General features: G+C 64.0%; 55 protein-coding genes, 3 tRNA genes and 1 riboswitch (1 of these 59 running past the window's edge). Of the genes, 37 read left to right on the forward strand and 21 right to left on the reverse strand.

The genetic code is table 11. The features are described from left to right. Nucleotides 1-1,166, reverse strand: partial view of a lycopene beta-cyclase CrtY gene (gene crtY / locus CJO11_RS11585; protein ID WP_095012851.1) — the 5' portion only. 16 nt of this gene lie to the left of the window's left edge; 1,166 of the gene's 1,182 nt are visible here — the first part of the coding sequence; it begins with the start codon at nucleotides 1,164-1,166; its stop codon lies beyond the left edge, outside the window. Nucleotides 1,167-1,234: 68 nt separating this feature from the next. Here crtY and CJO11_RS11590 point away from each other — a divergent pair, with 68 nt between their 5' ends. Then, nucleotides 1,235-1,834, forward strand: coding sequence for a DUF2585 domain-containing protein (locus tag CJO11_RS11590; protein ID WP_420823153.1), 600 nt, complete (start codon nucleotides 1,235-1,237; stop codon nucleotides 1,832-1,834). Nucleotides 1,835-1,841: 7 nt separating this feature from the next. Here the strand turns inward: CJO11_RS11590 and CJO11_RS11595 are convergent, their stop codons facing one another. From CJO11_RS11595 to CJO11_RS11605, 3 genes are all read right to left on the reverse strand, one after another. Further along, nucleotides 1,842-2,312 carry a response regulator gene (locus CJO11_RS11595; protein WP_095012852.1) on the reverse strand — a complete coding sequence of 157 codons (471 nt, stop codon included), beginning with the start codon at nucleotides 2,310-2,312 and terminating at the stop codon, nucleotides 1,842-1,844. A 98-nt stretch (nucleotides 2,313-2,410) separates the two neighbouring features. Beyond that, nucleotides 2,411-2,719, reverse strand: a complete 309-nt coding sequence (locus CJO11_RS11600; protein ID WP_095012853.1) for a transcriptional regulator — start codon at nucleotides 2,717-2,719, stop codon at nucleotides 2,411-2,413. Further along, nucleotides 2,716-3,171 (reverse strand): hypothetical protein, encoded by a 456-nt coding sequence (locus CJO11_RS11605; protein WP_095012854.1) that lies wholly within the window; start codon nucleotides 3,169-3,171, stop codon nucleotides 2,716-2,718. The genes CJO11_RS11600 and CJO11_RS11605 overlap by 4 nt, the downstream gene beginning before the upstream one ends. Nucleotides 3,172-3,319: 148 nt before the next feature. Between CJO11_RS11605 and CJO11_RS11610 the strand changes: the two genes are divergently transcribed. From CJO11_RS11610 to CJO11_RS11625, 4 genes are all read left to right on the forward strand, one after another. Continuing rightward, nucleotides 3,320-5,122, forward strand: a complete 1,803-nt coding sequence (locus tag CJO11_RS11610; protein ID WP_095012855.1) for a flavin-containing monooxygenase — start codon at nucleotides 3,320-3,322, stop codon at nucleotides 5,120-5,122. A 94-nt stretch (nucleotides 5,123-5,216) separates the two neighbouring features. Further along, entirely contained in the window at nucleotides 5,217-6,782 is a 1,566-nt protein-coding gene (locus CJO11_RS11615; RefSeq protein WP_095012856.1) for a flavin-containing monooxygenase, read from the forward strand. A 218-nt stretch (nucleotides 6,783-7,000) separates the two neighbouring features. Continuing rightward, a complete protein-coding gene (gene thiC, locus CJO11_RS11620; protein ID WP_095012857.1) occupies nucleotides 7,001-8,833 on the forward strand; it encodes a phosphomethylpyrimidine synthase ThiC in 1,833 nt (610 codons plus the stop codon). Further along, nucleotides 8,817-9,326 carry a nuclear transport factor 2 family protein gene (locus CJO11_RS11625; protein ID WP_095012858.1) on the forward strand — a complete coding sequence of 170 codons (510 nt, stop codon included), beginning with the start codon at nucleotides 8,817-8,819 and terminating at the stop codon, nucleotides 9,324-9,326. Before thiC ends, CJO11_RS11625 begins: the two co-directional genes overlap by 17 nt. Nucleotides 9,327-9,459: 133 nt before the next feature. On the opposite strand, the gene CJO11_RS11630 is transcribed toward CJO11_RS11625, so the two are convergent. After that, nucleotides 9,460-9,885: an ion channel gene (locus CJO11_RS11630; RefSeq protein WP_095013382.1), complete on the reverse strand. Its 426-nt coding sequence runs from the start codon at nucleotides 9,883-9,885 to the stop codon at nucleotides 9,460-9,462. A 300-nt stretch (nucleotides 9,886-10,185) separates the two neighbouring features. On the opposite strand from CJO11_RS11630, the gene CJO11_RS11635 reads away from it, so the two are divergent. The 3 genes from CJO11_RS11635 to CJO11_RS11645 are packed head-to-tail and all read left to right on the forward strand — an operon-like array spanning nucleotide 10,186 to nucleotide 11,461. Continuing rightward, nucleotides 10,186-10,566, forward strand: a complete 381-nt coding sequence (locus CJO11_RS11635) for an EthD domain-containing protein (protein WP_095013383.1) — start codon at nucleotides 10,186-10,188, stop codon at nucleotides 10,564-10,566. Beyond that, complete coding sequence (locus tag CJO11_RS11640; protein WP_095012859.1) at nucleotides 10,566-11,021, forward strand: PaaI family thioesterase; 456 nt, start codon at nucleotides 10,566-10,568, stop codon at nucleotides 11,019-11,021. Before CJO11_RS11635 ends, CJO11_RS11640 begins: the two co-directional genes overlap by 1 nt. A gap of 32 nt (nucleotides 11,022-11,053) precedes the next feature. Continuing rightward, entirely contained in the window at nucleotides 11,054-11,461 is a 408-nt protein-coding gene (locus CJO11_RS11645; protein WP_095012860.1) for a GFA family protein, read from the forward strand. Between the two features lie 22 nt (nucleotides 11,462-11,483). Here CJO11_RS11645 and CJO11_RS11650 read toward each other — a convergent pair whose 3' ends face one another. Then, nucleotides 11,484-12,221 carry a SpoIIAA family protein gene (locus CJO11_RS11650; RefSeq protein WP_169829191.1) on the reverse strand — a complete coding sequence of 246 codons (738 nt, stop codon included), beginning with the start codon at nucleotides 12,219-12,221 and terminating at the stop codon, nucleotides 11,484-11,486. Nucleotides 12,222-12,380: 159 nt separating this feature from the next. On the opposite strand from CJO11_RS11650, the gene CJO11_RS11655 reads away from it, so the two are divergent. Further along, nucleotides 12,381-12,944 carry an NADPH-dependent FMN reductase gene (locus CJO11_RS11655; protein WP_169829192.1) on the forward strand — a complete coding sequence of 188 codons (564 nt, stop codon included), beginning with the start codon at nucleotides 12,381-12,383 and terminating at the stop codon, nucleotides 12,942-12,944. 25 nt (nucleotides 12,945-12,969) lie between these two features. On the opposite strand, the gene clpS is transcribed toward CJO11_RS11655, so the two are convergent. From clpS to CJO11_RS11670, 3 genes are all read right to left on the reverse strand, one after another. Continuing rightward, complete coding sequence (gene clpS, locus CJO11_RS11660) at nucleotides 12,970-13,365, reverse strand: ATP-dependent Clp protease adapter ClpS (protein ID WP_240504483.1); 396 nt, start codon at nucleotides 13,363-13,365, stop codon at nucleotides 12,970-12,972. Nucleotides 13,366-13,531: 166 nt separating this feature from the next. After that, on the reverse strand, nucleotides 13,532-14,299 hold the full coding sequence (locus CJO11_RS11665; protein ID WP_095012863.1) for a phasin family protein: 768 nt from the start codon (nucleotides 14,297-14,299) through the stop codon (nucleotides 13,532-13,534). A 132-nt stretch (nucleotides 14,300-14,431) separates the two neighbouring features. Next, the gene (locus CJO11_RS11670) at nucleotides 14,432-16,294 is read right to left on the reverse strand and encodes a PHA/PHB synthase family protein (protein WP_095013385.1); all 1,863 of its coding nucleotides are present in this window, start codon (nucleotides 16,292-16,294) and stop codon (nucleotides 14,432-14,434) included. A 128-nt stretch (nucleotides 16,295-16,422) separates the two neighbouring features. On the opposite strand from CJO11_RS11670, the gene CJO11_RS11675 reads away from it, so the two are divergent. The 7 genes from CJO11_RS11675 (at nucleotide 16,423) to CJO11_RS11705 (ending at nucleotide 20,934) form a co-directional block, all read left to right on the forward strand. Next, on the forward strand, nucleotides 16,423-17,622 hold the full coding sequence (locus tag CJO11_RS11675) for an LL-diaminopimelate aminotransferase (RefSeq protein WP_095012864.1): 1,200 nt from the start codon (nucleotides 16,423-16,425) through the stop codon (nucleotides 17,620-17,622). A gap of 79 nt (nucleotides 17,623-17,701) precedes the next feature. Further along, nucleotides 17,702-18,277, forward strand: a complete 576-nt coding sequence (locus CJO11_RS11680; RefSeq protein WP_095012865.1) for a LuxR C-terminal-related transcriptional regulator — start codon at nucleotides 17,702-17,704, stop codon at nucleotides 18,275-18,277. A 34-nt stretch (nucleotides 18,278-18,311) separates the two neighbouring features. Beyond that, a complete protein-coding gene (locus tag CJO11_RS11685; RefSeq protein ID WP_205651072.1) occupies nucleotides 18,312-18,689 on the forward strand; it encodes a hypothetical protein in 378 nt (125 codons plus the stop codon). Further along, entirely contained in the window at nucleotides 18,670-19,179 is a 510-nt protein-coding gene (locus CJO11_RS11690) for a hypothetical protein (RefSeq protein ID WP_095012866.1), read from the forward strand. Before CJO11_RS11685 ends, CJO11_RS11690 begins: the two co-directional genes overlap by 20 nt. Next, nucleotides 19,119-19,703, forward strand: a complete 585-nt coding sequence (locus tag CJO11_RS11695) for a JAB domain-containing protein (protein ID WP_095012867.1) — start codon at nucleotides 19,119-19,121, stop codon at nucleotides 19,701-19,703. The genes CJO11_RS11690 and CJO11_RS11695 overlap by 61 nt, the downstream gene beginning before the upstream one ends. A 35-nt stretch (nucleotides 19,704-19,738) precedes the next feature. Continuing rightward, complete coding sequence (locus tag CJO11_RS11700) at nucleotides 19,739-20,050, forward strand: winged helix-turn-helix domain-containing protein (RefSeq protein ID WP_169829193.1); 312 nt, start codon at nucleotides 19,739-19,741, stop codon at nucleotides 20,048-20,050. 80 nt (nucleotides 20,051-20,130) lie between these two features. Beyond that, complete coding sequence (locus CJO11_RS11705; protein ID WP_095012869.1) at nucleotides 20,131-20,934, forward strand: crotonase/enoyl-CoA hydratase family protein; 804 nt, start codon at nucleotides 20,131-20,133, stop codon at nucleotides 20,932-20,934. A gap of 15 nt (nucleotides 20,935-20,949) precedes the next feature. Here the strand turns inward: CJO11_RS11705 and CJO11_RS11710 are convergent, their stop codons facing one another. Continuing rightward, the gene (locus tag CJO11_RS11710) at nucleotides 20,950-21,729 is read right to left on the reverse strand and encodes an acyl-CoA thioesterase (protein ID WP_095013386.1); all 780 of its coding nucleotides are present in this window, start codon (nucleotides 21,727-21,729) and stop codon (nucleotides 20,950-20,952) included. Nucleotides 21,730-21,851: 122 nt separating this feature from the next. Here CJO11_RS11710 and CJO11_RS11715 point away from each other — a divergent pair. From CJO11_RS11715 to CJO11_RS11780, 14 genes are all read left to right on the forward strand, one after another. Next, nucleotides 21,852-21,925 (forward strand) — tRNA-Cys (locus tag CJO11_RS11715). A 63-nt stretch (nucleotides 21,926-21,988) separates the two neighbouring features. Continuing rightward, nucleotides 21,989-22,064, forward strand: a tRNA-Thr gene (locus CJO11_RS11720). Between the two features lie 212 nt (nucleotides 22,065-22,276). Further along, a complete protein-coding gene (locus CJO11_RS11725; RefSeq protein WP_095012870.1) occupies nucleotides 22,277-24,001 on the forward strand; it encodes a type I secretion system permease/ATPase in 1,725 nt (574 codons plus the stop codon). 14 nt (nucleotides 24,002-24,015) lie between these two features. Continuing rightward, complete coding sequence (locus CJO11_RS11730) at nucleotides 24,016-25,359, forward strand: HlyD family type I secretion periplasmic adaptor subunit (protein ID WP_240504484.1); 1,344 nt, start codon at nucleotides 24,016-24,018, stop codon at nucleotides 25,357-25,359. Between the two features lie 64 nt (nucleotides 25,360-25,423). After that, nucleotides 25,424-26,791: a TolC family protein gene (locus CJO11_RS11735; RefSeq protein WP_169829194.1), complete on the forward strand. Its 1,368-nt coding sequence runs from the start codon at nucleotides 25,424-25,426 to the stop codon at nucleotides 26,789-26,791. 104 nt (nucleotides 26,792-26,895) lie between these two features. After that, nucleotides 26,896-27,909: an ArsR/SmtB family transcription factor gene (locus CJO11_RS11740; protein WP_095012873.1), complete on the forward strand. Its 1,014-nt coding sequence runs from the start codon at nucleotides 26,896-26,898 to the stop codon at nucleotides 27,907-27,909. Next, nucleotides 27,906-28,805, forward strand: coding sequence for a methylenetetrahydrofolate reductase [NAD(P)H] (metF, locus tag CJO11_RS11745; RefSeq protein ID WP_095012874.1), 900 nt, complete (start codon nucleotides 27,906-27,908; stop codon nucleotides 28,803-28,805). Before CJO11_RS11740 ends, metF begins: the two co-directional genes overlap by 4 nt. Beyond that, a complete protein-coding gene (locus CJO11_RS11750) occupies nucleotides 28,802-29,848 on the forward strand; it encodes a homocysteine S-methyltransferase family protein (protein ID WP_095012875.1) in 1,047 nt (348 codons plus the stop codon). The genes metF and CJO11_RS11750 overlap by 4 nt, the downstream gene beginning before the upstream one ends. A gap of 23 nt (nucleotides 29,849-29,871) precedes the next feature. Next, the gene (metH, locus tag CJO11_RS11755; RefSeq protein ID WP_095013387.1) at nucleotides 29,872-32,499 is read left to right on the forward strand and encodes a methionine synthase; all 2,628 of its coding nucleotides are present in this window, start codon (nucleotides 29,872-29,874) and stop codon (nucleotides 32,497-32,499) included. Nucleotides 32,500-32,550: 51 nt separating this feature from the next. Further along, a riboswitch (glycine riboswitch) is annotated at nucleotides 32,551-32,647 on the forward strand. Between the two features lie 156 nt (nucleotides 32,648-32,803). Further along, nucleotides 32,804-33,967, forward strand: a complete 1,164-nt coding sequence (gene gcvT, locus CJO11_RS11760) for a glycine cleavage system aminomethyltransferase GcvT (protein ID WP_240504485.1) — start codon at nucleotides 32,804-32,806, stop codon at nucleotides 33,965-33,967. Further along, nucleotides 33,964-34,335 (forward strand): glycine cleavage system protein GcvH, encoded by a 372-nt coding sequence (gene gcvH, locus CJO11_RS11765; protein ID WP_095012877.1) that lies wholly within the window; start codon nucleotides 33,964-33,966, stop codon nucleotides 34,333-34,335. The genes gcvT and gcvH overlap by 4 nt, the downstream gene beginning before the upstream one ends. Nucleotides 34,336-34,364: 29 nt before the next feature. After that, nucleotides 34,365-35,726, forward strand: a complete 1,362-nt coding sequence (gene gcvPA / locus CJO11_RS11770) for an aminomethyl-transferring glycine dehydrogenase subunit GcvPA (protein ID WP_095012878.1) — start codon at nucleotides 34,365-34,367, stop codon at nucleotides 35,724-35,726. Continuing rightward, nucleotides 35,723-37,318, forward strand: coding sequence for an aminomethyl-transferring glycine dehydrogenase subunit GcvPB (gcvPB, locus tag CJO11_RS11775; RefSeq protein WP_095012879.1), 1,596 nt, complete (start codon nucleotides 35,723-35,725; stop codon nucleotides 37,316-37,318). The genes gcvPA and gcvPB overlap by 4 nt, the downstream gene beginning before the upstream one ends. Nucleotides 37,319-37,328: 10 nt before the next feature. Then, entirely contained in the window at nucleotides 37,329-37,787 is a 459-nt protein-coding gene (locus tag CJO11_RS11780; RefSeq protein WP_095012880.1) for an ABA4-like family protein, read from the forward strand. 48 nt (nucleotides 37,788-37,835) lie between these two features. Here CJO11_RS11780 and CJO11_RS11785 read toward each other — a convergent pair whose 3' ends face one another. Further along, nucleotides 37,836-37,967 carry an entericidin A/B family lipoprotein gene (locus CJO11_RS11785; protein WP_095012881.1) on the reverse strand — a complete coding sequence of 44 codons (132 nt, stop codon included), beginning with the start codon at nucleotides 37,965-37,967 and terminating at the stop codon, nucleotides 37,836-37,838. A 101-nt stretch (nucleotides 37,968-38,068) separates the two neighbouring features. Between CJO11_RS11785 and CJO11_RS11790 the strand changes: the two genes are divergently transcribed. Continuing rightward, nucleotides 38,069-38,305: a hypothetical protein gene (locus CJO11_RS11790; protein ID WP_095012882.1), complete on the forward strand. Its 237-nt coding sequence runs from the start codon at nucleotides 38,069-38,071 to the stop codon at nucleotides 38,303-38,305. Between the two features lie 24 nt (nucleotides 38,306-38,329). Here CJO11_RS11790 and CJO11_RS11795 read toward each other — a convergent pair whose 3' ends face one another. Further along, entirely contained in the window at nucleotides 38,330-39,853 is a 1,524-nt protein-coding gene (locus CJO11_RS11795; RefSeq protein ID WP_205651073.1) for a TadA family conjugal transfer-associated ATPase, read from the reverse strand. A gap of 217 nt (nucleotides 39,854-40,070) precedes the next feature. Between CJO11_RS11795 and CJO11_RS11800 the strand changes: the two genes are divergently transcribed. The 5 genes from CJO11_RS11800 to CJO11_RS11820 all read left to right on the forward strand — a co-directional run bounded on the left by CJO11_RS11800 (nucleotide 40,071) and on the right by CJO11_RS11820 (nucleotide 46,320). Continuing rightward, nucleotides 40,071-41,366, forward strand: coding sequence for an O-antigen ligase family protein (locus CJO11_RS11800; protein WP_095012884.1), 1,296 nt, complete (start codon nucleotides 40,071-40,073; stop codon nucleotides 41,364-41,366). An 88-nt stretch (nucleotides 41,367-41,454) separates the two neighbouring features. Then, a complete protein-coding gene (locus CJO11_RS11805; protein ID WP_095012885.1) occupies nucleotides 41,455-41,646 on the forward strand; it encodes a ribbon-helix-helix protein, CopG family in 192 nt (63 codons plus the stop codon). Then, nucleotides 41,643-42,020, forward strand: coding sequence for a type II toxin-antitoxin system VapC family toxin (locus CJO11_RS11810; RefSeq protein ID WP_095012886.1), 378 nt, complete (start codon nucleotides 41,643-41,645; stop codon nucleotides 42,018-42,020). The genes CJO11_RS11805 and CJO11_RS11810 overlap by 4 nt, the downstream gene beginning before the upstream one ends. 3 nt (nucleotides 42,021-42,023) lie before the next feature. Next, nucleotides 42,024-43,847 carry a glutamine--fructose-6-phosphate transaminase (isomerizing) gene (gene glmS, locus CJO11_RS11815; RefSeq protein ID WP_095012887.1) on the forward strand — a complete coding sequence of 608 codons (1,824 nt, stop codon included), beginning with the start codon at nucleotides 42,024-42,026 and terminating at the stop codon, nucleotides 43,845-43,847. 112 nt (nucleotides 43,848-43,959) lie between these two features. After that, a complete protein-coding gene (locus CJO11_RS11820; RefSeq protein ID WP_338064642.1) occupies nucleotides 43,960-46,320 on the forward strand; it encodes a putative bifunctional diguanylate cyclase/phosphodiesterase in 2,361 nt (786 codons plus the stop codon). A 27-nt stretch (nucleotides 46,321-46,347) separates the two neighbouring features. Here the strand turns inward: CJO11_RS11820 and purQ are convergent, their stop codons facing one another. The 3 genes from purQ to CJO11_RS11835 form a co-directional block, all read right to left on the reverse strand. Beyond that, nucleotides 46,348-47,025, reverse strand: coding sequence for a phosphoribosylformylglycinamidine synthase subunit PurQ (purQ, locus tag CJO11_RS11825; protein ID WP_095012888.1), 678 nt, complete (start codon nucleotides 47,023-47,025; stop codon nucleotides 46,348-46,350). After that, a complete protein-coding gene (gene purS / locus CJO11_RS11830) occupies nucleotides 47,025-47,264 on the reverse strand; it encodes a phosphoribosylformylglycinamidine synthase subunit PurS (protein WP_095012889.1) in 240 nt (79 codons plus the stop codon). Before purS ends, purQ begins: the two co-directional genes overlap by 1 nt. A gap of 87 nt (nucleotides 47,265-47,351) precedes the next feature. Further along, complete coding sequence (locus tag CJO11_RS11835) at nucleotides 47,352-50,231, reverse strand: M16 family metallopeptidase (RefSeq protein ID WP_095012890.1); 2,880 nt, start codon at nucleotides 50,229-50,231, stop codon at nucleotides 47,352-47,354. A gap of 98 nt (nucleotides 50,232-50,329) precedes the next feature. On the opposite strand from CJO11_RS11835, the gene CJO11_RS11840 reads away from it, so the two are divergent. Continuing rightward, nucleotides 50,330-51,208, forward strand: a complete 879-nt coding sequence (locus tag CJO11_RS11840; protein WP_095012891.1) for a diacylglycerol/lipid kinase family protein — start codon at nucleotides 50,330-50,332, stop codon at nucleotides 51,206-51,208. A 3-nt stretch (nucleotides 51,209-51,211) separates the two neighbouring features. On the opposite strand, the gene purC is transcribed toward CJO11_RS11840, so the two are convergent. The 6 genes from purC to CJO11_RS11870 all read right to left on the reverse strand — a co-directional run bounded on the left by purC (nucleotide 51,212) and on the right by CJO11_RS11870 (nucleotide 55,405). Next, the gene (purC, locus tag CJO11_RS11845; protein WP_095012892.1) at nucleotides 51,212-52,018 is read right to left on the reverse strand and encodes a phosphoribosylaminoimidazolesuccinocarboxamide synthase; all 807 of its coding nucleotides are present in this window, start codon (nucleotides 52,016-52,018) and stop codon (nucleotides 51,212-51,214) included. Between the two features lie 125 nt (nucleotides 52,019-52,143). Beyond that, nucleotides 52,144-53,460: a cation:proton antiporter gene (locus CJO11_RS11850; protein WP_095012893.1), complete on the reverse strand. Its 1,317-nt coding sequence runs from the start codon at nucleotides 53,458-53,460 to the stop codon at nucleotides 52,144-52,146. Between the two features lie 64 nt (nucleotides 53,461-53,524). Next, nucleotides 53,525-53,600: transfer RNA gene (locus tag CJO11_RS11855), tRNA-Phe, on the reverse strand. Between the two features lie 104 nt (nucleotides 53,601-53,704). Next, the gene (locus CJO11_RS11860) at nucleotides 53,705-53,881 is read right to left on the reverse strand and encodes a DNA gyrase inhibitor YacG (RefSeq protein ID WP_095012894.1); all 177 of its coding nucleotides are present in this window, start codon (nucleotides 53,879-53,881) and stop codon (nucleotides 53,705-53,707) included. Further along, entirely contained in the window at nucleotides 53,878-54,834 is a 957-nt protein-coding gene (locus tag CJO11_RS11865) for an Rne/Rng family ribonuclease (protein WP_095012895.1), read from the reverse strand. Before CJO11_RS11865 ends, CJO11_RS11860 begins: the two co-directional genes overlap by 4 nt. Next, complete coding sequence (locus tag CJO11_RS11870; RefSeq protein WP_095012896.1) at nucleotides 54,827-55,405, reverse strand: Maf family protein; 579 nt, start codon at nucleotides 55,403-55,405, stop codon at nucleotides 54,827-54,829. Before CJO11_RS11870 ends, CJO11_RS11865 begins: the two co-directional genes overlap by 8 nt. Between the last annotated feature and the right edge of the window lie 21 nt (nucleotides 55,406-55,426).

Genomic DNA, 55,426 nt, shown 5'->3' on the forward strand with positions numbered 1-55,426 from the left:
CCGAGGGGATTTCCTTTCGAGGCGAGCGCCCCGATCGCGCTGGAAATGGGCACCGGGGGCTTGCCGCACAAGATGCGCGTCCGATCGATCCGGGTCGAACGCCCGGCATAGAACCGCTCTATCAGCGGCTCGCGAAGCGAGTAGAACCGGGCGAATACGCGCCAGCGTTCATCGGGCTTGGCTGCGCCGAACAGCATCCTCCCGAGGCGGCGATAGAATCGTGTCTTCGCCCAGTGGTTTCGCGCACGCGCCTCGAGCATCGCTGCCAGTTGCACTCCCGGCAGGTCCGCGTCGCGCGCGATCGCGAGCGCGGTCTCGACCGCGAACGGCAGCGAATAGCTGGTCAGCGGATGGAAGAACCCGCCGCGCGTTCCCGCGTTTGCCACGCCTTCGGTCCGACGCGCGGCCTGGAACGCGGCAAAGTTGCCCCCGGTCACAACCGGCAGCACGCCGGTCTCGAAGCCCAGCGGCCGCCCGCTCCACCCGGCGTATCCGCAATAGTGGTCGATCCGGCCCGAGAGGGCGCTGCGGTCGAGTGTGGGGCTGTCTGCGTAGTAGGTATCCTCGACGAACAGCTCTTCCGCGCCCAGCGGCAAGGTGTAGACGAAGCGATAGGCACTGTGCTGGGTGACGTCGGCATCCATGATCACCGGGTTTGCCAGCCCGTGCGGACGGTCGGTGCGAAGGTGTCGACCCATGAAGACCTGCCACCCGCCGGTGAGTTGGGGAGCGGCGGAAATTCCGCGGCAGTCGATCACCGCGCGGGCTTCGATCCGCTCGCCGCCCTTGAGGTCGATCCCGCGCGCATCGAGCGCGGCAACCGCACGATCGGTGCGGACAGCCTCTTCAGGCAGCTCGCGGCGCAGGGTGGCGTCGAAATCGACCGAGGACAGCGAGCGATACGTGGTTCCCAGACGCCTGATATATCCGGGGAAGTTGACGGTGTAGCCGCTCCACCGGTTGGTCCGGAACGGTTCGAGTAGCGCGGCACCCTCCGCCGACAGGTCGCTGGCAAACCACGACCAGCGATGGTTCCCGCCCAGCGTCTCTCCGCTTTCGACCAGCGTGAGGCGCAATTCGGGCCGCGCACGATGCAGCGCGAGCGCAACAAGTCCGCCCGCCAGTCCACCTCCGGCGATTGCAACATCGATGACGCGCCCGTTCATGTTGCGCCTGCCTAGGCGTGGAATCGCCGCTGGGCAATAATCTTGCGGGATGCAGCCGGTCTGTCATGATGCAGGTGATGAGCAGCCGCCTGATCCCGCACCGCAAAGCCGTGTTGCTGACCTTGGCGCTCGTGCTGGCCGCTGCCACAATCGAGTTCGCGATGGGGCGTCCGCCGATTTGTCCGTGCGGGTTCGTGAAATTCTGGCATGGCGTGGTCGAGTCCGACCAGAACAGCCAGCAGATCGCCGACTGGTACACCTTCAGCCACGTCACGCACGGGCTGATCTTCTATTTCGCCGGGTGGCTGCTGTTCGTGCGACTGGGATTGTTCGGCGGCAAACCAGCGCGCTGGGCGCTGCCGATCGCGGCGTTCGTCGAAGCAGCGTGGGAAGTGCTCGAAAACACCCCGATGGTGATCGATCGCTATCGCGAAGTGACCGTCAGTTATGGATACGCAGGGGACTCGATGGTCAATTCCATCGCCGACATCGGCTGGATGATCGTCGGGTTTCTGATCGCCAGCAGGTTGCCCGCCTGGGCCAGCGTCTTGCTGGCGATCTTCTTCGAGCTGTTCACCTTGTGGGCGATGCGCGACAACCTGACGCTCAACATCATTATGTTGCTCTGGCCGATCGAAGCGATCCGCCAGTGGCAGGAGGGAGCCTAGCGATCCGTCAGCACGGTCGGCGAAGCGCCCCGGCCGGGCCGACAAGCCGCATCGAAGCACGCGGATCGTCACCGGCGCCGTAAGTCTCGAGCCGCGCGACCCGACGGCGGCTGCCCCTGGCGAGGAGCTCGTCGACTTGCGCCAGCAGCATGTCGGGGTCGACCGGCTTGGCAAGGTAGCCATCGGCGCCCTCGAATTCCGCGATCTGGCGATCTTCGGGCTGGTCGCGCGCGGTCAACATCAGCACTGCCATGTCGGTCAGCCCTTCGCCGCGACGCAGGATGCGCAGCGCTTCGATCCCGCCCATGACCGGCATGATACAGTCGAGGATCACCAGCTTCGGGCGGCGAAAACGGATTGCTTCGAGAGCCTGCAGCCCGTCGGTGAAGTGCGCCACCGCATGGCCGGCGTCCATCAAAGATTCGATCGTGATCGCAGCGGCGAGTTCGTCGTCTTCGGCCAGCACAATCAGGCTCATCGCATCTCCTTCCTCCCGCGAGCAGGCATGGCTCCCGGTAAATCCCGGATATCCGATCGACGCGAACGGGACCCTGACGTGCCCCTGCGTAATTGCCCCTATTCGGCAGCGATCGCGTTTTGCGCGGCAGCGGCCAATTCATGGAGCGCGGCCATGTGCGCCCTGAACGCCTTGGCGCCCGCGCGGGTCAGCGAGGCCCAGGTGCGCTGCCGCCCGTCGAGCGGGGCTTTCCGCAACTTCACGTAGCCCGCGTCGCCGAGCGCGGAGAGGTGCTTGGATAGCACGCTGTCGCTTACATCGACGATATCGCGCAAGGTGGCGAATTCGGCTTCTTTGACGCGCGCCAGCACAGCTGCGATCTGCAACCGTGCCGGAGCGTGGAGCGTTGTGTCGAGCGCTGCGGTCATGCGCTGTGGTCCGTCAGCTGGCGCAGGTACACGCGCTGCCGCACCACGCTGAAGATCGTACCCATGATAAAGGCGATGGCAGCAAGGCCAGCCTTGCTCAACGGGGCGAAACTCGCCTCGCGCATTTGCACTGCGGAAACGACGAGCACCATGAGGAGGCCCAGGAAACCGAGCGTCACGGGCAGGGTCTTGTCGCGGCGAAACCCGGTGATCAGCAGCCCGCGCCGCCGCCGGTCGTAGTATGCCATCAAGGCTGCGGCGAGAATCACGATCCCGGAACCGACCAGTTGCACCTTGTCCGAGATCGTGATCGATCCGATCAGGACGAGGAACAGTGCCCCGTAAAGCGCGTGCCGCCAGGGCGGGCAAACCCCGGCGCGTTCGGCGAGGCGGTTTTCGCTGGCATGGACTCCGGCGAGCGCATCCAACGCGCTGCGACTATCTTCGGTCATTGCGGTCACCTTTCACTTTCCAATGTGGAAAGAGATAATCCTCACTTTCCGATTCGGCAAGTGATAATCTTCCAAAGTGGAAAGTGAGGAGTGCTGGACCGCACGTAAGCGGCTGGTTAGAGATTGCGCAAAGTCCCCGGAGAAGCCGATGCCCGATACTGCGACCGCCCTCGATCACGATGCACTGAGGCGCAAATATGCCGAAGAGCGCGACAAGCGCCTGCGCGCGGACGGGCTGGGGCAGTATATCCGGCTCGAAAGCGAATTCGCCGACCTGGCGACCGATCCGTATATCCCGATTACCCCGCGCGATCCGGTGACCGACCATGTGACGTTTGCCTTCATCGGCGGCGGGTTCTCCGGCCTCGTTGTTGGTGCCCGTCTCAAGGAGGCGGGGATCGAGGATTTCCGAATCATCGAGAAGGGCGGGGACTTCGGCGGCACCTGGTACTGGAACCGCTATCCAGGTGCGCAGTGCGACACCGCCAGCATGATCTACATGCCGCTGCTCGAGGAAACCGGGCACATGCCGAGCGAAAAATACGCCCATGCACCCGAAATCCGCGAACACTGTTCGCGCATCGGCAAGCAATACGGTCTTTACGAAAACGCGCTGTTCCACACGCAAGTGACCGGCCTCGCGTGGGACGAAACGCGCAAGTTGTGGGTCGTCACCACCAATCGCGGCGACGAATTTACCGCCAAATATGTCGGGATGGCCACCGGGCCGCTGCACGTCGCCAAGCTGCCGGGATTGCCGGGGATCGAGAGCTTCAAGGCAAAGAGCTTCCACACCAGCCGGTGGGACTATGCTTACACCGGCGGCGACCCCGAAGGCGCACCGATGACGAAGCTGGCCGACAAGCGGGTGGCGATCATCGGCACCGGGGCAACTGCAGTGCAGTGCGTGCCGCACCTGGCGCGCAGCGCGAAAGAACTATTCGTATTCCAGCGCACCCCGTCGTCGGTCGACGAGCGCAACAACGCGCCGCTCGATCCCGACTGGTTTGCGCAGGTTTCCGAACCGGGCTGGCAGAAGAAGTGGCAGGAAAACTTCGTCGGCAACCTCGGCGGCGGATTTGCTGCGGAGGACCTCGTGCAGGATGGCTGGACCGACCTCGGCAAGCGCATCCGCAACGAGATCATGGCGTTGCCGATGGAGGAACGCACCCCTGACAAGATCATGGCGGCGTTCGAAGGTGCCGATAACGAGAAGATGGAGGAAATCCGCCAGCGCGCCGAACGGATCGTTCGCGATCCCGAGGCGGGGCAGAAACTCAAGGCGTGGTATCGCCAGCTGTGCAAGCGGCCATGCTTCCACGATCAATACCTGCAGGCTTTCAACGAACCGGGCGTTGCGCTGGTTGATACCGACGGGCAGGGGGTTGAACGGATCACCGAGAACGGTGTGGTTGCTAACGGCGTCGAATACCCGGTCGACTGCATTGTCTACGCTTCGGGTTTCGAGGTCGGCACCGACTATTCCTCGCGCGCCGGGTTCGAGCTGACCGGACGCGGCGGGGAAACCGTGAGCGAACATTGGAAGGACGGGATGCGCACGCTCCACGGCCTGCAGCTTTACGGCTTTCCCAACGCGTTCATTGTCCAGCACACGCAAGCCGCGAACCTGATCGCCAACGTGCCGCACAACATCGTCGATCACGCCGATACCGTTGCAGCGATCGTGTCCGAAGCCGAACGCCGCGGCGCGGCGACGGTCGAGCCGACGGCGGAGGCGGAGAAGAGATGGGTCGACCTGCTGCTGACCGGGTTCGGCTCGCGATTCGGCGATACCACTTGCACGCCCGGCTACTACAACAACGAAGGTGAAGGGCTGGGCAAGGAAGCGCAGCTCAACGTCGGTCATCCGGCGGGCCCGCTGGGATACTTCAGCCACATCGCCGCGTGGCGCGCTTCGGGCACATTCGAAGGGCTGGATTTCGGCGGTTGAGCGGCCCGTTGATGCTTGTCATGCACATTTGATTTCAATCAAGGACTGATTGTAGGTTCTCGGGCAGCTTCCCAGACTGAAGGAGAAGTGTGCCATGAATGCCGTGAGTCCGGTCGAACCGTCGAACGCCGAAAGCCCCACCCATGTCGACGTGCTGATCGTCGGGGCGGGAATTTCCGGGATCGGCTCGGCCTATCACTTGCAGGACCAGTGCCCCGGCAAGAGCTATGCGATCCTCGAGATGAAGGACACGTTTGGCGGGACGTGGGAGACGCACAAGTATCCGGGCGTCCGTTCGGATTCGGACCTCTACACGTTCGGCTATCGCTTCAAACCGTGGGTCGGCACCCCGATCGCCACCGCCGAGGAAATCCTCAAGTACATGGGCGAAGTGATCGAGGAAAACGGGATCGGCGAGCATATCTTCTATGGCCACCGGATCACCCGCTGCGCGTATTCGCGCGACACCGCGCAGTGGACCGTCGAAGCAACCCGCCTGGCTGATGGTGCGCAAGCGGTGTTCACCGCCGGCTTCCTGTGGATGTGCCAGGGCTACTACGATCACGAGAAGCCCTACGTTCCGCCCGAATGGCACGATCGGGGCCTGGCGGACTTCAAGGGCGATTTCGTTCACGCCCAGCTGTGGGATCCGGAATACGACTACACCGACAAGCGCATCCTCGTGATCGGCTCGGGCGCGACCGCCGCCACGATTGTCCCCGCGTTCGCCGAGAAGGCTGCGCACGTCACGATGCTGCAACGTTCGCCGACCTACTTCATCTGCCGCGAGAACAGGAACGAGCTGGCCGACCGGCTGCGCGAAGTCGGGATCGATGAGCCGACCGTCCACCGCGTGGTACGCCAGCAGATCCTGCACGACCAGGCGAGGTTCACCCAGCGCTGCATCGACGAGCCGGACACCGTGTTCGAGGAGCTCAAGGAACTGGTGCGCGCCTTCACCGGCAAGCCCGATTTCGAATTCGAGCCGCACTTCACCCCGAAGTACCGCCCGTGGCAGCAGCGGCTGGCGTTCTGCCCCAACGGCGACGTGTTCCGCGCGGCGGTGGCGGGCAAGGTTACGGTCGTTACCGATACTATCGAGCGCTTCACTGAAACGGGCGTTCGCACGGCATCGGGCGAGGAGATCGAGGCCGACCTGATCGTTGCCGCCACCGGCTTCCGCCTGTCGGTGATGGGCGGCATCCCGTTCGAAGTCGACGGCGAGACGGTCGACTGGCACGACACCGTTACCTATCGCGGGATGATGTTCACCGGCGTGCCCAACATGGCGTGGGTGATGGGCTATTTCCGCGCCAGCTGGACCTTGCGGGTCGATATGCTTGGCGATTTCGTCTGCGGCCTGCTCAACCACATGGACGAGCTGGGCGCGCGCCAGGTCGAGGTCGCCTTCCGACCCGACGACGCGAGTATGGACATCGGCCCGTGGATCGATGCCGATAACTTCAACCCTGGCTACCTGATGCGCGGCCTTGGCCAATTGCCGCAAGCCGGCGACAGGCCCGACTGGCGTCACAACCAGGACTACTGGGCCGAACGCAACGAAATCCCCGCGATCGATCTCGATGGCACCGAGTTCGTCTACGATGGCAAGCGCGCCGATGGTCCGCCAGCCAATCGCGAGATGGCGAAAGCGGGCTGAGACCCGCTCGACATTCGCGCCGCCAGCGCCTAGACCTGCGGACATCCCCGGGGAGCCAGTGCTGGCCCAAGCGATCTTTCGCGAAGGCCTGACAAGAGCGGCTGAGAGGCAGGTGTCACGCCCTGCGACCCGTCGAACCTGAACCGATTAATATCGGCGGAGGGAGTGGGCGTGCGGCAACCGACATGCGCCCTCCGCTTACATGGAGTCACGCGCACATGGCCGACATCAACAGCAAGCTCGAAATCGGCGTTACCACCGGGCCGATCCGCGGCAGCCGCAAGATCCACGTGGGGCCGCTCAAGGTCGCCATGCGCGAGATCGACCTCGAGGGCGACGAACCGAGCGTGCGGGTTTACGACACGTCCGGCCCCTATACCGACCCTGCCGCAAGCATCGATATCCGCGCCGGCCTGCCGCAGCTACGCCGCGAATGGCAGCTCGCCCGCGGCGATGTGGAAGAATACGCTGCCCGCGAAGTGAAGCCGGAGGACAACGGACAGCTCGGGCCGGATCGCTCTGGCGGCGTCCCCGCGTTCCCCAATGTCCGCAAGAGCGTGCTGCGCGCCAAAGCGGGCGCGAACCTCTCCCAGATGCACTACGCCCGGCGCGGGATCATCACGCCCGAGATGGAATACGTTGCAGAGCGCGAGAACCTCGGCCGCGAGCGCCTGCGTGAAATGCCCGAGGGCAACTCGTGGGGCGCATCGATCCCCGAATACGTCACCCCCGAATTCGTGCGCGACGAAGTCGCGCGGGGCAGGGCAATCATCCCCTCCAACGTCAACCACCCGGAAGCCGAGCCGATGGCGATCGGGCGCAACTTCCTCGTCAAGATCAACGCCAACATCGGCAATTCCGCCGTGGCATCGGACGTGGCGAGCGAAGTCGACAAGATGGTCTGGTCGATCCGCTGGGGCGCAGACACGGTGATGGACCTCAGCACCGGCCGCAACATCCACGACACCCGCGAATGGATCATCCGCAACAGCCCTGTCCCCATCGGCACCGTGCCGATCTACCAGGCGCTGGAGAAGGTCGGCGGCATTGCCGAGGACCTGACCTGGGAGATCTTCCGCGACACGCTGATCGAACAGGCCGAGCAGGGCGTCGACTATTTCACCATCCACGCCGGGGTGCGACTGCCCTACGTGCCCATGACCGCAAAGCGCGTCACCGGCATCGTCAGCCGTGGCGGCTCGATCATGGCGAAATGGTGCCTCGCGCATCACAAGGAGAGCTTCCTGTACGAACGCTTCGACGAGATCACCGAGATCATGAAGGCTTACGACATCGCCTATTCGCTGGGTGACGGCCTACGCCCCGGCTCGATCGCCGACGCCAATGACGAGGCGCAGTTCGCCGAGCTCTACACGCTGGGCGAGCTGACCAAGCGCGCGTGGAGCCAAGACGTGCAGGTGATGATCGAGGGTCCCGGCCACGTGCCGATGCACAAGATCAAGGAGAACATGGACAAGCAGCTGGAGGCGTGCGGCGAGGCGCCGTTCTACACCCTCGGGCCGCTCGTCACCGATATCGCGCCGGGTTACGACCACATCACCAGCGGCATCGGCGCGGCGCAGATCGGCTGGTACGGCACCGCGATGCTCTGCTACGTCACGCCCAAGGAACACCTCGGCCTGCCCGACCGCGACGACGTGAAGGTGGGCGTGGTGACCTACAAGCTCGCCGCCCACGCGGCGGACCTCGCCAAGGGGCATCCTGCGGCCAAGGTCCGCGACGATGCGCTGTCGAAAGCCCGCTTCGAATTCCGCTGGCGCGACCAGTTCAACCTGAGCCTCGACCCCGACACGGCCGAGCAATATCACGACCAGACCCTCCCCGCAGAAGGCGCCAAGACGGCGCACTTCTGCTCGATGTGCGGGCCGAAGTTCTGCAGCATGAAGATCACGCAGGAAGTGCGCGACTTCGCGGCGAAGCAGAACAGCGCCCCCGACAAGTTCATCGCCGTCGAAGAAGCGGAGAAGGGGATGGAAGAGATGAGCGAAAAGTACCGCGACGGCGGCGATCTCTATGTTCCGGCCAAGTAGCCGGGGCATCGCCGCTGCCGCGCTCATCGTGGCTTTCACGATGCAATCGCCTGCGCTTGCCGATCCGCATCCCGATGCTGCTGCGGTTGTCCGAGCTCAGCGCGAGGTGTTCAACCGAGCGCTCGCGCAAGGCGACGCTGCTAGGATCGCTGCGGTGCTCGCCGATGATGCGATCCTCGTCAGCGGCACTGAAAGCCACGTCATTCGGGGTAAGGCCGCGCAAGTTGAATTATGGGAGAAGAGCTTCTCGAACGCTAACCGCACCATATACAAACGTACGCCGTCGAGTATTACGCTCTCGCCGATCTTTCCGCTGGCTCTGGAGGTCGGCACATGGCGCGGCGGAAAGGTCGACAGTCCGGGCGATTGGGCTGCTGGCAGCTACACCGCCAAGTGGCGGCGAGTGAACGGGACATGGAAGCTTGAGGTTGAGACATACATGACCACGGCGTGCGGTGGGAGTTTTTGCCAAGGTGCTGCTTTGGGGAGTTAGTTGGCCGTCGCCGTAATTCACCTTATTCGGTGCAGCGCCGTTTCGACAGTCCGGCCAGTGCAGCAAGATCTTTCTTGTAGACCCCCCATCCGGGCCTTACCTGCGTTCGTTAGCGCACCGCGCGAACCAAACCTTATTTGAGCCCCATTCGCGCGATCAGCGAGACGAAGAACGCGGTCGACCAACCGAGCAGCAGCACGCCATTGACCCCCTCGATCGCCGCGACCAGTTGCCACGCACGGCTAAGCCCCGCGTCGTCATATCCCACGGTGCCGTACGTGATGGTCGAGAAATAGACCGAGGTCTGCAAGTCGGGCAGGGCGCCCGCCGCAAGGTACAGCGCGGCATAGAGCCAGATCTCGATCCCGTGGATCGCGAACAGGCCCAGCACCACCGCGAAGGTGAACGCGATGCCCTTGGGGCTGACGGCGGAGATGTGCTCCGCGCGTTCCTCCCGCTGCTCGATCCGCAACATGCGGCTGAGCACCAGTAGTCCCGCACCGTGGATCGCGACGGTCAGCAGCACCATTGCCGTCGATATGGCGAGTTGTCCGATCATCGTGGCCCCAATTGTCCAGCCCTGGCGCAGAGCATACGCCATGACGCGCGGCGCGCCCAAACCTTTCCTACACGCCTCCATCTGCGGCATGGTTTGCGGGATGATCTCGCGTGTATCCTCTTTGCCTGCCGCATCGGCGATCCGCAGCAAACCGGTCGATCATCTCGCCCCGGATTTTCTTCTCCAGGACTGTGTTCCATGTGTTCCACCATGTCGCATTCAGCGACTCGCCAACCGGCCAATCGGCTGGCACAACGGCGCATCACCGCTCGATCGGCGGAACCGGGAAAGGAATGCGCCTTGCTCAAGCTCACCTTGTGCGTCCACCGCTTGCCCTCGCTCACCCGCGAAGAATTCCAGAAGCATTGGCGGGAAAATCACGCCCCGCTGGTGCGCGCTGCGGCAGAGGCGCTGGGGATTCGCCGCTATGTCCAGTCGCACACATTCGAGCACCCGATTGCCGATGGAACTGCGCAGGCGCGCGGGATGGTGCATGGCGACGATGTCGATTTCGACGGGCTGGCAGAATTGTGGTTCGATTCGGAAGAGGCGCTGCTCGCCGCCCGCGCCACCCCCGAGGGGCGCAAGCATGGCGCGATCCTGCTGGAAGACGAGGCGCGGTTCATTGATTTCACGCGCTCGTTCGCGTTCGTCAGCCACGAGAATGTGGTGATCGGGTGATGAGTGAAGCGGCGGCGAGCGAGAAACCCAAGTACCGCGTCCCGTTCGTCGAGCGGACGGGGATGCAGCGGCTGGAGGAAGCGCGCGGGCATTCGAAGCTGCTGATGCCGCTGGGGCCGAACGAAAACCATGTCGGGGTGATGTATCTCGGCGCGTTTACCGTGCTGGCCGAAGCGGTGGCGGCAGGGCCGGGGATATCGATTCTCGACACCGCGAAGTACTTCCCGATCATCAAGGATATCGCGGTCGACTTCCACCGTATGGCGGCAAGCGACGTGACCGCCGAATATACCCTGTCCGATGCCGAGATGGACGGCCTGCTGGCCGATCTCGAGCGCAAGGGCAGCGCGACTTACGTTGCCGAAGTGCCGATGCTGGATGCAGGCGGCACGGTGGTCGCCACAGGGCGGGTGACGGTCAAGCTGCTGTCGCACGACTGGAAGAAGCCGGACTGAAGGCAAATGACGAAACACGAGGAGAGCGATCGATGACCACCCCCAAGACCGGCGGCTGCCTGTGCGGCGCAGTGCGCTACAGCTTTACCGGCGAACCGCTGATGCAGGCGGTGTGCCACTGCAAGAACTGCCAGCGCCAATCGGGCAGCGGGTGGTCGATGCTGGTCGGCCTGCCCAAGGCGGCGGTCGAGATCGAGGGCGAAGTAACCACCTACACCGATCACGGCACCAGCGGCGACGAGGTCTACCGCCAGTTCTGCCCGACCTGCGGATCGCCGGTGTTTACCCGCGTGCCCTCGCAGCCGGACATGATCTTCATCAAAGCCGGCACGTTCGACGATACATCGGACTTCGCCCCGCAAATCCAGTTCTGGACCGCGAGCAAGCAGGACTGGATCGAGCTGGAAGGCGTCCCCGGCGTCCCCGGGAACCCGGGCTAGGGCATTCCTGCCGCAAGGGCGCTCAACGCTTCACCCAGCTCTTGGCCTGCTCCAGTTCAGCCAGCGGGAAGGCGTGGAACGCGAACGGCATCAGCGGCGAAAGCAGGCGGCCCGCCTTGGCGATCCAGCCGATGTCGGTCACCAGCGCACAGCGTTCGAACGCGATCGGGTGGCGTATACCCAGCTTGAGGTCCTCCCACGCGGCATGGCCCGAGTATCCGATGAAGTCGTCGTCGAGTACCACCAGGCACTTGATGTGGTCGTGCACCTTGAGCTTTTCCTCGACCAGCGGGACGAGCGTATCGGCATAGTCCTGCGCGGTGATGACCCCCACCGCGCGCAGGGCGATGACGTCGCGCGGGAGCCCGTCGATCAACTCGAAGCGTCCGGGATCGTCAGCCTCACTGCGGGCCCACGCCTTCGCTTCGTCGAGGCGGCTGGCGGGAAAATGGCGGACCTTGGCGGAAACGAAGCGGTCGGCGATCTCCGGCCCGAGCGAGAGCAGCGCCGAATCGCCGACGATCGCGACTTTGCGCACGACCTTGCCGTGAACCTTCACGAACTCGAAGTGCCGCGCCATCGCGCCCAACCCCTCCCAGTGCGGCAGGTGGTCGAGCACGATCACGAGGTTGGGGACCTTGTCGGTCTCGTTGATCCGGGTGTCGACAATATCGGCCAGCGTATCGAAGTCGCTCTGGCTGAGCGCCCCATGCGGCGACAGGACCACGAAGTCCGGGTCAGAGGTGTCGATGTCGATCATGGCAAACTCCTTTGCGAGCATGTCTCAATCTATGCCGCTGCGGCGGCGATGTCATTGATCGAGGTCAACGGGCACAGGGCGTTCGGACTGACCGGGCCACGCTGAACCTGCCGCATTGGCGGGGTTGGCAAATGGCGCAGGCAGGCTATGCCCGCGGACATGAGCCTGATCGTCGGAATTGGCGGAACCACGCGCCCGGATAGCAGCACCGAGCAGGCGCTGCGCCTTGCTTGCAGCGAGGCCGAGCGCGCGGGCGATGAGGTGCGGATTTTCGATGGCAGCTATATGACTTCGCTGCCGTTCTACCACGGACCCGGCTGGACGCCGGATTCGGGGCGCGAAATGGTCGATGCGATCCGCGACTGTGATGCGCTGGTGATCGCGTCACCGGGCTATCACGGCACGATCTCCGGCGTGCTCAAGAATGCGCTCGATTATATCGAGGAACTGGCCGGAGACGAACGGATTTACCTCCACGATCGACCGGTCGGGCTGATCGTCACGGCGCACGGGCACCAGGCAGCGGTGACGGCGATGATTACGCTCCGCACGATCGTTCACGCCTTGCGCGGCTGGCCCACGCCGTTCGGTGCGGCGCTGCGGATCGGGCCCGATACGTTCGATGATGCCGGGAGCTGTGTCGATCCAGAGGTCGCCAAGCAACTGCGGATCGTCGGAGAGCAGGTGCGGTTCGTGTTTTCGCAAGGCCGCGCAGAGGGTTAGGCGCTACGGAATTGGGGACTGGCCGTCAGGCCTTCTCGAGCGTGCATTGTAGCGGGTGCTGGTTCTCGCGCGCGAAATCCATCACCTGGTTCACCTTGGTCTCTGCAACTTCATAGGGAAACACGCCGCAAACCCCGACCCCGCGCTGGTGAACGTGGAGCATCACCCGCGTTGCCTGCTCCAGGTCCATGCGGAAGAACCGCTTGAGCACGATCACCACGAATTCCATCGGGGTATAATCGTCGTTGAGCATCAGCACCTTGTACTGGCTCGGCTTCTTGGGCTTGGCCTTGGTCTTGGTGGCAATGCCGACTTCGCCGTCGGTACCCAGCGTATCGTCGCTGTCGTCGCCCTCGTCGGCAGCGCGGACAGCTGCGCCGCGGCGGGTCGGGTCAAAGGCAAGGCGGTGCTGGGACATCATGGTCCGCAATATCGTATGCAATCGGGCGAGGGCAAGATGCGAGAGCGAAGATGCACTCTCGCTGGTTAATTCCCCGCAAACGCGAACGGGCCGGACGGTTTGCACCGTCCGGCCCGCCGGGACCGCAGCCGGGCTAGAGAGGAGACCCGGCTGACGTTTGATCGGGTCAGGCGACCTTCGAGAACTTCTCGGCAGCCAGGCTCATGCGGCTCGAGATCGGCGCGAACGCGTCGTTGGCGAGCTTCATGGTGGCTTCGGCGTTCTTCGAGTAGTGCGCAACCGCAGCGTCGAAGTTGCGGCGGGCGATCTCGCCCTGCAGCTTGAACAGGTCGGTCGGGCTCTTGATGCCGGCGAACGCCTTCATGTCGGCAGTGGCGGTTTCGTAGGCCGACTTGGCAGCTTCGACTTCGCCGCGCGCCATGTCCTGCACGCCGCTGGCGAGGATCTTGGTCGACTCGACGGTCGCGTCGAAATTGCCCTTGCTGAACTCGGCGACGTCGGTCGCGTAGGTCTTGGCCTTTTCGAAGCCGGCCTTCGCCTTGGTCTGCAGGTCGGCAGCGGCTTCCTTGACGGTCTTGGTGAAATCGGTGGTCTTGGTCATGATGGCTTCCTTGGGATTGAATACGGTGGGCTTGCTGGTCGTGACGGGTTTAGGAGCGGCGGCTGCCTTCTTGGCGGGGGCCTTGGCGGCTGGCTTGGCAGCAACCTTCTTTGCAGCGGGCTTCTTGAGTGCAGCCTTTTTCGCGGCGACCTTCTTCACGGTCTTGGCCGGAACCTTCTTGGCGACCGGCGCAGCTTTGGCGGCGGCGGCCTTTGCAGGGGCAGAGGCGACTGCCTTCTTGGCTGCCACTTCCTTGGCCGCTTCAGCGTAGGCTTTCTCGGCTGCGGCGTCCGCTTTCAGCTCTTCAGTCTTCGGATCGGTGGCATTGGCCATCGCACTTCGCTCCTATGTTGCACTGCACAAAATAAGCCTCGCAAGCGCGAAGTCAAGCATTTTTTGTGCAGTGCAACATAAGTAGGAAACGGTTCGTCGCACCCGCCATTTGTGCAGCGCGGAGCCAGTACGCTAGCGGGTCTTCACATAGCGCCCCGGTGCGTCCTCGATCACAGTGTCCTTTTTGCTTCCACCCGGCACGCGCCTTCCCTTGGCCTTGACGCGCGTGGCATCGAGTCCTTCGAGCCAGCCGAGCCAGTGCGGCCACCAGCTGCCGGGATGCTCCTCGGCCCCCTCGATGAATTCGGCGAGAGAATTCGCATGGCTGTCGCCGGTCCAGTACTGGTACTTGCCTGCAGCGGGCGGGTTGACCACCCCCGCGATGTGGCCGGAACCTGCGAGCAGGAAGGTGGTTGGCCCACGCACGTGGCGGGTCATGCGCCACACGCTTTCAGCGGGGGCAATGTGATCCTCGCGACCGGCCTGGATGTAGATCGGGGTTTCGATCCGGGTCAGGTCGATCGGCGTGCCGTCGGCAGACATGCTGTCGGGCACGACCAGCCGGTTGTCGCGGTAAAGATCGCGCAAGTAGTCATTATGCCATTTCGATGGCAGGTTGGTAACGTCGCCGTTCCAGTGGAGCAGGTCGAATGCCGGATAGTCTTCGCCCAACAGGTAGTTGTTGACCACGTAGTTCCAGATCAGGTCGCGCCCGCGGAGCATGTTGAAGGTAGCGGCGAGATAGCGCCCATCGAGATAGCCTTCGGGCGAAAGCTTGCCGATCATGTCGAGCTGGCCGTCGTCGATGAAATGCTTGAGCTCGCCGGCTTTCTCGAAGTCGACCTGCGCAGTGAAGAAGGTCGCGCTGCGGACCTTGTCGGCCTCTCCGCGCCGGGCAAGGATCGCCAGCGTCGCGGCGAGCGTGGTGCCCGCCACGCAATAGCCGATCGTGTGGACCGACGGGACATCGAGCCTTTCGCGCACGTGGTCGATCGCATCGATCTGGGCGCGGATGTAATCGTCCCACACCACGTCCTTCATGCTCGCGTCGGCCGATTTCCAGCTGACCACGAACGTGCTGATCCCCTGGTCGAGCGCCCATTTGATGAAGCTCTTCTTTGGTGTCAGGTCGAGGATGTAGAAGCGGTTGATCCATGGCGGGAAGATCACCAGCGGCACGTCGAGCACCGTCTCGGTGGTCGGAGTGTACTGGATCAACTGGTAGAGCGGGGTTTCGTGGACCACTTTGCCGGGGGTCGCGGCAATGTTTTCGCCCAGCTTGAACGCTCCCGAATCGGTGTGGCTGAGTTGGCCGCGCTTCAGGTCCTCGATCAGGTGCCCCATTCCCTTGACGAGATTCTCGCCCTTCGTTTCGATCGTGCGCTGGAGCACCACCGGGTTGGTCAGCACGAAGTTGTCGGGACTCATCGCCTCGACCAGCGCGCGGGTTGCGAAGGTCAGTTGCTCCTTCTTCTCGGGATCGACTCCCTGCACGTCGTCGGCTGCCTGCACGAGGTATTCTGCCAGCATCAGGTAGATCTGGTGGAGCAGCGCGAACGCCGGATGGTTGCGCCACGCAGGATCAGAGAACCGCCGGTCCTTGCGCGGCAGCTCGGGTTCTTGCTGCTGTTTGCCGCCCAGCGCCGAGCCGAGCACGCCCTGCCACAACTTCAGCCCGTCCTGAGCGAACTTCTGTGCCGAACCGGGATCGAATGTTGCCGATTTGGCCCACCCTTGCGACATCAGCATGAACTGGGCCGGATCGATGGGTGGCGATTGGGTTGTGGTTTCGCGCGCCTTTTCGGTCACGAATTCGAGCCACATTGCCTGCAGCTTCTGTGCAGTCCCGGCCCATTCGCCGATCTCGTTCCAGTTTTGCAGCGGGGAAGGGGCTCCACCCGGCAGAATTTGGCCCCACAACTCGCGCATCGCTTCGCCTTGCATGTCGAAGAATGCAGCGAACGGGTCGGTCTGGTTGCTCGTGTCGTCGGCCATCGGCGGCACCTCGCGAATCTTGCGCAACTATCTTTGCATGATCGGCTGTTTCGCCGCAAAGAAATATCGCATATGGCGATGCCTACCCGGCGGCATGGTGCCCCGGGCCTAGCCAGAACCTGGGAAAGATGGACGACGAATTCTACCGCATCAAGCGCTTGCCGCCCTATGTCATCGCCGAAGTCAACGGGATGCGCGCGGCCGCTCGAGCGGCGGGCAAGGACATCATCGACCTGGGCATGGGCAACCCCGACCTGCCGCCGCCCGATCATGTGATCGACAAGCTGTGCGAGGTCGCACGCAAACCCGATGCACATGGCTATTCGCAGTCGAAAGGCATCCCCGGTTTGCGTCGTGCGCAGGCGAACTACTACGCTAACCGCTTCGGGGTCGAGCTTGATCCGGAAAGCGAAGTCGTGGTCACGATGGGCTCGAAGGAAGGGCTCGCCAGCCTCGCAACCGCGATCACCGCGCCGGGCGATGTCGTGCTGGCGCCCAACCCGAGCTACCCGATTCACACTTTCGGGTTCATCATTGCCGGGGCGACGATCCGCTCGGTGCCGACCACGCCCGACGAAAATTACTGGCGCAGCCTCGACAAGGCGATGCACTTCACCGTGCCGCGCCCGAGCGTGCTTGTGGTCAATTATCCCTCCAACCCGACCGCCGAGGTGGTCGACCTGGCGTTCTACGAGCGGCTGGTCGCGTGGGCGAAGGAGAACGAGGTCTGGATCCTGTCCGACCTCGCCTATTCGGAGCTTTACTACGACGGCAATCCGACCCCTTCGATCATGCAGGTCAAGGGGGCGAAGGATGTCGCGGTCGAATTCACTTCGTTGTCCAAGACCTATTCGATGGCCGGCTGGCGAATGGGCTTTGCAGTCGGCAACAAGCATTTGATTGCGGCGATGACGCGGGTGAAGTCGTACTTGGACTACGGCGCGTTCACTCCGATCCAGGCAGCAGCCTGTGCGGCGCTCAATGGCCCGCAGGATATCGTCGAGAAGAACCGCAACCTCTATCACAAGCGGCGAGACGTGATGGTCGAGGCGTTCGGCCGCGCCGGATGGGATATCCCGCCGCCGCCCGCAAGCATGTTCGCCTGGGCGCCTCTGCCGCCGGCGCTCAGGGACATGGGCAGCCTCGAGTTCTCCAAGCAGCTCCTCACTCACGCCGAAGTCGCGGTTGCCCCAGGGGTCGGATATGGCGAGGACGGCGAAGGCTATGTGCGGATCGCGCTGGTCGAGAACGAGCAGCGCTTGCGCCAGGCCGCACGCAATGTGAAGCGCTACTTCCAGTCGCTGGGGATCAACAGCTCGGCAGCTTGAACCGTCCCTGGCGGTCGGACGGTTTGCCGATGATCGGCAGTTCGACTATGTCTGCTAATCAGGAATGTAGCAGAATCGCATGCCAGAACTGATCGATCGCGAACTCACCGAGCGGCAACGCGCTGTCCTGGAAGGAATTGACCGGCGCCAGCCGCTCAAGGCGATCGCTGGCGACCTCGGCATTTCCGAATCGCGCGTCAACCAGCACGTAAAGGCACTGAAGGATGCCTTCGGGGTGAACAGCCTGTCCGATCTGGTCGAGGCATGGAGGGCCGACGAGACTTATGAGCCTTCTGTCTCCGGAGACGAACATCTTTCGGAGGCCTGCAGGAAACCTGCATGGAGAAATCCTCAGGTTCCAGATCCCGCCGGCAGCGGAGAGAACCGTCCCAGGGTCGCACCCGGGGAATTCGTTCTTTCCGACGCAGCGCCAATTGCGATCGAGGCGCCGTGGTTGGTGAAGGACGAGCCCCGGGTAGTCCCTGGAGTGCTCGATGGCGACAATGCCGTCCTCCTCCGCCTGGCCGTCATCATTGGCTTGGCATTCGGCATGATTGCCGCTGTCGTGCTGGTGGTGACGGCTTCGCTCTCGCTGAGCAAGGTGTTCGAAGGGCGAGTCGTCATCTCCGAAGCGAATTCCCAACCCCCCGGATGAGCACGGCGGGTTCGACCCGCCGGAGGCTGATCCAATGTCAGAGAAAATTCGCAACGACGCGATCGGAATTCGCAAGCTGGTGCGCGAGGCCGAAGCGGTCAGCGACGAAGCGATGATTGCTTGTTCCAGGCTCAAGCAGGCCATTGTCCGCGCGCGCCAGAACCCGCAACTTTCAGTCGACGCCGGCCAGAAGGCGCTACTGCGGCTGACCCAAGCGGAGCAGCAGGCGCTATCGCTTTCGACAAACCTGCTTCGAGTCCACGATGAGCTCAGTCGTCTGGCGCGGGAGACTCTGGGACCGGACGACGATTCCGGCACGCAAATTGCTCCGTCGGCAATCGCCGATGACTTCAGCGCTTCCGTTCCGTCGCCCGAATCCGTATCGCAAGCCGATGTGGTTTCCGCCCGGTGAATTTCGTGTCTGGTTCCAGACGGCAACGTTTGCGCTCGTGGCACTGGCAGCGTGGCGTTGGGGCGGCGGCCCCGAGCGGGCACTGGCCGGCATCCTTGTCTGGTTCAAGGTTGCCGACATCTTCAACCATGCACTGTTCGGTGGAATCGCTGTCGACAGGGTCCAGACCGGGCACCTTGTCATCGACATTGTCGGCACACTTGTGGCCGTGCCGGTCGCGCTCTACGCCAACAGGATCTATCCGCTGTGGTTCGCCGCTCTCCAGGTGATCGCGCTGATGGCGCACCTTGCGAAGGACATGGTCCAGCAGATTTCACTGCTGGCGTACTCGATGATGTACGTCATCCCATCCTATTTGCAGACGTTTCTGCTCGCAGGGGCGATCTGGGCGCATTACCGTCGGGTTCGCCGGTACGGGCCGTATCCCTCGTGGCGGAGCTTCTCGAGCCATTCGCGGGTGATGCCGCGGTCGAGGTCGCGCAACGGCTGATCGACAGGTTCGGTTCGCTCGAACGACTGTTAGGCGCCAGCCTCTCGCAGTTGCGCCACGCCGCCGGCGGCCACGAACGGGCATGTGCCGCGATCTTCGCCGCGCGCCGACTGGTCGATGCCGCGCTGCGCGAAGAGCTGGTCGGAACGCCTGTCGATAGCAGTGACCCGCTGCTTCACCGCTATCTCCGCCACCAGATCGGGGGAATGCCTGCAGAGCGGCTGCTGGTGATCTATTGCGATCGCGAGCGTCGCTATCTGGGTGACGAACTCGTTGCCGCGGGCAGCCTGTCGCGGATCGAAGCCCGCGCACGACCGCTGGTCGAACGCGCGCTCGAGGTGGGGGCGGCGGGCCTGCTGCTGGCACACAATCATCCCTCCGGCGATTGTCGGCCCAGTGCGCTCGATGTCTCGGAGACCAAGCGGCTCAGCACGATAATCGAAGCTCTCGAACTCCACCTGATCGATCACCTTGTGGTGACTCGCACGCGGGTGTTCAGCATGCGTAGTGGGGGCCATCTCTGACCCTTGTCATGTGTGCGCCAGCGATCGGATCCGGGTTGTCCGTTCCCCCAAGAACGTTCCGTGTCGGCCCGGTCACGCTCGACCTGATGCATCGCGATGCCCGGGTCGGGGAAACCTGGCTGCGCTTACGACCGCGCGAGTTCGCCGTGTTGTGGCGGCTGGCCGAATCGGCCGGCCAGCGGGTCAGTCGTTGCGCGCTGATCAGCGACGTATGGCGATTGCGGCACATTCCCGAAACCAACAGTCTCGAAGTCCACGTTGCACGTCTGCGCGCCAAGCTGGATCGCTTTGGCCTGCGCGGCCTGGTCGAAACCGATCCGGCCGGCGGGTACCGGCTGGGCCACTGACCGTTTTGCAACTGGACTCGCGCGCGGTCATGCGCGACGGTCGCGCGAGACCGCACCAGTCATGACGAGGAGCTGGAAGCATGGAATTTCGCAAGAACGATCGCGTTTCGATTGCTGTCGACGACGACGGCGTTGCCCAGGTCCGAATGATCCGGGCGGACAAGATGAACGCGCTCGACCCGGATATGTTCAGTCGCCTGATCGAGGCGGGGCAGTGGCTCCACGACGCCAAGGGCGTGCGCGCAGTCGTGCTGGCTGGCGAAGGCCGGGCGTTCTGCGCCGGGCTCGATCTGGGCCGGTTCGCCGCCTCGCGCGAGAACGAGCCGCCGCTGACCGAGCGGACTCACGGCAACGCCAATCTTGCGCAGCAGGTTGCGATGCAGTGGCGCAAGTTGCCGGTGCCGGTGATCGCGGCGGTCCACGGCGTATGCTTTGGCGGCGGGCTGCAGATTGCCAGCGGAGCGGACATCCGGGTGGTTGCACCCGATACGCGCATGGCGATCATGGAGCTCAAATGGGGGCTGGTTCCCGACATGGGCGGATATGCCCTGTGGCGCGGGCTGATCCGCGACGATTATCTGCGCGAGCTGACCTACACCAACCGCGAATTCACCGGCGCGGAGGCCAAGGAATTCGGCCTCGCAACGCATGTCGATGAAGATCCCTTGACCGTCGCGATCGGAATCGCCCGGACAATTGCCGACCGCAGTCCGCACGCGATCCGCGGCGCCAAGCGGCTGGCCAACGCAATGGCCGACAAGTCGACCGATGCGCTGCTGATGGACGAGAGCCTCGAGCAGCACCAGCTGATGCGCTCGAAGAACCAGGTCGAAGCGGTGATGGCGGGCATGGAGAAACGACCCGCGAACTACGTCGACGTCTGAGGTGCCTGAGGCTCGCTAACCGAAAATCGCCGCCGCTTGCATCCCGGCCAGGATTTGTTCGCCGTCGGCGTTCCACAGCCGAAGACGCTCGCTCGAGTAACCGTGATCGGCGTGGTCGCTGGCGGATTCGGCGAGATACCACCCGTCGCGCGTCACGGGTGCGGGATCGAGCAGGTTGAAGCTCCAGTTGATCGAGCTGAGTGGCCCCTGACGTTGCATCGCCCGCATCGATCCGGGCGGCAGCGCGTCGCCCAGCACGAGCGCTTCGATCACCGGGTCGATCCGTTCGCGGTCCTTCAGCCGGACCCAGCGACGAACCAGAGGTGTGCCGGCACCACGTTCTTCCTGACCTCGCCGAATCTCGAGGTTGTGGATGAAATAGCTCGGGTCGGCTTTGTTGGGGACCTCTTCGGCATCTTCGGGTGGCCCCGGCCATGGATCAGCACGCCCCGCCGGGTGCAGCGCGTTGGGTTCTCGCTCGGCCCCGAACAGCATCAGCGCGGTAAACGCCAGAGCCCCCTCGCACACGATGTCGCTGCGCACCTGGGTCACGTTGCGACCCTGGCGCACCATTGCGACCCGGAAAGCCATTTCGGTGCCTACCGGTGCCACGAAGCCGACCTGCGCCGCTCGAAACGGCGGCAGTTCCGGCATCGCCTTGCGTACTGCCGTGAGCGCCAGTGCAGCGGACGCGCCGCCGAACAAAGTGCGGCCCTGCATCCAGTTTTCGGCGCCGGGGAGGGTGACGGTGCGCTCTTCAGAGGGGACCGCTTCGACCAATCGGGAAAAGCTCATGGCGGCCATCCCATACCGAAGCGACGCGAAAGCGCCAGAGGGTAGCCGATCGGCGGGTGAAGGCGATTGCCATGCCGCGCGCGAGCGGCTAGGGGGCCGCTTCCCCGTTACGGCGGGGGCGAGGCCCGATGGCGGAGTGGTGACGCAGCGGACTGCAAATCCGTATACGCCGGTTCGATTCCGGCTCGGGCCTCCACATCCGTGCAACGGCAAATTCCGTTGCAGCGCACCTCGCTGCCGCATAAGGGCAGCGCGCAGTGCCGCTTTAGCTCAGTTGGTAGAGCACATCATTCGTAATGATGGGGTCACGTGTTCGAGTCACGTAAGCGGCACCATTTCCTCGTTCCCATCGGCTAGCCCGGCTCTGGCTGAATTTGGCACACCCGCAAGCCAGCGCTCACATTCGCTTGCTTCGCCCGCGTCATCGGTTATCCTACTGACATGTAAGGAGCGTCGGCCTGCAGCGCATGGCTCGCGAACGACTCGACGGGGGCAAATTCCAACGTTGGACCGGAGGTGAAGGGCCGCTGGCCCGTATGATCGGATTATGCCAGCTTCGAACGCAATCGAACTGTTCAAGCAATTCTGGAGACGCAATACCGGGTTATTCTGGGTGATCGTCGTTTCCAGCATGTTGCTCAACGTGCTGGCCTTTGCCGGCTCGCTCTACATGCTGCTGGTCTATGACATGATCCTGCCGAGCAAGAGCCTGCCGACCCTGCTTAGCCTGTTCGCGATGCTGGCGGGCGTTTACGCATTCCAGGTATTTTTCGAGAACCTGCGCTCGCGAGCGCTATCGCTCGCAGCCCGGCGGCTCCATCGTGACGTGTCCCCACGGGTGCACTACGCGATTTCAAACCGCCAACTCGAACGCGGCGCCATGCCCGGCGACGGAATGCAGGTCCTGCGCGACCTCGACCAGGTCTACAGCTACATGAGCAGTGCCGGACCAGCTGCGCTGATCGACCTGCCGTGGGTGATCGTGTTCCTCGGCGTGCTGACCGCGTTGCATATCTGGCTCGGTGTTGCGGCACTGGTCGCGGTGATCATGATCGGCACGATCGCGTGGGTCTCGAACCGCAAGACAAGGGTTGGATCGAGCAACCTGTCGCAAGTGACCAGCGAACGCCAGCGCCGGGTACAGGCCGAGATCCGTTTTGCCGAAACCGCCCGCGCGCTCGGGATGGCCGACCGGATGCAAGGCCGGACCGAAGAGCTGAGCGAGGAATTCCTCGATACCCAGTCGAACCTCTCGGGAATCATCAGCCGCTATGGTTCCGCCGGACGCGTGTTCCGCATGTTCGTGCAGTCGTTGGTCCTCACCATCGGCGCATTGCTGGTGCTCGACGGTCAGGCGAGCGGCGGCATCATCATCGCGTCCTCTATCCTCGCCGGGCGTGCGCTCGCACCGGTCGATCAGGCGATCGGTAACCTGAGGGCGATGGTCGCTGCGTCGAGCGGCTGGCAGCGCATTTACCTGACGATAGCCGAAACGGCTCCGGCGGGAAGCCGCGCGACCGAACTGGCGCTACCGTCGAAGGACTTGACGCTCTCGGACGTATGGGTCGTGCCTCCGGGTGCCACCGATCCGGTGGTCGAAGCGGTCAGCTTTCGGCTCGAAGCGGGCGAGGCGCTTGCCATTCTCGGGCCGAGCGCTGCGGGCAAGACTTCGCTCGCCAAGGCAATCATCGGCGTATGGGCCCCGCGTCGCGGTGAGATCCGGCTCGACGGAGCGCCGCATTCGCAATGGGACCGCGACCGGTTGGGCCAGGCGTTCGGCTATTTGCCGCAGACGGTCGATATTGTCGGTGGGACGATCGCGCAGAACATCTCCCGGTTCGATCCCGATGCTACCTCAGAAGCTATAATCGAAGCGGCGCAGGCGGCTGGCCTGCACGAAATGATCCTCGCGATGCCCAATGGCTACGACACCTCGCTGAGCGACGGCGCAAGCGAACTTTCGGCCGGCCAACGCCAACGGGTGGGGCTTGCCCGCGCGCTCTATGGCAATCCATTCCTGCTAGTGCTCGACGAAGCGAACTCGAACCTCGATGCCAACGGCGATTCGGCGCTTGCCCGCGCGATCACCGTCCATCGCGAGCGCGGCGGGATCTCGATCGTGATCACCCATCGCCCGGCCACTTTGCAGCCGATGACTCACGTTGCAGTGATGAACAACCACCGGATCGTCGATTTCGGGCTGCGCGACGATGTGCTCAAACGCACGCTCAAGTCGGTAGGCGAACAGCCTGCCCAGGTCACAGTCGGCTGAGGGGGGCGAGGCAGATGGCAACCCGACCCTCACCGACCATGCCCGACCTGTCCGATATCTGGACCAACTGGGACGAAGAGACCACCGAACAGGAGGCATCCCTCCGGACTGTCTGGCTCGCGGGTAGCGGATTGCTGCTGGCGATCTTCATCCTCGCTCTGGTCGTTCCGATCGGTACCGCAGTGATCGCGCACGGCTCGGTGGCAGTCGAAGGGCGGGTCAAGAAGATCGCTCACCCGACCGGCGGCGGGATCGCCGAGATCCTCGTCAAGAATGGCGATCACGTGAAGAAAGGCCAGCTGCTGCTCAAACTCGAAGACAACGTGTCGGGCGCCGCCGCGGAATATTCGAAAATGACGGTCGAGCAGTTGCTGGCGCAGCGCGCCCGGCTCGATGCCGAGCGGCTGGGGCAGCCGCGCATCTCGTTCCCTCCCGAACTGCTCAACGATCCAAGCGCCAATGCCCGCGACGCGATGGCCGACGAGACCAAGCTGTTCCAGATCAGGCGTTCCGAAGAAGCGCAGCTTCGCGCCCAGCTGAGAGCACGCATCGCGCAGAGACAGCAGGAAGCGAGGGGCTACCAGGCGCAAATCGATTCCAACCGTAAGCAGGAAGGGCTGATCAAGCCCGAACTCGAAGGGGTCCGTAAGCTGTGGGAGCAGGACCTGGTCACGATCAACCGATTGAACGAGCTCGAGCGAACGCAGGAAGGCTTGGCAGGCAATATCGCGGCGCTGCAGGCGAATATCGCGCGTACCAATGCGTCGATCACCGAGGCGCAAGAGCAGCTGATCCAGATCGGACAGTCGCGCCGGGCCGATGCGGCAGCGCGCTTAGCGGAACTCAATACGACGCTCAACGACCAGCAGACCCGCAACGTTTCGGTCGAGGACCAGCAGGTCAACCGCGAAATCCGCGCGCCATATGCCGGGACGGTCGAAAAGCTCGCGGTGTCTTCGATCGGCGAAGTCGTCCAGCCGGCCAATCCGATCCTCGAGATCGTCCCCGATGGCGACCAGCTGATCATCGAAGCTGCGGTTTCGCCCAACGATGTCGACCAGGTGCTCGCCGGGCAATCGGCGCGCGTTCGTTTTCCCGGTTTCAATACTGCGGCGACGCCCGAGGTCGATGGCATGGTGACCTACGTTGCCACCGACCGGAGCCGCGACGAAGCGAGCGGGGCGACGTTCTTCCTCGTCCGGATCACGCTCGACGCGAAGGGGATCAAGCGCGAGAAGCTCGACTTGCGCAGCGGAATGCCGGCCGAGGTCTACATCATCACCGGCAAGCGGCCGATGATCTCCTACCTGTTCAAGCCGCTGCACGACCAGTTCGAGCGGGCTTTCCGCTATGATTGACCCGCTGGCGAAGGCGGCACTGCGGGCGATTGCGATATCCGGACTGGTAGCGGCGCATCCGGCCATGAGTCAGGACGTTGCAAAGGCAGGGCCCGGCGCGGCCAACACCGCGTCCGTGGCGTCGGTCGGTCCGCCGGCAGCGCCGGGCGAGGAAGCGATGCCGCTGCCGAGCGATCAGCCGGTCACCACGTTGGTCGAAGCGATCGCGCGGGCGTTGGCCTACAACCCAACCCTTGCCACCGAACGGTCCACCACGCGGGCGACGAAGTATCGCATCCCGCAGGCCAAGTCCCAGTTCGGCCCGCAGCTCGATTACCGACTGACCTACGGCTTTCGGCGCGACAAGGTCGACCAATTGTTCCTGCCCAACCTCAACAGGTCGGGTTGGACCCACACCATGGTGGTGACGCTGACCCAGCCGCTGGTGACTTTCGGCAGGCTCGAATCGAACCTGCGGCAGGCGAAGGCACAGGTCGACTACCAGAACGAAGTTTTCGATTCGGTCGAGCAGCAGGTGCTTTATTCCGCGATCGACGCCTATATTTCGGTGCTGCGCGATCGGACCGGATTGCAACTGGCGCGCGACAACGTCGATTTGCTGACCAAGGAATTCGACAGCTCCAAAGAGCGCAAGAGCGTACGGGAGATCACGTCGGTCGATCTCGACCAGGTCGAATCGCGCCTTGGTCTTGCGAAGTCGGATCTCGCATCCGCCGAAATTGCACTCGCGCGAAGCGAAGCGAAATTCGTGTCGGTGGTAGGGGCACCGGCCGGCGACCTGACACCTCCGAACCCGGTGCGGATGCCGGTCCAGTCGCTCGATTCCGCCTATGCCTATGCCGGCACGGGGAGCCCGGTCCTCGCGGCGGCCCAGGCCCGCGAGCGTTCATCGCGCGCGGCTGCCGATGCAGCGCGGGCGGCGCTTCGCCCAAGGATCGACCTGGAGGGGCAACTGGGCCAGAACCCGGTTTCGCCTTATCGCGACGATTTGCGGCAGACCGGGGTGAGCGGCCTTGTGGTGCTGTCCGGGCCGCTGTTCGACAGCGGCTACCGCGAGGCGCGCACGCATGAATATGACGAGCTGCACGAAGCCGACGTCCACCGGGTTGACCAGGTGCGCCGCGATGTCGTCTCGCAGGTTCGCGGGGCATGGCAGGAGTGGAAGTCGCGCGAGGATGCTGTCGGCGATCTCGAACCCGCCGCGCAGGCTGCCCAAGCCGCCTACGACGGTGCTTCGCAACAGCAGCGTGCCGGGATGCGCACGACGCTCGACATCCTGATTCTTGCGCGCGAGCTGAACACCGTGCGGATTACCCTAAACCAGACCAGCGCGGCGGCCTATTTGGCGAAGGCACAGACCTTGCTGGCGATGGGTGCCCTCGACCCGGCGGATTTCGGGCAGGCACGGCCTGAGCAATACGGGCCAAACTAGGCGCTTCACAGTATCGTATCCAGGAGGTCTGCGGGCGTTCCCGCTCGATTTCACATGCGCGAATCAGATTGACATTCGGATATAAATATATCTTTATGTGAGATGTGACTGTTGACCTGCTCATCCGCGCGTTGGCCGATCCCACGCGCCAGCGCATCGTGCGCCTCGCGGCGGCGATGGAGCTCGCCGTGGGCGAACTGGCGCAGGTCCTTGGGCAGAGCCAGCCGCGGGTTTCGCGCCATGTCGCGATCCTGTGCGATGCGGGCCTGCTCGAAAAGCGCCGCGAAGGAAGCTGGGTGTTCCTGCGACGCACGGCTGCGGGCGGGGAAGGGCAGGCAATGCTCCGCGCGGTTGACCGACTTCTGGCGGCTGCCGAGGCGGAAGACGAAGGGTTCGCACAGACCTGCGCCAAGGATCGCCGCCACCTTTCCGATATCCGCGCGAGCCGAGAACGCGCCGCAGCCGAATACTTCGCTGCCCATGCGTCAGAGTGGGACCGGCTGCGCGCCCTGCTGTCTCCCGCTGAAGCGATCGAAGCGGCGCTGCTCGATGCGTTGGGCAAGCGTCCGCTCGGCGCGGTGCTCGATATCGGTACTGGAACGGGTCGGATCGCCGAGCTTCTCGCGCCCTATGCCGACCGGGTGACAGCGCTCGACAAGAGCCCCGAAATGCTACGGCTCGCGCGGGTCCGATTGCAGGATGTGCCGGCGGACCGCGTCGCGCTGATCCAGGGCGATTTCGGCGCGTTGCCGTTCGACGCGGAAAGCTTCGATACCGTGGTGTTTCACCAGGTGCTGCATTTTGCGCAAGAGCCGCACTACGCGCTGTCGGAGGCTGCGCGGGTCTGCCGCGAAGGCGGCAGCATTGCGATTGCGGATCTCGCGGCGCATTCGCGCGAGGAGCTGCGGCGCGAACACGCCCACGCGCGGCTTGGGTTCGCGGATGAGCAGATGGCGGAAATGCTTGCTGAACATGGGTTTGCTCCTGCCAAGACGCTGGCGTGCGAAGGCGGTGAGCTGACCGTGAAGATCTGGACTGGCGTTCGCCGCGATCCCGGAATTGCCTCCATCGGGCAGGCCGCAACGGTGGCCGTAGAACGAAAGGCTGCCAGCCGATGAACGGAGCAATTGAAGACCGTCCACCGTTCGCGGCGCTGCCGGGTGACATCGGAATATCGTTCGAATTCTTCCCGCCCAAGAGCGAGAAGATGGAGGCGCAGTTGTGGGATTCGATCGAACAGCTCGCGCCGCTGCGCCCGCGGTTCGTGTCGGTCACCTACGGCGCAGGCGGTTCCACCCGCGAGCGCACCCACGCGACTGTCACCCGTCTCGTCAAGGAAACCGACCTGGTGCCCGCAGCGCACCTCACCTGCGTTGGAGCGAGCAAAGGCGAGATCGACGAAATAGCCGATGCCTATTGGGATGCCGGCGTGCGTCATATCGTCGCACTGCGCGGCGATCCCCCGCCCGGCAGCGAGGGGCGGTTCGTGCCACATCCCGACGGCTATGCCGGGGCCGCCGCGCTGGTCGAGGGGCTGCGCAAGCGGCACGATTTCGAGATTTCGGTCGCTGCCTATCCGGAGGTCCACCCCGAAGCCGTGAGCGCGGAAGCCGACCTCGATAACCTCAAGCGCAAGCTCGATGCCGGGGCGAGCCAGGCGATCACTCAGTTCTTCTATTCGACCGACGCCTATTTCCGGTTCCTCGACAACGCGCGCGCTGCCGGAATCGAAGCTCCCATAGTGCCGGGCATCATGCCGGTGACGAACTTTGCGGCGATCCGCCGGATGAGCGCCAACACCCATATCCCGGGCTGGATGGAGGAACTGTTCGAGGGGCTCGACGAACGGCCCGGTCCGCGCGCGCTGGTGGCGGCTACCGTCGCAGCCGACTTCTGCCGCCGCCTTTACGATGGCGGCGTACGCGAGTTCCATTTCTACACGCTCAACCGCGCCGAGCAGGCTTATGCCGTCTGCCACTTGCTCGGAGTGCGCGCCACAGGAGACACCCAATGAATGCCCGCGAGGAATTTCTCGAGCAGGCCGCTCAGCGCATCCTGATCAACGATGGCGGTTTCGGCACCGAAATCCAGCGGTTCGCACTTAGCGAAGCTGATTATGCCGGATCGCTGGGCCTCGCGAAGGACCAGAAGGGAAACCACGACATTCTCGCGCTGACCAGGCCCGAGGTGCCCGAGAGCGTCCATCGCGCCTATTTCGAGGCGGGGGCCGATATCGCCTCGGTCAACACCTTCTCTGCCAACCGCATCAGCCAGGCCGACTATGGCGCGGAGCATCTTGTGCGCGAGATCAACGTTGCCAGCGCAAGGTTGGCGCGCAAGGTGGCGGATGAGTTCGCCGCCCGAGACGGCCGTCCGCGCTTCGTTGCCGGGTCGATAGGTCCGACCAACAAGACCCTCTCGCTCAGCCCCGACGTCGAAGATCCCGGCTATCGCGAAATCGACTGGGATTTCCTCTTCGAGGTTTATCACGAACAGGCCGCGGCGCTGGTCGAGGGCGGGGCGGATTTCATCCTGATCGAAACGATCTTCGACACGCTCAACTGCAAGGCCGGGATCATGGCGGTGCGCCAGCTCGAACGCGAGCTGGGCCGCGAAGTACCGATCATGCTGTCGATGACGCTGACCGACCTGTCAGGCCGCAACTTGTCCGGCCACACGGTCGAGGCGTTCTGGAACGCAGTGCGCCATTCGAAGCCGCTAACGGTGGGCCTCAACTGCTCCTTCGGCGCCGAGCAGCTGCGCCCGCATATCCAGTTGCTCAGCCGGATCGCCGATACGCTGATCATGGCCTATCCCAACGCGGGCCTGCCCAACGAACTCGGCGAATATGACGAAGCACCTGACACCACCGCGGGGATGCTGCGCCAGTGGGCCGAATCCGGCTGGGTCAACGTGCTCGGTGGGTGCTGCGGGTCGACACCAGAACATATCGCTGCGATCGCCGAGGCGGTGAAGGGCGCCAAGCCGCGCGCGATCCCGACCCCGCCGGTCGCCACCCGCCTTGCGGGAATCGAACCGTTCACGATGGCCGCGTGAGCGCGCCACTTACCGGATATTCCATGACTGATACCTCCACCGTCCCTTCCGGTTCGCAATTCGTCAACGTCGGCGAACGCACCAACGTGACCGGCTCTGCCCGGTTCAAGAAGCTGGTCATGGCGGGCGACTATGCCGCCGCGGTCGAAGTTGCGCGCCAGCAGGTCGAGAACGGCGCGCAGGTGATCGACGTCAACATGGACGAAGGCCTGCTCGACGCGGTCGAGGCGATGACCACGTTCCTCAAGCTGATCGCCGCCGAACCCGATATCGCGCGGGTGCCGGTGATGGTCGACAGCTCGAAGTGGGAAGTAATCGAAGCAGGCCTGAAGTGCGTTTCGGGCAAGCCGATCGTCAATTCGATCTCGATGAAGGAAGGCGAGGAGGCATTCCTCGATCACGCCCGCAAATGCATGGATTACGGCGCGGCTGTGGTGGTGATGGCGTTCGACGAGACCGGACAGGCCGACACCAAGGCGCGCAAGGTCGCGATCTGCCAACGCGCCTATGAACTGCTCACCGGCATCGGTTTCCCGCCTGAAGACATCATCTTCGATCCCAACGTGTTCGCGGTGGCGACAGGTATCGAAGAACACGATCGTTATGCGCTCGATTTCATCGAGGCGGTGGCCGAGCTTAAAGCAACGTGCCCGCACGCGCATTACTCGGGCGGGCTTTCGAACCTCAGCTTCAGTTTTCGCGGCAACGAAGTTGTTCGCCGCGCGATGCACTCGGTGTTCCTCTACCACGCGATCCCTGCCGGGCTCGACATGGCGATCGTCAACGCCGGCCAGCTCGACATCTACGATGATATCGACCCGGCGCTGCGCGAGGCGTGCGAGGACGTGATCCTGATGCGCCGCGCGGATGCGACCGAACGGTTGATCGAACTTGCCGAAAGCTACAAGGGCAAGAGCGCCGCTGACGAGAAGGCGGCCGAGGAATGGCGCGGCTGGCCGGTCGAGCGGCGGCTCGAGCACGCGCTGGTCAAGGGCATCGACGCCTATGTCGTCGAGGATACCGAAGAAGCGCGGCTGGCGGTCGAGCAGCGCGAAGGACGTCCGATTGAAGTGATCGAAGGCCCGCTGATGGACGGGATGAACGTCGTCGGCGATCTGTTCGGGAGCGGCAAGATGTTCCTCCCGCAGGTGGTCAAGTCCGCCCGCGTGATGAAGAAGGCGGTTGCCCACCTTATCCCGTTCATCGAGGCCGAGAAAGAAGCCGGTGCCAAGGCCAAGGGGCGGATCGTGATGGCCACCGTGAAGGGCGACGTGCACGATATCGGCAAGAACATCGTCGGCGTGGTGCTGCAATGCAACGGCTACGAAGTGATCGACCTTGGCGTGATGGTACCGTGGACCAGGATCCTCGAAGCCGCGAACGAGAACGAGGCGGATATCATTGGCCTTTCGGGGCTGATCACCCCCTCGCTCGACGAGATGGTGACCGTCGCCGAGGAAATGAGCCGCGCGCAAATGGCGATCCCTTTGCTGATCGGCGGAGCGACCACCAGCAAGGTCCACACCGCGCTGCGGATAGATCCGGCCTATGACGGCCCGGTGATCCACGTGCTCGATGCGAGCCGGGCGGTGGGTGTTGCCAGCCGCTTGTTGTCCGACACCCAGCGTGACGAGTTTGTCGGGACGACCGCGAGCGAATATGCCCATGTCCGTGATGCGCGCGAAGGCAAAGGCAAGAGCGTGTTGCTCAGCCTCGAGGATGCGCGGGCGAATTACTACGACGCGTTCCTGAGCGACAAGCCAGCACCGCCGTTGCAGCCGGGGGTCCACGCATTGGATGACTGGTCGCTGGCTGACCTGCGCGAATGCATCGACTGGACGCCGTTCTTCCGTGCATGGGAATTGCACGGCACTTATCCCTCGATCCTCGATGACGAAGTGGTCGGCGAGACCGCTCGGCAACTGAAGGCTGACGCGGATGCGATGCTCGACCGGATCGTCGCCGAGAAATGGCTGACGGCTAAGGGTGTGTGCGGTTTCTGGCCGTGCGCGCGCGATGGCGATGACGTGACGATCCATCGCGTCCGGCGCGAAGAGCACGTCACGATCCCGTTCCTGCGGCAACAGGTCAAGAAATCGCGCGACCGGGCAAATATGTGCCTTGCCGACTTCATCGATCCGGCGGGCGACTGGATCGGCGGCTTCGCGGTCGGGATCCACGGGATCGAGCCACATTCGGCGCGGTTCAAGGCCGACAAGGACGACTACTCGGACATCCTCCTGAAGGCGCTCGCCGACCGCTTTGCCGAGGCCTTTGCTGAACGCTTGCACCAGCACGTCCGCACTGATCTGTGGGGCTATGCCCCCGGCGAGCAGCTGACCAACGAGGCACTGATCAAGGAAGAATATCGCGGCATCCGCCCCGCGCCCGGCTATCCGGCGTGCCCCGACCATTCGTTGAAGCCGATCCTGTTCGACCTGCTCGATGCGGAAGCCAACGCCGGGCTAACCCTGACCGAGAACTTCGCAATGCTGCCGACCGCGGCGGTCAGCGGGTTCTATTTCGGGCATCCCGAAGCGCAGTATTTCGGTGTCGCCCGGATCGGTCGCGATCAACTGGAAGACTACGCCAGGCGCCGGGGCGTGGATATCGCCACTGCCGAACGCTGGTTGCGCCCCAATCTCGATTGACCGCGCGCGCCGAATCGCGCAGAGCCGTTCGCGTCGCCGGATGCGAATCCGAGACCTGCCGCGGGAGAGCTCCCGCGTCACACCGACGAGGGACGCCGAAGGAGCAACCGCCCCGGAATCTCTCAGGCCACAGGACCGTGGCAGGGCATGCGACACTCTGGAAAGCGGCGCAGCGGCTGGCTGTGCCCACCGAAGGGGTATGGCGGGCCACCGGGTTCGTCGAAGCTCTCAGGTTTCCCGACAGAGGGGGTAGCGGTTTTCAAGATGCCTGTCCGGGCATCGCCGCACGTGTCGGGATTCTGATTTGAGCGATATCGAAGAGACAGTCGAACTGGAGGCATTGCCGCTCGACGCCTGGCATCGCGCCAGGGGTGCGCGGATGGTGCCGTTCGCGGGTTATGAAATGCCGATCCAGTACGAAGGGATTCTGGCGGAGCACCAGTGGACCCGCGAGCACGCCGGTCTGTTCGACGTGAGCCACATGGGCCAGCTCGAGGTTTCCGGCGACGGCGTCGAGGCAGCAATCGAAGAGGTGCTTCCGATCGACCTGGCGACGCTCAAGCCGGGTCGTCAACGCTATTCGCTGCTGCTCGCCGAAAACGGCGGGGTGCTCGACGATCTGATGATCGCGAACCGTGGTGGCACCTACTATCTTGTCGTCAACGGCGCGACCAAGTGGGACGATATCGGTCACTTGCGCGAACTGCTTCCGGATCATGTGACGCTGAACCACCTTGCCGACCATGCCCTGCTGGCGTTGCAAGGGCCCGAAGCGGCGCAGGCGCTGCAAAGGTTGGACATCCGCCCGTTCCTCCCCGGATGGCCGGATGCGGCCGGCCTCACCTTCATGGATGCCGGCCCCTACATGTGGGGCGACGTGCCGCTGGGGATCAGCAGATCGGGCTACACGGGCGAGGATGGTTTCGAGATTTCCGTCCGCGAGGCCGACGTCGAGACATTGGCCGAGGCGCTGTGCGGCCTGCCCGAAGTCAAGCCCATCGGCCTGGGCGCACGCGATTCGCTGCGGCTGGAGGCGGGCTTGCCGCTCTACGGCCACGACATGACGCCCGATACTTCACCGATCGAGGCCGGTCTCGCGTTCGGGATCAACAAGCGCCGCCGCGTTGAAGGGGGATTCCCCGGCGCAGAACGCATCCTGCGCGAGCTGTCTGAAGGTACCGCGCGCAAGTGGGTCGGCCTTGCGCTCGATGGCCGGATGGCCGCGCGCGAAGGGGCGGAGGTCTACTCCGGCGATACCAAAGTCGGCACGGTCACATCGGGCGGCTTTTCGCCCACGCTCGGCCACCCGATCGCGATGGCTTACGTCGATGCGGCCCACGCCGCGCCCGAGACCCCGCTCGAAATCGAAGTGCGCGGCAAGCGCCTGCCCGCCAAGGTCGTGCCGACGCCGTTTGTCCGTCATCGTTATCACCGCCCCAAACGCAACCAGACCGGAGCTGCCAAATGACCCGTTATTTCACCGAAGACCACGAATGGATCGAGGTCGATGGTACCAGTGCAACCGTCGGCATCACCGACTACGCGCAGAGCCAGCTGGGCGACATCGTGTTCGTCGAAACGCCCGACGCGGGTGCAGCGCTGACCAAGGGCGGCGACGCCGCGGTGGTCGAAAGCGTCAAGGCCGCCAGCGATGTCTATTCACCGGTCAGCGGGACCGTGACTGAAGGCAATGCACAGCTCGAGGAAGACCCCGCGCTGGTCAATACTGCGCCCGAGGGCGAGGGCTGGTTCTTCAAGTTGACGATCGCCGATCCGGGCGAGCTCGATGGCCTGATGGACGAAGCGAAATACAAGGAATTCGTGGACGGTCTCTGAGCCGCTCCACCCAAGCTCAAGGACCGCGCATGCGCTACCTGCCCCTGACCGATACTGACCGCGAGGCGATGCTGGGTGTGATCGGCGCGCCGACGATCGACGCGTTGTTCACCGACGTTCCGTCTGATCTCTACCTCGACGGCCCGATCGACGGCCTGCCGCTCCACGCCAGCGAGATGGCGGTCGAAAAGCACATGCGGCACCTGTCGAAGAAGAACCTTGCAGCGGCCGATGCGGCGTTCTTCCTCGGCGCGGGGGCCTATCGCCACCATGTGCCCGCCACGGTCGACCACCTGATCCAGCGCGGCGAATTCCTGACTGCCTACACGCCCTATCAGCCGGAAATCGCGCAAGGCACGCTGCAGATGCTGTTCGAGTTCCAGACGCAGGTCGCCAAGCTCTATGGCTGTGCAGTCGCCAATGCATCGATGTACGACGGCTCGACTGCGTGCTGGGAAGCCGTCGCGATGGCCGGGCGCGTGACGAAAAAGAAGCGCGTGGTGCTCTCGGGTGCCCTGCATCCGCATTACGCGGAAACGGTCAAGACGATGGCCAGGTTCACCGAGGACGAGATCGCCGATGCGCTCCCATCGCTGACCCCGCAGCCCGACAACGCCGGCCTGATTGCGCGGATCGACGAGCAGACGAGCTGCGTGGTGGTGCAATATCCCGACATCCTAGGGCGCATCCCCGATCTCGCCGAGCTCGCTGAAGCCGCGCACGCCAAGGGCGCGCTGCTGATTGCGGTCAACACCGAACCGGTGGCGCTGGGCGCGATCAAATCTCCTGGTGAACAAGGCGCGGACATCGTGGTGGGCGAAGGCCAGTCGATCGGCGTGGGGCTGCAGTTCGGCGGGCCGTATCTCGGCCTGTTCGCGGTGCGCGATCCCAAGCACGTGCGCCAGATGCCGGGTCGCCTGTGCGGCGAGACCGTCGATGCCGAAGGCAAGCGCGGGTTCGTGCTGACGCTCTCCACCCGCGAGCAGCATATCCGCCGCGAGAAAGCGACCAGCAATATCTGCACCAATTCCGGCCTGTGCGCGCTGGCATTCTCGATCCACCTGACCTTACTCGGCGAGAAGGGATTGCGGGCACTGGCGGCGGAGAATCACCGCCTTGCGTGTATCGCTGCCGACCGGCTGGCAAAGGTGCCGGGGGCGAAAGTGCTCAACGACACGTTCTTCAACGAATTCACGGTCCTGCTGCCCAAGGATGCGCGCGAAATCGTCCGTGCGCTGGCGCACGACAGTGTGCTCGCCGGAGTCTCGCTCGGACGTTTGTTTCCGACCGTCGACGCGCTGTCGGGCGGGCTGGTCGTCGCTGTAACCGAAACCACCACCGAGGAGGACATCGAAACGCTGGGCAATGCGCTCGAGGAGGTTCTGGCATGACCACTCCCAACCAGAGCGGCTGGAGACCGACTTTGACGCTCGATCGCCGGGCGGGCGGAACCACCACCACCGGCAACAAGGCGCTGATGCTGGAAGAGCCGCTGATCTTCGAAATCGGCAATTGTGAGACCGCCGGCGTCGACTTGCCCGAACCGAGCGGTACCAAGGACCGCTTGGGCGGTTTCGCGCGCAAGGAGCAGATTGGGCTGCCAGGCCTTTCGGAGCCGGAAACGGTGCGTCACTACACCCGTCTCAGCCGTCAGAACTATGCCATCGACCTGGGGCTGTTCCCGCTCGGCAGCTGCACGATGAAGCACAACCCGCGCCTCAACGAGAAGATCGCTCGGATGCCCGGTTTTGCCGACGTCCACCCGTTGCAGCCAGTCGATACCGTGCAGGGTGCCCTCGGCGTGATCAACGAACTGGCGCAGTGGCTCATCAAGCTCACCGGAATGCACGGCGTGGCGATGACCCCCAAGGCGGGCGCCCACGGCGAGCTGTGCGGGATCCTGTGCATCCGCGCTGCGCTTGAAGCCAAGGGTGATGCGCGCGAAGTGATCCTGGTGCCCGAGAGTGCGCACGGCACCAACCCGGCCACTGCGGCGTTCGCCGGCTACCGGGTTGAGAATATCCCGGCGACGCCAGCGGGGCGTGTCGATGTCGCGGCGCTCAAGGCGCGGCTGGGGCCGGATGTGGCCGGAGTGATGATCACCAACCCCAACACCTGCGGCCTGTTCGAGCCCGACCTGAAGGAGATATCCGACGCGGTCCACGCGGCGGGCGGCTACGTCTATTGCGACGGGGCGAACTTCAACGCGATCGTCGGCCGGGTGCGCCCGGGCGACCTCGGCGTCGATGCGATGCACATCAACCTGCACAAGACTTTCTCCACCCCGCACGGCGGCGGCGGTCCGGGGTCGGGTCCGGTGGTGCTGAGCGAGGCGCTGTGCCCCTATGGCCCGTTACCGTTCAGCGAACTCCACGCCGACGGCACGCTGTCGCTGGTCGAGGAAGAGACCGCCGGAGAGCGCCACCCGCACAGCTTCGGTCGGATGAGCGCGTTCCACGGGCAGATGGGCATGTTCACCCGCGCGCTGGCCTACATCCTCAGCCACGGGTCCGATGGCCTCCGGCAGGTTGCGGGCGATGCGGTGCTCAACGCGAACTACGTGCTGCGCGCTTGCGAAGACGTGCTCGACGCGCCGTTCGCTTCGAGCGGACCGTGCATGCACGAGGCGCTGTTCAGCGATAAGGGTTTCGCAGAAGGCATGACCACGCTCGATCTCGCCAAGGGCATGATCGACGAAGGCTATCACCCGATGACGATGTACTTCCCGCTGGTGGTCCACGGCGCGATGCTTGTCGAACCGACCGAAACCGAGAGCAAGGCGGGGCTCGACCAGTTCATCGCCGCGCTGCGCTCGCTGGCCGAGCGGGCACGGGCAGGGGATGAAAGCCTCAAGGTCGCACCGATCCACGCACCGCGGAGGCGGCTCGACGAGACGCTCGCGGCACGAAAGCCGGTGCTGGCGTGGCACGAGCCGTCGCCCGCGGCGGGGATACCGACCCTGAGCGAGCAGGGCGGCAGCTAGGAGACGCACGATGTGGCAAGCGATGTTCTCGGTTACCAACGCGCTCGCGCTTGCCATGTGGGTTGTGCTGGTTGCCTTGCCGCGGCGGCCGTTTCCGCTTGCGCTGGTGCTCTACGGCGGGGTCGCGCTGCTGTGCCTCGCCTACACCGCAGGGCTGGCGCTCGTGGTATCGCAAGGCGGGCTGGATTTCGCCAGTTTCACGACCATCGAAGGGGTCCGTTCGATATTCGCGACCGACGCCGGGGTGGCCATCGGCTGGACGCACTACCTCGCGTTCGACTTGTTTACCGGGCTGTGGATCGCGCGCGACGCCGATGCGAAAGACTTCTCGCGGTTGGTGCAGGTGCCGTTCCTGTTGCTGACCTTCATGGTCGGCCCGGTCGGGCTGCTCGCATGGTTCGTGGCGCGCGAGCGCAAGGCGCGCGGCCCTGGCGGCTGGAGCCGCAAAGGCCGGAACTTCGCCGGATAACTACTAATCGGGCGAGCGCTGCTCGCAAGGGACGTCGCGCGATTGCCGCTAGTGCATCGCGTCCGAACCGGCCTGACCGACCGACTGGATATCCTTGCCCATGCCCTTCACGGTGTTGCATGCGGCGGTGCTCAATGTGATCGCGGCGATGCCCAGGGCGATCAGGATCTTGCGTGTCATGGGTTCTCCCCTTGGTCTCGACTAAGTTGATATAATCCAATCGCGCGAAAAACGTGCGAACAAAGTGGCGGTTCCCGCAACCGTTCCCATATCACTCACCGATGATCGCTGCCCTGCACAACCTAATGACGTTCGCAAGCGACGCGCAGATCGCCGCCGCGTGGGGCGGGGCTTTCCTGCTGGTCGCGGCGCTCGCGCGCGTGGCCGAGTGGCGCCGGATCAAGCGTGCACGGATCGACCGGGTCGGCTGGGTGCCGTGGACCGGGATATTCCTGACCTGCGCGGTGATTGGCGCGTCCTTGATGGCGCTTTCGGCGAAGGGGCTAGTCGCTCACTAGCGCCAGGGACCTTCGTCGGACGAATTAGAGGCAGGCCTCCAGATAGGCCTGGTCGAACCCGAACTGACGCGCCTTTTCCAGGGTATAGGGGCGCAGGCCGCTGGCGCGGAATTCACCGAGGATCTTGCCGTCTTCGCTCTCGTCGAGATACTCGAACTTGAACAGTTCCTGCGTAACGATCACATCGCCTTCCATGCCGATGACTTCGGTCACGTTGGTGGTGCGACGCGAACCATCGCGCAGGCGCTTGACCTGCACAATGATGTCGACCGATTCCGCGATCTGGCGGCTGATGGCTTCCTTCGGAATCTTGATGTCGCCCATCAGGATCATGTTTTCCATACGGCCGAGGCATTCGCGCGGGCTGTTGGCGTGAAGCGTACACATCGAGCCGTCGTGGCCGGTGTTCATCGCGGCGAGGAGGTCGAAACACTCCGCACCACGAATTTCGCCCAGGATGATGCGATCGGGGCGCATACGTAGGGCGTTCTTGACGAGGTCGCCGATGGTGATTGCGCCCTGGCCTTCGAGGTTCGGCGGGCGGGTTTCGAGCGGCAACCAGTGCGGCTGCTGCAAGCGAAGTTCGGCCGCGTCTTCGATCGTCAGCACGCGTTCGCCCGGGTCGATCATCTTCGACAGGGCGTTGAGCATGGTCGTCTTACCCGAACCGGTACCGCCCGAGATGACGATGTTCATCCGGCATGCGCCCGCGATTTTCAGCGCTGTGCACATTTTCTCGTTCATCGAGCCGAAGTCCTTGAGCATGTCGAGCGTGATCGGCTTCTCGGAGAACTTACGAATCGAGATTGCGGTGCCGCGAAGTGACAGCGGCGGGACGATGACGTTGACACGACTGCCGTCCTTGAGGCGGGCATCGGCCAGCGGAGTGGTCTGGTCGACGCGGCGGCCGACCTGGTTCACGATACGCTGCGCGATCTGGAACAGGTGCTGCTCGTCGCGGAAGCGGATCGGCGCGATGACCAGCTTGCCCTTCTTTTCGATGTAGGTCTGGTCGGGGCCGTTGACCATGATGTCCGATACGTCGGGATCGCTGAGTAGCTCTTCGAGCGGGCCGAAGCCGAGCAGCTCGTCGATCAGCACCTTTTCGAGCGCAAACTGCTCGCGGCGGTTGAGCGTGACCTTGAGCTCGGCCAGCACTTCCATGATGATCGGGCGGAATTCTTCCGACAGCTCTTCCTTCGAGAGTGTGGCAGCCGCCTCCGGGTCGACGCGTTCGAGCAGGCGCGGCAGCACCTGTTCCTTGATCTTGTGGACGCTGGCTTCGAAGCCGCCGACTTCCTGTTGCTCGTGAACCGCGTTCGAACGGTCGGCCAAGCGGCTCATCGCGTCGCCCTTGTTGGGCGCGGCTGCAGGCATCGCTTCAGCCGGGCTGGCTTCGCCGGGCAGCGGCGGGAATTGCTCGCCGCCTGAAGGGGACTTCTGGCCGCTGTCTGCCGAGCCGCCCTTCATCGGGCGCGCAACGCCGAACGACGGACGCGCTCCGGGCTGCATCCCACCAGGTCCGCTCTTGCGTCCAAATGCGCTCATCAATACCCCCCGGGCGATTCAATTCGATCTTGGCACCGATAGACCGGTGCCGCGGCAAACGGCCGCTTCCGAATGATGGTGAATAATTCGGAAAGCTTATTTTTTCCTAAAAATCGCATTCAGCATCCGGCCGATTTCGACCCGGTCGGGCCTTGCGCGATCCAGACCATATTATCGTTGACAGGAAATTAACGCGGACACGCTAGCGCGTCGGTGCATGACCGCTCGTTCGCTTTCCTGGCGCCCGTCGCCGTTGGCCTGGTTCACAGGCCTGGGCCTGGGCGCCCAGCTCGGCATCGTTTTCGGCCTCGTCATGCCGCTCGTGTCGGCCATGCTGTTCCCTACGTGGGTGCATACGATGCCGCTCAAATGGGAAGAGCGAGCACGCCTGCTCGAGCTGCATTTCGTGTTCAGCGAGATCGTAGTGGTGGCCATCGCCTATCGCCTCGGCATGGATCGCGACGCGATGTGGCGGATGCTGCCGCGCGATATCCGACGTGCCACCGTCGTGCTGCTTGCCGCGATGTTCACCAGCAGCACGTTCCTCGCAAAATATCCGTCCGACGCCTTGCTTCAGTCGATCATTACGGTCGCGCATCTCTATTTTGCGATCGCGGTCTTCTATCTCGCACGGTTGCGGCCCAGCGACGACTGGGACGATTTGCTACGCTGGCTCGCGGGCGGACTGATCGTGTTCGCCTTCCTCACGTGGTGGAAGTTTAGCTTCCCACCGCCTCCCACCAGCGTGCCAGGAGGCGCGATCGAGTGGAGCTTTGCACTGCCGGGCTACATAAGCGTTCGCTATCTCGGCACCTGGACCGGAGCGATTGCAGCGGGGCTCGTGGTTCGGCTGCTATATAGTGCCGACACGAACAGGTTGACCGCATGGCACCTGCTGTACCTGTTTGCCGCTGCCTTCACGGTGTGGACGGGAACCCGCGCCGCAATCCTGGGGATGTGCGGGGCAGTGGGCCTGTTCGCCGTGCTCAAGCCTGGCCTACCCGCACGCCGGCATGTCGGCATTGTCGCCTTGCTGACCGCGATTGCAGTGCTTCTTGCATGGATTTTCCGGTTCGATGATCCGGTGTTCTGGCTGTTCAACCTGGTCGATGTATCTTCAGTCAGCCGGTTCGTGAACCGGACGGTCTTGTGGCACGCGACAATCGTGCGGTGGCTCGATTCTCCGTGGCTTGGTTGGGGAACCGGTTCGGTATTCTTCGAAGTGTTCATCGGCTGGTCGCACACACAGCCGCATAATGCGTTCCTGCAGTTCCTGTTCTCGTGGGGCATCGTGGGAGCAATCCCGGCATGCTGGATCTTGGGTCGGGCGGTCGTCTCCGCACACCGGTCGGCGATGAAGGACAGAGCGCGTTGGCCGCTGCTGGCTATCGTTTACGCGCTGCTATGGATGAGCATGGTCGATGGGGCTCTCTACTATCCTCGGTTCGTCATCATGATCGTGGCTGGGCTGGCCATGCTGATCGCGGCAGACAGGCCGTCCGAACTCGCCTGAGCGACGCATTTGCCCTGCGAGCCTGATTCCCAGAGATAATGGAGATCTGGGTTGCTTTGATATATTGATATGATATCTATATATCATAATGGCCCGAATCCTCGCAGACCTTCCCGATGACGATATCCGCTGGCTCGACCAGTTGGCGCAGGAGCAGGGAAAGTCACGCGCAGCGGTCTTGCGTGAAGCGGTTGCTGCCTATCGCGGGAGTACGGGGGGCGAAGGGATCGAGCGTTTCTTCGGGATTTGGCGAGATCGCAGTGACGGTCAGACGTCATGACCGAGGCGGTGTTCGATACCGATATCCTGACTGACGCATTGCGCAACGTGCGGCCCGCGCAATCCGAACTGATGCGCTATTCGCAGCGCTATATCAGCCGGTTGAGCTGGATCGAGGTCATGATCCAGTCGATGCCCGACGATAGCGCTCGCACCGAAAGCTATCTCGATCATTTCCGGATAATCGAAGTCAGCGAAGATGTTGCCAGGCAAGCTGCGACCTTGCGTTCGCAGCGCCGCTCGCTCAAGGCGCTCGACGCTATTGTCCTGGCATCGGCCCAGACCACAGGCCGTGTGCTGGTCACCCGCAACACCGCAGATTTCCCGGCCGAAATGCCGGGGGTCCGCGTTCCCTATACTGTGAAGGACCTGTAATTCATGTGCGGCATCATCGGCATCGTCGGCAAGGATGAAGTGGCGGACCGACTGGTCGACGGCCTGAGGCGGATGGAATACCGCGGTTACGATAGCGCGGGCGTTTGTACGGTGCACGACGGGAAGCTCGTCCGTCGTCGGGCCGAAGGCAAGCTGGCCAACCTCGTGCGCGAGCTCGCGTCGAGCCCCGCTCCTGGCACGATCGGCATCGCTCACACCCGCTGGGCCACCCACGGCGCGCCGACTGCGGCCAACGCCCACCCACACGCCACCGAGTACGTTGCGTTGGTCCACAACGGAATCATCGAGAACTTCAAGCAGCTGCGCGATGAGCTGGTCGCCGCAGGTCGTACGCTGGAAAGCGAAACCGATAGCGAAGTCGTCGCACACCTGATCAGCCAGCAAGTCGAAAGCGGTGCTTCGCCGCAAGACGCGGTCAAGGCGGTCCTGCCACGACTGCGTGGCGCATTCGCTCTGGCGATTGCGTTTCGCGACGATCCCGGGCTGCTGATCGGCGCCCGACTCGGATCCCCGCTGGTGATCGGCTACGGAGAGGGCGAGGCCTACCTCGGCTCCGATGCGCTCGCACTCGCGCCACTGACCCAGCAGATCGCCTACCTTGAAGAAGGCGACTGGGCGGTAGTGACGCGCGACGGGGCGCAGATATTCGATGCCGAAAACAACCTGGTCGAACGCGAAGTGACAACTTCGGGCGCATCGGCAGCGGCGGTCGAGAAAGGCAACTTCCGCCACTACATGCAAAAAGAGATCTTCGAGCAGCCCACAGTCGTTGCGCAGACCTTGGCGAGCTACATCCGCCGTTCGGACAACACGGTCGCACTGCCGCAGATCGATTTCGACCTGTCGGCGGTCAATCGGGTAACGATTGTCGCCTGCGGTACTTCTTATTATGCTGGAATGGTCGCGAAGTACTGGTTCGAGACCTTTGCGCGGGTTCCGGTCGATATCGATGTCGCGAGCGAGTTTCGCTACCGCGACCCGGTGCTCGAGGAAGGCGGCCTCGCGCTGTTCATTTCCCAGAGCGGAGAGACCGCGGACACGCTGGCTGCGCTGCGGCACTGTAAGGCAGCAGGCCAGACGATCGGTGTGGTGGTCAACGTCCCCACCAGCTCGATGGCGCGCGAGGCGGACTTGTTGCTGCCGACCCACGCCGGGCCGGAGATCGGTGTTGCCAGTACCAAGGCGTTCACCTGTCAGCTCGCAGTTCTTGCGGCACTGGCGGCGCATCTAGCGGTGAAGAAGGGGCGGATGGACAGCGCAGAAGAACAAGCGGTTGTTCGCCACTTGCTCGAAGCGCCCGCCGCTCTCAACGCCGCGCTCGACCATGACGACGATATCGCAAGCATGGCGCACCTCATCGCGCCGGCGCGCGATGTGCTCTATCTCGGGCGCGGACCGGATTATCCACTGGCGCTCGAAGGCGCACTGAAACTCAAGGAAATCAGCTATATCCATGCCGAAGGCTATGCCAGCGGCGAAATGAAGCATGGCCCGATCGCGCTGATCGACGAAGCGGTGCCAGTGATCGTGCTCGCACCCTCGGGTCCGCTGTTCGAAAAGACCGTGTCGAACATGCAGGAAGTGCGTGCGCGTGGCGGCAAGGTCGTGCTGATTTCGGATGAGGAAGGGCTGGCCGAAGCGGGCGAGGGATGCCTGGCGACGATCGCCATGCCCAAGGTGCACTCGCTGATCGCGCCGCTGGTCTACGCGATCCCGGTTCAGTTGCTGGCCTATCATGTCGCCGTCGCGAAGGGCACCGATGTCGACCAGCCGCGCAACCTGGCGAAGTCGGTGACGGTCGAATAAGGCGAAATCCGATCATCTCGTATGGTTAATTCCGGGTTCCCGGCGGATCGAATTTTTCTGTTTTAGTTCTGCAGTTTACTGCCGAATAACTATTCTCTCGTAATGTCGCCCGGTGAACGAATACCGGCGTACCCCCGATGTCAGTCCGGACGGTCTTCCGTTTCTGACGATTCTCGGCCTGCGCGATGCGGAGGACGATGACTGGGGGCGCCTGCGCGGCATGCAGTATGCCCAGCTCCAGAAGACCATGTGGTTGCGGATCGTTGTCCATGCGATCAACGCGGCCATCATCCTTTCGATCTACATCGGCAAGGCACCCGCGACTGCACTGGTAGCCTTCGTCTCGGCGCTTGTCGTGGCGCTGACGATCAATGCACGGTCGGACAAGATGTTGGCCGATGCCGAAGGGCGCAGGATTTCGACCAACGAAGTGCGGCAAAAGTCGATGGGAGCGCTGTTGGTGGGGCTCGCCTGGTGCGTGCCCCTGATTGTGTTCGCTCAGTATGGCGGCCCAGCCGATCGAGCCGCCGCTTTCATGATCGTCGCTGGATTGCTTGCCGGGTCGGCGCTCATCAATGGGGTTGTTCCGCTCACGACAGTGATCTTCGGAGCGGTGACTGGACCTGTCGCGATAGGGGCTTTCGCTTGGTTCGGGGACTCGGGCCTTGCCCTGATCGCTGCAGGCTTCCTGTCGATGATTGCCATCGGCACGACGAAAGTGGCGCACGTCTATCTCAAGGCGTGCATCGCCGAAGCCGGGATGGCGGAAAAGAGCGAGGTCGTGTCGCTTCTCCTGCGCGAATTCGAGGAAAACCAGGCCGATTGGCTGTGGCAGATCGATACCAATCGGATCGTCCGTTCGGCCAGCCCGCGATTTGTCTTCGCGCTCGGCAAGCCGGTTGAAGAAATTGAAGGCAAGCCCTTCCTGCAGCTCATTTCGGGCGAAGCATGGGAGACCGGCCAGTTCGCGCCGAGCCTGCATGAGCTGGCCGAGCACCTGAAGCGTCGCGAGAGCTTCTCAAACCTGATGGTCCGGGTCACGATCGGGCGCGAGCATCGCTGGTGGGAGCTTTCGGGGACTCCGATGCTCGACGACAATGGAACCTATCTCGGCATTCGCGGAGTTGGATCCGACGTTACCGAACAGCGCGAATCGACCGAGAAGATCGCCTATCTCGCGCGCTACGATACCCTGACCGGGCTGCCGAACCGGCTCATGCTGACCGAGGCGCTGGGCGACGCCTTGCGCTTCGTCGAACAATGGCGCACCCGCTGCGCGTTCCTGATGATCGATCTCGACCGGTTCAAGGCGGTCAACGATTCTCTCGGACACCAGGTCGGTGACAAGTTGCTGGCGCAGGTTTCCGCGCGGCTCAACGAACTGGTCGGAGAAGACAAACTGGTTGGCCGGCTGGGCGGCGATGAATTTGCCATCGTGATCCGCGATGCATCCGACAAGGCCGTGATCGACGTAGTGGCCCGCCGCGTGATCGAACGTCTTTCGCAACCCTATCACGTCGACCAGCACACGCTCTACGTCGGGGCCAGCGTCGGTTCGGCTATCGGTCCGCGCGATGGCGGCACGGTCGAAGAAATCATGCGCAATGCCGACCTCGCGCTCTACCGCGCAAAGGACGAGGGCGGCGGCGAGCACTTCAGCTACGAGCCGGCCCTCCACTCCAACGCCGAGGAGCGCCGCCAACTCGAGTTCGCGCTGCGCAGCGCGCTCGAAAAGCGGGAACTCGAGCTCAACTACCAGCCCGTCGTGGATGCAGTGACCGAAGAAGTCGTCAGTTTCGAGGCGCTGGTGCGCTGGAACAGCGGCGACCATGGCTCGGTTAGCCCGGTGAAGTTCATTCCGCTGGCCGAGGACACCCGGCTGATCGTGCCGATCGGCGCGTGGGTGCTGGAGCAAGCGTGCCGAGAAGCGACCAGCTGGCCGGAACACGTGCGGGTGGCGGTCAACGTCTCGCCCGAACAGCTGTTCGAGCCCGATTTTCCAGCCACGGTCGTGCGTGCCTTGTCAGCCAGCGGGCTCGAGGCCGCTCGGCTAGAACTCGAAGTGACCGAGAGCATATTCGTGCGCGATTCAGGAGTTGCCGCCAACGCGCTCGAGCAGGTTATGGCGCTCGGCTGCACCGTCGCGCTCGACGATTTCGGGACCGGCTATTCTTCGCTCGGTTACCTGCGCAAGCTGAAATTCGCGACGATCAAGATCGACAAGACTTTCGTCCAGGGCGCGGCACAAGATTCCGCCGAGAGCATGGCGATCATCCGTGCGGTGGTGGCGATGGCAGACAGCCTGGGAATGACCACGACCGCCGAGGGCGTCGAGAACGCAACCGAGGCGGAATTGATTCGTGCGTTGGGCTGCTCGAAGATCCAGGGCTATCACTTCGGGCGCCCGATGAATGCCGAGGAAACGTTGAACGTGTTCCGGAGGAAGCGCCCTAACGACCGGCTAACCGCCTGACCGCGGGTCACTACCGGTTCGGCGCAGTCAGGAATCCACCAGGCCCTTGATCGCGCTTTCGAACAGTGCGCGGCCGTCGCTACCGCCCAGTTCGGGCTCGATCGCCCGTTCGGGATGCGGCATCATTCCCAGCACGTTGCCCGCCTGGTTGAGAATGCCGGCGATCGAGCGCTGCGACCCGTTGACTTCGTCGGCGTAGCGAAATGCGACGCGTCCTTCTCCTTCGAGCCGGTCGAGCGTCTGCGTGTCGGCGAAATAGTTGCCGTCGTGGTGCGCGACGGGGATGTTGATCGTCTGGCCCGCTTCATATCCGGCGGTGAACAGCGACTGGCTGTTCTCGACCGTCAGCGGCACGGTGCGGCAAGTGAACGTCAGCTGGGCGTTGCGCATCAGCGCGCCGGGTAGCAGTTCGCTTTCGGTAAGGACCTGGAAGCCGTTGCACACGCCGAGCACCGGAACTCCGCGGCCGGCAGCAGCGATCACCGCACGCATGATCGGGCTGCGACTGGCGATCGCTCCGCAGCGCAAGTAATCGCCGTAGGAGAAACCGCCCGGGATCGCGATGAAATCGACACCTTCGGGCAAGTCCGCGTCGCCGTGCCAAACCCGGATCGCAGGCTCGCCCGAGACCTTTTCCAGCGCAACCGCCATGTCGCGATCGCAGTTGGAACCGGGAAAGGTGATCACTGCGCCGCGAAATGCCATCACGCCGTCTCCAGCTTCTCGATGCGGTAATTTTCGATCACCATGTTGGCGAGCAGCTTGCGACACATGTCGTCGAGCGCCTCGTCGGTGGTGTCGTCAGCCACGTCCATTTCGATGAAGCGGCCGACCCGCACATCGTCGACTCCGGCGAAGCCGAGCCCTTCGAGCGCATGGTGGACGGCGCGGCCCTGCGGGTCGAGCACCCCGGGCTTGAGCGAAACATAGACGCGGACTTTCATCGGCGGCCTTTCGTGGCGGTAATAGGCAGGGCGCGGGACTCGCGCGCCCTATGGCGCGAACCGTCGCCAACGGCAAGCGCCCACGTATCAGTTGTTCGCAGGCGGCTCGGTATCGCCGGGCTTGGGCAGAGCGAGGATTTCGACCGCCTGATCGGGGCGGAGGAACCGTGCCGCAGCTGCTTCGACGTCGGACGCGGTCACTTGCCCGATCAGCCCGGGCATCTCCGCGAAGCGTGCAATCCGGTCTGGACGGGTCTGCGCCCGCGCGACCAGCCGCATCCACCCGCCGTTGCTCTTGAGCGCGTTGGCATAGCTTTCGAGCAACGGCTGGCGCGCGCGGTCGAGCGTATCTGCCGACACTGGCTCCCTCGCCAGCCGTTCGATCACCGCGCGGATAGCGGCTTCCGACACGGCGACATCCTTCACGTCGACCGACGCGTAGATCGAGAATGTCCCGTAATCGATCCAAAGGTCCGAGGGATCGCTGCTGGCGCCGGGGCTATAGGTCTTTCCGAGCCGCTCGCGCAGTTCCTCCTGCAACTCGATCTGCACCACCCGTTCGAGCATCTCGAGCCGCGCATCTTCTGCGGCGTTGCGGTCGTCGACCGTTGGCCAGACCATCGCGATCAGCGCCTGGTCCGCCTCACCGGTGTGATAGATCACGTGGCGGGTGCGTTGGTCGGTGAACGGCCTGTGGCGCAGCGCAGGAGCGTCGTCGAAGTCCGCTGCGCGAGACGGCAGCGCGCCGAGCGTTTTTGCCACAAGGGCGATGGCCCGGTCGGGATCGAAATCGCCGACCAATGCCAGCTCGATCGCGCCATGCTGGAGGTTGCCGGAAATCGCATCCTTGAGTTTGGCGAAGGTCAGCGCTTCGTAGGCGCTCTGCGGCTGGAGCGTGAAGCGCGGGTCCCCGCCGGACAGGATGCCACCGATCGATGTCCCGAGCGCGCTGCCCGGCGTTGCGTCCTTGCGCTTGAAGTAGTCGTCGATCGAGCGGTGGAAGCGCACTTGTCCTTCGATCCGGTAGCCCGGATCGGTGATCGCGGCGGCAAGCAGGTCGAGTTGCCGCGGGAGATCCTTGGGGATCGTTCCGCCGCTCATCACAAACGCATCTCCGCGATTTCCGATCGAGAATCGCACCGTGCGCCCGGCAAGAATCGATTCGATCTCGTCCTGCGAATGCTTGCCGAGCCCGCCCATTGGCAGGCTCGAAACCATCGCTGTCGCCAGCGGGTCCTGCTTGGTGTTGAGCAGGTCGCCGCCTGCGATCGCCAAGTGAAACGAAATACGGTCCTTCGCGAGGGTCGTCCGCTTGAGATCGAGCCGGACCCCGTTGGCAAAGCGGATTTCACGGATCCCCAGCTTGGGCGTCGTCACGTCCGAAACGACCTTGCCGGGGGTGCCGAAATCCGAATAGCCGAAGTCCTTGAGCGCCTTGGTTACGGGCGGGGCGAGCGGGGCGGCCATTGCGGCGGTCCACGTCGCGCGCAGCGCACCGGCACCTCCGTTGGGAGCGACGCGCCCTTCGAAGCGGATCATCGGATCGTCGAGCGGCGCGGCGTCGGCCTTGAGGGCAGCGAGCACCGCAGCCGGAGTGATTTGCGGCGCGAAGGCATTGAACCGTTCAAGCGAACTTTGCGGGGTCGAGGGGACAAGTCCATCCTCGATCAGGCTATCGGCCGCGGACACTAGTGCCGCATTGCTGCGGGTATCGGCAGAGCCGGCGGCGTTGACCTGTGCTGCGCGCTGGCGGGCGACCTGCTCGGCCACTTCGGCATCGCTGAAGCCATAGCTCATAGCCTGGCGATAGACCCGCGCCGCCGCTTCGAGGCCCTTCTGCCAGCCGCCGTCGACCGTGTTGATAACCAGGTTGGTCATCCGCCCGGATTCGAAGATGTCGCCGGTGCCGAACCCGGCACTCCGGAATGGCGGATCGTCACTCCGTGCGAGCTGGCTCAGCCGCCGGTTGACGATCGCATAGCCGATCTGGCGCAGAAGGTTCTGCCGCCGCTCGGCCACCGAATCCGGGCGGTCATGCCAAGCTTCCATCCGGGTGGCGGTGACCTTCTCCGACAGTGCCGGATCGAGAAACACGTCGGTCAGCCCCTTTCGCGCCGGATCGATCGGCCCGGTGACCGGTGGCGGAGGAGGCGGGGCAGCCGTCCAGCTCGCGAATTCGGCGCGGATTTTCGCCTCGACCTTGGCCACGTCGATATCGCCGACGACGATCAGCACGGCGTTCGAAGGCACGTAGTTGCGCGAATAGAATGCCCGCAGCCGCTGCGAATTGGCGGCATCGATCGTTTCGGTCGTGCCGATCGGCAAGCGCCGGGTATAGCGCGCGTCGGGCGTGAGGAATGCCCACTGGTCCTCTACGTCACGCAGCGAGTAATTTGTCCGGTCGCGCTTTTCCGACAGGATCACGCCGCGTTCGCGATCGATCGCATCCTGGGCCAGCGTCAGGTTGCTGGCGGTCTCTCGCATCAGCATCAGCGCGGTATCGATCATGTCGGGCGCGACGTTGGGCAGGTCGAGCTTGTAGGTGGTTGCTTCGAACCCGGTGGAGGCGTTGGTGTCGGCACCGAACGCCAGCCCCTTGCGCTCAAGCAGCTTGACCATCTCGCCTTCGGGAACGTGGGTCGATCCGTTGAAGGCCATATGCTCGAGGAAGTGCGCGAGCCCGCGTTCGTCGGGGGTTTCTTCCAGTGAGCCCGAGCCGATCCGCAGCCTTACAAGTGCTGTGCCCGCAGGGGTTTGGTTGTGCCGCAGCGCGTAGCGCATTCCGTTGGGCAGCGTGCCGAAAGTCCACGCCGGATCGACCGGGATATCGCTCTGCCGGTAGGTCCACTGGTGGTTTTCCGCCGGTCCGTTGTCGGGCAGCGTGGCCAGTGTCGGGGGCGTTTCCGCCTGCAGCGAAGGCGTGATGGCAAGGGCGAGGGCGGCGACCGCAACAGCAACAAAGCGCATGGCCAGCGCCTTTGCCCCTCAAATCGGGCGAAGACAAGGCAGGCAAAGCGAAGGATTTTTACCGATTTGCTCACTCGCCGGTGCTAGGGGCGGCGGCGATGGAGATGGACCTCGTCTACAACCCGATGGCGGGCAGTTTCAGCGAGCGCCGCTTGCTGGCGCTGGTGCGCGCGCTGGAGCGGCAAGGCGCGAACGTCAACCTGCTTCCGACCCGGGCGGACGGAGCCGTGCTTTCGGGCAAGGCCGACCTGGTCTGCGTACACGGCGGCGACGGGACCTTGCGCGATACCGTGCAGACATTGGGGGGTGATGCGGGCAAAGTGCCACTTTGCATTGCTCCGTCGGGCACGATCAACCTCGTTGCGCGCGAGCTCGGCTACGCCCGCGATCCGCGCAAGTTCGCGCGCCAGGTTTCCGAGGCATGGGCGCGCGGGCCCGATGGCTGGATCGATGCACCGCTCTACACGCTCGGCGGAATGCCGGTTGTCGCGTGCCTTTCGATCGGGGCGGACAGTCACGCGGTGGCCGAGGTGTCGGGTGCGCTCAAGAAGTGGATCGGGCGGCTCGCGTATGTCGTGGCGATCATGCGCCAGCTGCGCCGCTGGCCGCGCGAGAAGCTGGCGATCAAGGGTGAACTGGCCGACGGCACGCCGTTCGAAACCACCGCCGAAGCGGTGATCGCCAGCCATGGCGCGCTCTATGCGGGGCCCTTCCGCTTGTCGCCGCGCGCAGCCTTGCAGGCGGATTCGGTCGAGCTGATCACGCTCGACCGTTCGTCGCGCATGACGACGCTGGCGTTCGCGCTCGCGGCCTTGCTGCGCATGCCGATCGCGCGGCTGGGGCTGGCCGAAATCCGCACCGTTCGCCGGGTCACCTTTGATCGTTGCGTCAGCCCGGTGCAGGTCGATGGCGATCACATGCCCGATTGCGCCTATGCCATCGGGCCCAGCGGGATGAGCTTGCGCTACGTGATCTGACGGTTACTTTTTGGGCTTGGCCTTGCCGCGTAGCCGGCCGCGGTGAGCGGACAGGTCGAAGACCTCGCCCGGGCCGCCGTCGTCGTTCTGCAGCAGGCCGAGACGGCGAGCCACTTCCTGGTAGGCCTCTTCCTCACCGCCGAGGTCGCGGCGGAAGCGGTCCTTGTCGAGCTTCTCGCCGGTCGCTAGATCCCACAGGCGGCAGCCGTCGGGGCTGATTTCGTCGGCCAGGATGAGGCGCGAATAGTCGCCGTCCCACAGTCGCCCGAATTCGAGCTTGAAGTCGATCAGGCGGATGCCGATCGCGGCGAACATCCCGCTCATGAAATCGTTGATCCGGATCGCCATGCTGGAAATGTCCTGCATCTCCTCGTGGCTCGCCCAGTTGAAGCAGGCGATTTCCTCTTCCGAAACGAACGGATCGCCGAGCCCGTCGTCCTTGTAGCTGTATTCGAGCAGCGTGTGCGGCAGCGGTTCGCCTTCCTCGATGCCGAGGCGCTTGCACAGCGAGCCGGCAGCAACGTTGCGCACGATCACTTCGAGCGGAACGATCTCGACCTGGCGGATCAGCTGTTCGCGCATGTTGAGGCGGCGGATGAAGTGCGTCGGGATGCCGATATGCGCCAGCCGCGTGAAGACATACTCGCTGATGCGGTTGTTGATCACGCCCTTGCCGTTGATCGTGCCCTTTTTCTGGGCGTTGAACGCGGTCGCGTCGTCCTTGAAATACTGGATCAAAGTGCCCGGTTCGGGGCCTTCGTAGAGGATCTTGGCCTTGCCTTCGTAGATCTGGCGGCGGCGGGTCGACATGGGCGGTTACCTCAGGGGTGAAACACGATGCCCCGGCGGGCGAGTCGCGGGTGACTCGCGCGATGCCGGGGCGCAGCCGCGCCCATAGGCAAACGGGCGGTCAAAAGCAATCTGTGCGAGCGCGCCTAGTAGTCGCTACCCATGCCGATCTTCTCCGGTTCCGGTTCGACCGAGGGCAGGTGTTGGCGTTGCAGCCGTTCGATCATCTTGCCGAGCGTGGCGCGCTGGACGAGCACGGAGAACAGCACTGCAGCGAAAGTCGCTGCCAGCAGCAGGTTGCGCGTGCCGCCTTCGGGCAGCGACAGCACCAGCGCGATCGAGATGCCGCCACGCAGCCCGCCCCACCACAAAACGCGCACCGCGCCGGGAGCATCGAGGCTGACCCCGGGCACTGCCTTGACCATCGCCCCGACCGAGACTGCGCGGGCAAGCAGAGTGATCGCAATCGCGGCAATCCCCAGTACCAGGTGTCCGCGACCGGGTACGAGGGCGATCATCTCAAGTCCAATCAGCAGGAACAGCACCGAGTTGAGCATCTCGTCGACCAGTTCCCAGAACTTGTGGACGTAATCGGCAGTGGTGTCGCTCATCGCGTGGGCCACCCCCTGGTTGCCGATCAACAGCCCTGCCACGGCCATCGCCAGCGGGCCGGAGACGTGGATCGCGCTTGCCAGCGCATAACCGCCCATCACGATCGCCAGCGTGATGAGCACCTCGAGCGTGTATTCGTCCATGCTCGCCAGCGCCTTGTAGCCCAGCCAGCCGAACACGAGGCCCACCAGCACCCCGCCGCCGGCTTCCTCGGCAAACAGCTTGGCCCCTTCGGCGATGCTGAAGTCAGCCCCGGTCACCGCTGCGCCGAGCAGGATCGTGAACACCACGATGCCGACGCCGTCGTTGAACAGGCTCTCCCCCGCGACCGCCGACTGGAGCGAGTGCGGCACGTTCTCTTCGCGCAGCACGCCGAGCACCGAGACCGGGTCGGTCGGGCTGATCAGCGCGCCGAACACGAAATACCAGATCGGCGCGATCGGCAATGCCATCAGCGCACCAACGCCCCACATCAGCGCGCCGACGATCAGTGTCGAAATGATCACCCCGACGGTCGAAAGCAGCAACACCGGCGCCCAGTCGCGCTTCAACCGCTCCAGATCGACGTGCATCGCCCCGGCAAACAGCAGGAAGCTGAGCATCCCTTGCAGCAGGGTGTCGGTGAAGTTCATCTCGTGGAGCAGGTTCGCGACCCAGTCGTCGAGCGTAATCCCGGGGATCAGCGCATTGGCCAGCATCACCGAGAGCGAGGCGAATGCGCCCATTACCGTCAGGCCGATGGTGTGCGGCAAGCGGATGTAGTGGTGATTGATGTAGCCGAAGATCGCCGCAGCGACGACGAGGATTGCGGCGATATCGAACGCTTCGAGGGCTTGGGACGTTTCGTGCATCAGGCAGCCTTAGCGCGCGTGCGTAAGGCCGCCAACGCTAACCAATCGATCGCCGGGAAGGGTGTGGTGCCCAGGGGCGGGATCGAACCACCGACACTGCGATTTTCAGTCGCATGCTCTACCAACTGAGCTACCTGGGCAGGTCACCTGCGCGCGGGGCCAATTGCCGCCGGGCGGTTGGAGTGCGGCCCTATGGCCAAGCGAGCGCGGCTTGGCAAGGGGGGAATCGGCCCGCGCGCCCTGCTCAGTCGGAGTCCTCGCCGCGCACGATGTCGTCGGGGCTCGCTGGCGGGCCGGGGACGGCATAGCCATCGTTGAACCACTGCGCGAGGTCGCGGTCGCGGCAGCGCTGCGAACAGAACGGTGCGAACGCTTCTTTGCGTGGCTTCTTGCAGATCGGGCAAGGGCGAGGGGAAGTCATCGCGCCACTAGCTGGGCGTGCGGAGCCTCTATGGCAAGGGCGGGATCGGTCTCGATCCGCACCTCTCGGCCCGTTCGGCGCGTGAGTTCGGAGAGCCACTCCGGCGTGAACCTGGCGGCGAGTGCCGGGTGGACCGTCAGCAAGGTCGCACCCGCTCCGTCGAGATGCTCGGCGCGGCGCAGGGCGAGCCTTGCTGCTGCCGCCGCTCGCGAGGTGGCCAGCCGGTGCAGCAGCGACGGCCCTTCGAGCCGGGCGACCAGTTGGACGAAACCGAAGCCGTTCATCGCGGTGCGCTCGTGCGGCCAGTCAGCCAGCGCCTTGGCCAATGCCTCGTCCACCGCGCGCCGACCGGCCTTGTCGGCGATCGTCGGAAAATCGATCCCGATCGAGCCGCCGAGATCGAACCAGCGCAGCGCCTGTGCGAGCGGTTCGACCGCAGCCAGCGCGAGTTCGCGTGCGGGCAGGTCGCCGTCGATGTCGATCACTGTCATCGCCGGGGTGACGGACAGCAGCAACGCGGCGCCATTGAAAGCGATCTCGCTCGAAGCGGCAGCGCTCCAGACTTCTTCCCAAAGTCCATCAGGAAACCGCCGGACCGTCTTGGAACTGCCGAATACGGTGTTGCTGCGATTCGCGTCGATCGTATCCGCTGGACGAGCAGCGGGGAGCTTGTAACGCCCGCGCTCGGCGATCGCGCCGCGTGTGACCACGAGGGGCAGTGTCGCCCCTTCCTGGGCATCGCGCGGCAGGCGATCGATCAGCACTTGCCGTCCGTCGGCGGTCTCTCCCACGCCCTGCGAAGCACCTGCTTCCTTGCGGACCAATTTCGCTTCGATGGGATCCTCGGCGCAGAATTCTCCTGGCCAGCGGACCTTTGCGGACAGCACCCTGTCGTCTTCGACCAGCAGCGCGCGCTGTTCTCCGATCCCGTCTTCGACGAGCCACTCAGGCAATGGGAAATCCTGCGGCTCTAAGCAGCGCGCGGGTCTCGAAAAGCGGCAATCCGACAACGCCCGAATGGCTGCCTTCGATCCACGCAACCAGCCCTTCGGCAGCGCCTTGGATCGCATATCCACCGGCCTTGCCGTGCCATTCGCCGCTGGCGAGATAGGCATCCAGCTCAGCGTCGGACAGCCGTTTGAAGCGTACGGTCGTCTCGCTCAAGCGCTCGCGAACAGTGCCATCGGGCCCGCGCAAGGCGATCGCCGACAGCACGCGGTGCCGCCGACCCGAAAGCAGTTCGAGGCACTGGCGCGCGGTTGCTTCGTCTTCCGCCTTGGGCAGGATGCGGCGACCGGCGGCGACAACTGTGTCTCCTGCCAGCACGAATGCGCTGTCTTCGGCGGCAGCTTCGGACTTCTCGCGCGCCATCCGGCGGGCATAATCGCGGGGCAGTTCGGCCTTGTGTGGCGTTTCGTCGATATCGGCAGGGGCGACGCGATCGGGGGTAATACCCAGCCGTGCGAGCAGTTCGCGCCGCCGGGGGCTGGCCGATGCGAGGACGAGTGTGGGGTTATCGGGCACCGGGCCGTCCGGCCGCGGCGC

This window comes from Tsuneonella mangrovi, assembly GCF_002269345.1.
Classification (GTDB): domain Bacteria; phylum Pseudomonadota; class Alphaproteobacteria; order Sphingomonadales; family Sphingomonadaceae; genus Tsuneonella; species Tsuneonella mangrovi.

Excerpts from the sequence above, each read along its gene's own strand:
- gcvPA (WP_095012878.1), top strand. The coding sequence starts at position 34,365 with ATGCGCTACCTGCCCCTGACCGATACTGACCGCGAGGCGATGCTGGGT.
- CJO11_RS11675 (WP_095012864.1), top strand. The coding sequence starts at position 16,423 with ATGGACGACGAATTCTACCGCATCAAGCGCTTGCCGCCCTATGTCATC.
- clpS (WP_240504483.1), bottom strand. The coding sequence starts at position 13,365 with ATGATGTCCCAGCACCGCCTTGCCTTTGACCCGACCCGCCGCGGCGCA.
- CJO11_RS11735 (WP_169829194.1), top strand. The coding sequence starts at position 25,424 with ATGAGTCAGGACGTTGCAAAGGCAGGGCCCGGCGCGGCCAACACCGCG.
- CJO11_RS11860 (WP_095012894.1), bottom strand. The coding sequence starts at position 53,881 with ATGACTTCCCCTCGCCCTTGCCCGATCTGCAAGAAGCCACGCAAAGAA.
- CJO11_RS11835 (WP_095012890.1), bottom strand. The coding sequence starts at position 50,231 with ATGCGCTTTGTTGCTGTTGCGGTCGCCGCCCTCGCCCTTGCCATCACG.
- CJO11_RS11625 (WP_095012858.1), top strand. The coding sequence starts at position 8,817 with ATGTTCCGGCCAAGTAGCCGGGGCATCGCCGCTGCCGCGCTCATCGTG.
- CJO11_RS11805 (WP_095012885.1), top strand. The coding sequence starts at position 41,455 with ATGGCCCGAATCCTCGCAGACCTTCCCGATGACGATATCCGCTGGCTC.
- CJO11_RS11685 (WP_205651072.1), top strand. The coding sequence starts at position 18,312 with ATGTCAGAGAAAATTCGCAACGACGCGATCGGAATTCGCAAGCTGGTG.
- metF (WP_095012874.1), top strand. The coding sequence starts at position 27,906 with ATGAACGGAGCAATTGAAGACCGTCCACCGTTCGCGGCGCTGCCGGGT.
- CJO11_RS11705 (WP_095012869.1), top strand. The coding sequence starts at position 20,131 with ATGGAATTTCGCAAGAACGATCGCGTTTCGATTGCTGTCGACGACGAC.
- CJO11_RS11650 (WP_169829191.1), bottom strand. The coding sequence starts at position 12,221 with ATGATCGACATCGACACCTCTGACCCGGACTTCGTGGTCCTGTCGCCG.
- CJO11_RS11800 (WP_095012884.1), top strand. The coding sequence starts at position 40,071 with ATGACCGCTCGTTCGCTTTCCTGGCGCCCGTCGCCGTTGGCCTGGTTC.
- CJO11_RS11710 (WP_095013386.1), bottom strand. The coding sequence starts at position 21,729 with ATGAGCTTTTCCCGATTGGTCGAAGCGGTCCCCTCTGAAGAGCGCACC.
- metH (WP_095013387.1), top strand. The coding sequence starts at position 29,872 with ATGACTGATACCTCCACCGTCCCTTCCGGTTCGCAATTCGTCAACGTC.
- CJO11_RS11655 (WP_169829192.1), top strand. The coding sequence starts at position 12,381 with ATGAGCCTGATCGTCGGAATTGGCGGAACCACGCGCCCGGATAGCAGC.
- CJO11_RS11590 (WP_420823153.1), top strand. The coding sequence starts at position 1,235 with ATGCAGGTGATGAGCAGCCGCCTGATCCCGCACCGCAAAGCCGTGTTG.
- CJO11_RS11850 (WP_095012893.1), bottom strand. The coding sequence starts at position 53,460 with ATGCACGAAACGTCCCAAGCCCTCGAAGCGTTCGATATCGCCGCAATC.
- CJO11_RS11630 (WP_095013382.1), bottom strand. The coding sequence starts at position 9,885 with ATGATCGGACAACTCGCCATATCGACGGCAATGGTGCTGCTGACCGTC.
- CJO11_RS11795 (WP_205651073.1), bottom strand. The coding sequence starts at position 39,853 with ATGAGCGCATTTGGACGCAAGAGCGGACCTGGTGGGATGCAGCCCGGA.
- purC (WP_095012892.1), bottom strand. The coding sequence starts at position 52,018 with ATGTCGACCCGCCGCCGCCAGATCTACGAAGGCAAGGCCAAGATCCTC.
- CJO11_RS11645 (WP_095012860.1), top strand. The coding sequence starts at position 11,054 with ATGACCACCCCCAAGACCGGCGGCTGCCTGTGCGGCGCAGTGCGCTAC.
- CJO11_RS11680 (WP_095012865.1), top strand. The coding sequence starts at position 17,702 with ATGCCAGAACTGATCGATCGCGAACTCACCGAGCGGCAACGCGCTGTC.
- CJO11_RS11615 (WP_095012856.1), top strand. The coding sequence starts at position 5,217 with ATGAATGCCGTGAGTCCGGTCGAACCGTCGAACGCCGAAAGCCCCACC.
- thiC (WP_095012857.1), top strand. The coding sequence starts at position 7,001 with ATGGCCGACATCAACAGCAAGCTCGAAATCGGCGTTACCACCGGGCCG.
- gcvPB (WP_095012879.1), top strand. The coding sequence starts at position 35,723 with ATGACCACTCCCAACCAGAGCGGCTGGAGACCGACTTTGACGCTCGAT.
- CJO11_RS11790 (WP_095012882.1), top strand. The coding sequence starts at position 38,069 with ATGATCGCTGCCCTGCACAACCTAATGACGTTCGCAAGCGACGCGCAG.
- gcvH (WP_095012877.1), top strand. The coding sequence starts at position 33,964 with ATGACCCGTTATTTCACCGAAGACCACGAATGGATCGAGGTCGATGGT.
- CJO11_RS11605 (WP_095012854.1), bottom strand. The coding sequence starts at position 3,171 with ATGACCGAAGATAGTCGCAGCGCGTTGGATGCGCTCGCCGGAGTCCAT.
- CJO11_RS11665 (WP_095012863.1), bottom strand. The coding sequence starts at position 14,299 with ATGGCCAATGCCACCGATCCGAAGACTGAAGAGCTGAAAGCGGACGCC.
- CJO11_RS11840 (WP_095012891.1), top strand. The coding sequence starts at position 50,330 with ATGGAGATGGACCTCGTCTACAACCCGATGGCGGGCAGTTTCAGCGAG.
- CJO11_RS11730 (WP_240504484.1), top strand. The coding sequence starts at position 24,016 with ATGGCAACCCGACCCTCACCGACCATGCCCGACCTGTCCGATATCTGG.
- CJO11_RS11610 (WP_095012855.1), top strand. The coding sequence starts at position 3,320 with ATGCCCGATACTGCGACCGCCCTCGATCACGATGCACTGAGGCGCAAA.
- glmS (WP_095012887.1), top strand. The coding sequence starts at position 42,024 with ATGTGCGGCATCATCGGCATCGTCGGCAAGGATGAAGTGGCGGACCGA.
- CJO11_RS11670 (WP_095013385.1), bottom strand. The coding sequence starts at position 16,294 with ATGGCCGACGACACGAGCAACCAGACCGACCCGTTCGCTGCATTCTTC.
- purQ (WP_095012888.1), bottom strand. The coding sequence starts at position 47,025 with ATGGCATTTCGCGGCGCAGTGATCACCTTTCCCGGTTCCAACTGCGAT.
- CJO11_RS11690 (WP_095012866.1), top strand. The coding sequence starts at position 18,670 with ATGTGGTTTCCGCCCGGTGAATTTCGTGTCTGGTTCCAGACGGCAACG.
- purS (WP_095012889.1), bottom strand. The coding sequence starts at position 47,264 with ATGAAAGTCCGCGTCTATGTTTCGCTCAAGCCCGGGGTGCTCGACCCG.
- CJO11_RS11780 (WP_095012880.1), top strand. The coding sequence starts at position 37,329 with ATGTGGCAAGCGATGTTCTCGGTTACCAACGCGCTCGCGCTTGCCATG.
- CJO11_RS11750 (WP_095012875.1), top strand. The coding sequence starts at position 28,802 with ATGAATGCCCGCGAGGAATTTCTCGAGCAGGCCGCTCAGCGCATCCTG.
- CJO11_RS11640 (WP_095012859.1), top strand. The coding sequence starts at position 10,566 with ATGAGTGAAGCGGCGGCGAGCGAGAAACCCAAGTACCGCGTCCCGTTC.
- CJO11_RS11600 (WP_095012853.1), bottom strand. The coding sequence starts at position 2,719 with ATGACCGCAGCGCTCGACACAACGCTCCACGCTCCGGCACGGTTGCAG.
- CJO11_RS11810 (WP_095012886.1), top strand. The coding sequence starts at position 41,643 with ATGACCGAGGCGGTGTTCGATACCGATATCCTGACTGACGCATTGCGC.
- CJO11_RS11785 (WP_095012881.1), bottom strand. The coding sequence starts at position 37,967 with ATGACACGCAAGATCCTGATCGCCCTGGGCATCGCCGCGATCACATTG.
- CJO11_RS11725 (WP_095012870.1), top strand. The coding sequence starts at position 22,277 with ATGCCAGCTTCGAACGCAATCGAACTGTTCAAGCAATTCTGGAGACGC.
- CJO11_RS11595 (WP_095012852.1), bottom strand. The coding sequence starts at position 2,312 with ATGAGCCTGATTGTGCTGGCCGAAGACGACGAACTCGCCGCTGCGATC.